General features: G+C 67.9%; 58 protein-coding genes, 1 tRNA gene and 1 pseudogene (1 of these 60 running past the window's edge). 33 read left to right on the forward strand and 27 right to left on the reverse strand.

Annotated features, from left to right (window positions below; all coding sequences use genetic code 11):
- A partial coding sequence (locus ACWDNU_RS23845) for a hypothetical protein (protein ID WP_449670513.1) occupies window positions 1–623 on the forward strand: 623 nt, incomplete at its 5' end.
- A 14-nt stretch (window positions 624–637) separates the two neighbouring features.
- On the opposite strand, the gene ACWDNU_RS23850 is transcribed toward ACWDNU_RS23845, so the two are convergent.
- Window positions 638–1078, reverse strand: coding sequence for an ester cyclase (locus tag ACWDNU_RS23850; protein WP_449670514.1), 441 nt, complete (start codon window positions 1076–1078; stop codon window positions 638–640).
- Between the two features lie 183 nt (window positions 1079–1261).
- On the opposite strand from ACWDNU_RS23850, the gene ACWDNU_RS23855 reads away from it, so the two are divergent.
- Window positions 1262–1783, forward strand: coding sequence for a hypothetical protein (locus tag ACWDNU_RS23855; RefSeq protein WP_449670515.1), 522 nt, complete (start codon window positions 1262–1264; stop codon window positions 1781–1783).
- Here the strand turns inward: ACWDNU_RS23855 and ACWDNU_RS23860 are convergent.
- Window positions 1780–2838 carry an ankyrin repeat domain-containing protein gene (locus ACWDNU_RS23860; protein WP_449670516.1) on the reverse strand — a complete coding sequence of 353 codons (1059 nt, stop codon included), beginning with the start codon at window positions 2836–2838 and terminating at the stop codon, window positions 1780–1782. The genes ACWDNU_RS23855 and ACWDNU_RS23860 overlap by 4 nt on opposite strands.
- 41 nt (window positions 2839–2879) lie before the next feature.
- Window positions 2880–3356, reverse strand: a complete 477-nt coding sequence (locus ACWDNU_RS23865; RefSeq protein ID WP_370932751.1) for a MarR family winged helix-turn-helix transcriptional regulator — start codon at window positions 3354–3356, stop codon at window positions 2880–2882.
- Window positions 3357–3411: 55 nt separating this feature from the next.
- Here ACWDNU_RS23865 and ACWDNU_RS23870 point away from each other — a divergent pair, with 55 nt between their 5' ends.
- From ACWDNU_RS23870 to ACWDNU_RS23885, 4 genes and pseudogenes are all read left to right on the forward strand, one after another.
- Window positions 3412–4254 (forward strand): LLM class flavin-dependent oxidoreductase, encoded by an 843-nt coding sequence (locus tag ACWDNU_RS23870; RefSeq protein ID WP_449670517.1) that lies wholly within the window; start codon window positions 3412–3414, stop codon window positions 4252–4254.
- Window positions 4255–4342: 88 nt separating this feature from the next.
- Window positions 4343–5437, forward strand: a complete 1095-nt coding sequence (locus ACWDNU_RS23875; protein ID WP_449670518.1) for an alpha/beta hydrolase family protein — start codon at window positions 4343–4345, stop codon at window positions 5435–5437.
- A 111-nt stretch (window positions 5438–5548) separates the two neighbouring features.
- Window positions 5549–6190 carry a hypothetical protein gene (locus ACWDNU_RS23880; protein WP_449670519.1) on the forward strand — a complete coding sequence of 214 codons (642 nt, stop codon included), beginning with the start codon at window positions 5549–5551 and terminating at the stop codon, window positions 6188–6190.
- Between the two features lie 91 nt (window positions 6191–6281).
- Window positions 6282–6830: pseudogene (locus ACWDNU_RS23885) on the forward strand (GntR family transcriptional regulator); the annotation flags it as partial.
- Here the strand turns inward: ACWDNU_RS23885 and ACWDNU_RS23890 are convergent.
- Window positions 6809–7453: a TetR/AcrR family transcriptional regulator gene (locus ACWDNU_RS23890; RefSeq protein ID WP_449670520.1), complete on the reverse strand. Its 645-nt coding sequence runs from the start codon at window positions 7451–7453 to the stop codon at window positions 6809–6811. The pseudogene ACWDNU_RS23885 and the gene ACWDNU_RS23890 sit on opposite strands and share 22 nt — an antisense overlap.
- A gap of 86 nt (window positions 7454–7539) precedes the next feature.
- On the opposite strand from ACWDNU_RS23890, the gene ACWDNU_RS23895 reads away from it, so the two are divergent.
- Window positions 7540–9594: a HelD family protein gene (locus ACWDNU_RS23895; protein ID WP_449670521.1), complete on the forward strand. Its 2055-nt coding sequence runs from the start codon at window positions 7540–7542 to the stop codon at window positions 9592–9594.
- Here ACWDNU_RS23895 and ACWDNU_RS23900 read toward each other — a convergent pair.
- Both ACWDNU_RS23900 and ACWDNU_RS23905 read right to left on the reverse strand, forming a co-directional pair.
- Window positions 9576–10775 carry a glycosyltransferase 87 family protein gene (locus tag ACWDNU_RS23900; RefSeq protein WP_449670522.1) on the reverse strand — a complete coding sequence of 400 codons (1200 nt, stop codon included), beginning with the start codon at window positions 10773–10775 and terminating at the stop codon, window positions 9576–9578. The two genes, ACWDNU_RS23895 and ACWDNU_RS23900, sit on opposite strands and share 19 nt — an antisense overlap.
- Window positions 10776–10796: 21 nt before the next feature.
- Window positions 10797–11615, reverse strand: coding sequence for a helix-turn-helix domain-containing protein (locus tag ACWDNU_RS23905; RefSeq protein ID WP_449670523.1), 819 nt, complete (start codon window positions 11613–11615; stop codon window positions 10797–10799).
- A gap of 101 nt (window positions 11616–11716) precedes the next feature.
- Here ACWDNU_RS23905 and ACWDNU_RS23910 point away from each other — a divergent pair, with 101 nt between their 5' ends.
- Window positions 11717–13120, forward strand: a complete 1404-nt coding sequence (locus tag ACWDNU_RS23910) for an amidase (RefSeq protein WP_449670524.1) — start codon at window positions 11717–11719, stop codon at window positions 13118–13120.
- Here ACWDNU_RS23910 and ACWDNU_RS23915 read toward each other — a convergent pair.
- Genes ACWDNU_RS23915 through ACWDNU_RS23925 form a run of 3 tightly spaced genes read right to left on the reverse strand, consistent with a single transcriptional unit; the run spans window position 13117 to window position 16403 of the window.
- Window positions 13117–15495, reverse strand: coding sequence for an ATP-binding cassette domain-containing protein (locus ACWDNU_RS23915; RefSeq protein ID WP_370932742.1), 2379 nt, complete (start codon window positions 15493–15495; stop codon window positions 13117–13119). The genes ACWDNU_RS23910 and ACWDNU_RS23915 overlap by 4 nt on opposite strands.
- A gap of 43 nt (window positions 15496–15538) precedes the next feature.
- On the reverse strand, window positions 15539–15949 hold the full coding sequence (locus ACWDNU_RS23920) for a VOC family protein (protein WP_370932741.1): 411 nt from the start codon (window positions 15947–15949) through the stop codon (window positions 15539–15541).
- 10 nt (window positions 15950–15959) lie between these two features.
- Window positions 15960–16403: a helix-turn-helix transcriptional regulator gene (locus ACWDNU_RS23925; RefSeq protein WP_043831515.1), complete on the reverse strand. Its 444-nt coding sequence runs from the start codon at window positions 16401–16403 to the stop codon at window positions 15960–15962.
- A gap of 107 nt (window positions 16404–16510) precedes the next feature.
- Between ACWDNU_RS23925 and ACWDNU_RS23930 the strand changes: the two genes are divergently transcribed.
- Window positions 16511–17395, forward strand: a complete 885-nt coding sequence (locus tag ACWDNU_RS23930) for a hypothetical protein (RefSeq protein ID WP_370932740.1) — start codon at window positions 16511–16513, stop codon at window positions 17393–17395.
- Here ACWDNU_RS23930 and ACWDNU_RS23935 read toward each other — a convergent pair.
- Both ACWDNU_RS23935 and ACWDNU_RS23940 read right to left on the reverse strand, forming a co-directional pair.
- On the reverse strand, window positions 17392–18030 hold the full coding sequence (locus tag ACWDNU_RS23935) for a pyridoxine/pyridoxamine 5'-phosphate oxidase (RefSeq protein ID WP_449670525.1): 639 nt from the start codon (window positions 18028–18030) through the stop codon (window positions 17392–17394). The two genes, ACWDNU_RS23930 and ACWDNU_RS23935, sit on opposite strands and share 4 nt — an antisense overlap.
- A 1-nt stretch (window position 18031) precedes the next feature.
- Entirely contained in the window at window positions 18032–18703 is a 672-nt protein-coding gene (locus ACWDNU_RS23940) for a hypothetical protein (protein ID WP_449670557.1), read from the reverse strand.
- Window positions 18704–18798: 95 nt separating this feature from the next.
- On the opposite strand from ACWDNU_RS23940, the gene ACWDNU_RS23945 reads away from it, so the two are divergent.
- Window positions 18799–19326 carry a DUF2020 domain-containing protein gene (locus tag ACWDNU_RS23945; RefSeq protein ID WP_449670526.1) on the forward strand — a complete coding sequence of 176 codons (528 nt, stop codon included), beginning with the start codon at window positions 18799–18801 and terminating at the stop codon, window positions 19324–19326.
- A 140-nt stretch (window positions 19327–19466) separates the two neighbouring features.
- Complete coding sequence (locus ACWDNU_RS23950; RefSeq protein WP_370932737.1) at window positions 19467–19919, forward strand: DUF6918 family protein; 453 nt, start codon at window positions 19467–19469, stop codon at window positions 19917–19919.
- Window positions 19920–19982: 63 nt separating this feature from the next.
- Here ACWDNU_RS23950 and ACWDNU_RS23955 read toward each other — a convergent pair whose 3' ends face one another.
- The gene (locus ACWDNU_RS23955) at window positions 19983–20615 is read right to left on the reverse strand and encodes a hypothetical protein (RefSeq protein ID WP_370932736.1); all 633 of its coding nucleotides are present in this window, start codon (window positions 20613–20615) and stop codon (window positions 19983–19985) included.
- 206 nt (window positions 20616–20821) lie between these two features.
- Between ACWDNU_RS23955 and ACWDNU_RS23960 the strand changes: the two genes are divergently transcribed.
- Together ACWDNU_RS23960 and ACWDNU_RS23965 are read left to right on the forward strand one after the other, a co-directional pair.
- On the forward strand, window positions 20822–21346 hold the full coding sequence (locus tag ACWDNU_RS23960; RefSeq protein WP_344282324.1) for a peptidylprolyl isomerase: 525 nt from the start codon (window positions 20822–20824) through the stop codon (window positions 21344–21346).
- 43 nt (window positions 21347–21389) lie between these two features.
- Complete coding sequence (locus tag ACWDNU_RS23965) at window positions 21390–22343, forward strand: rhomboid family intramembrane serine protease (RefSeq protein ID WP_449670527.1); 954 nt, start codon at window positions 21390–21392, stop codon at window positions 22341–22343.
- On the opposite strand, the gene ACWDNU_RS23970 is transcribed toward ACWDNU_RS23965, so the two are convergent.
- A complete protein-coding gene (locus ACWDNU_RS23970) occupies window positions 22332–22757 on the reverse strand; it encodes a PH domain-containing protein (RefSeq protein ID WP_449670528.1) in 426 nt (141 codons plus the stop codon). The genes ACWDNU_RS23965 and ACWDNU_RS23970 overlap by 12 nt on opposite strands.
- Window positions 22758–22842: 85 nt before the next feature.
- Window positions 22843–23109, reverse strand: coding sequence for a cell division protein CrgA (gene crgA, locus ACWDNU_RS23975; protein ID WP_354735956.1), 267 nt, complete (start codon window positions 23107–23109; stop codon window positions 22843–22845).
- Window positions 23110–23761: 652 nt separating this feature from the next.
- Between crgA and ACWDNU_RS23980 the strand changes: the two genes are divergently transcribed.
- The 4 genes from ACWDNU_RS23980 to ACWDNU_RS23995 all read left to right on the forward strand — a co-directional run bounded on the left by ACWDNU_RS23980 (window position 23762) and on the right by ACWDNU_RS23995 (window position 26532).
- Window positions 23762–24718, forward strand: a complete 957-nt coding sequence (locus ACWDNU_RS23980) for a class E sortase (protein WP_449670529.1) — start codon at window positions 23762–23764, stop codon at window positions 24716–24718.
- Entirely contained in the window at window positions 24718–24876 is a 159-nt protein-coding gene (locus ACWDNU_RS23985; protein WP_009085537.1) for a hypothetical protein, read from the forward strand. The genes ACWDNU_RS23980 and ACWDNU_RS23985 overlap by 1 nt, the downstream gene beginning before the upstream one ends.
- Window positions 24846–25841, forward strand: coding sequence for an LLM class flavin-dependent oxidoreductase (locus ACWDNU_RS23990; protein WP_449670530.1), 996 nt, complete (start codon window positions 24846–24848; stop codon window positions 25839–25841). Before ACWDNU_RS23985 ends, ACWDNU_RS23990 begins: the two co-directional genes overlap by 31 nt.
- 196 nt (window positions 25842–26037) lie before the next feature.
- The gene (locus tag ACWDNU_RS23995; protein ID WP_449670531.1) at window positions 26038–26532 is read left to right on the forward strand and encodes a hypothetical protein; all 495 of its coding nucleotides are present in this window, start codon (window positions 26038–26040) and stop codon (window positions 26530–26532) included.
- Between the two features lie 43 nt (window positions 26533–26575).
- Here ACWDNU_RS23995 and ACWDNU_RS24000 read toward each other — a convergent pair whose 3' ends face one another.
- The 3 genes from ACWDNU_RS24000 to ACWDNU_RS24010 form a co-directional block, all read right to left on the reverse strand.
- Window positions 26576–26962, reverse strand: coding sequence for an SCO5389 family protein (locus ACWDNU_RS24000; RefSeq protein WP_344282305.1), 387 nt, complete (start codon window positions 26960–26962; stop codon window positions 26576–26578).
- Between the two features lie 92 nt (window positions 26963–27054).
- A complete protein-coding gene (locus ACWDNU_RS24005; RefSeq protein WP_449670532.1) occupies window positions 27055–27780 on the reverse strand; it encodes an ABC transporter permease in 726 nt (241 codons plus the stop codon).
- Between the two features lie 13 nt (window positions 27781–27793).
- Complete coding sequence (locus ACWDNU_RS24010; protein ID WP_449670533.1) at window positions 27794–28501, reverse strand: ABC transporter ATP-binding protein; 708 nt, start codon at window positions 28499–28501, stop codon at window positions 27794–27796.
- Window positions 28502–28668: 167 nt separating this feature from the next.
- Here ACWDNU_RS24010 and ACWDNU_RS24015 point away from each other — a divergent pair, with 167 nt between their 5' ends.
- Together ACWDNU_RS24015 and ACWDNU_RS24020 are read left to right on the forward strand one after the other, a co-directional pair.
- Window positions 28669–30471: a sensor histidine kinase gene (locus tag ACWDNU_RS24015; protein WP_449670534.1), complete on the forward strand. Its 1803-nt coding sequence runs from the start codon at window positions 28669–28671 to the stop codon at window positions 30469–30471.
- Window positions 30411–31067: a response regulator gene (locus tag ACWDNU_RS24020; protein WP_449670535.1), complete on the forward strand. Its 657-nt coding sequence runs from the start codon at window positions 30411–30413 to the stop codon at window positions 31065–31067. Before ACWDNU_RS24015 ends, ACWDNU_RS24020 begins: the two co-directional genes overlap by 61 nt.
- On the opposite strand, the gene ACWDNU_RS24025 is transcribed toward ACWDNU_RS24020, so the two are convergent.
- Entirely contained in the window at window positions 31060–31653 is a 594-nt protein-coding gene (locus tag ACWDNU_RS24025; protein ID WP_449670536.1) for a TetR/AcrR family transcriptional regulator, read from the reverse strand. The two genes, ACWDNU_RS24020 and ACWDNU_RS24025, sit on opposite strands and share 8 nt — an antisense overlap.
- Window positions 31654–31715: 62 nt before the next feature.
- Between ACWDNU_RS24025 and ACWDNU_RS24030 the strand changes: the two genes are divergently transcribed.
- Window positions 31716–32618 carry an NADP-dependent oxidoreductase gene (locus ACWDNU_RS24030; RefSeq protein WP_449670537.1) on the forward strand — a complete coding sequence of 301 codons (903 nt, stop codon included), beginning with the start codon at window positions 31716–31718 and terminating at the stop codon, window positions 32616–32618.
- On the opposite strand, the gene ACWDNU_RS24035 is transcribed toward ACWDNU_RS24030, so the two are convergent.
- Window positions 32607–33950: an FAD-dependent oxidoreductase gene (locus ACWDNU_RS24035; RefSeq protein ID WP_449670538.1), complete on the reverse strand. Its 1344-nt coding sequence runs from the start codon at window positions 33948–33950 to the stop codon at window positions 32607–32609. The two genes, ACWDNU_RS24030 and ACWDNU_RS24035, sit on opposite strands and share 12 nt — an antisense overlap.
- Window positions 33951–34033: 83 nt before the next feature.
- Here ACWDNU_RS24035 and ACWDNU_RS24040 point away from each other — a divergent pair, with 83 nt between their 5' ends.
- From ACWDNU_RS24040 to ACWDNU_RS24065, 6 genes are read left to right on the forward strand one after another with little or no spacing between them, the layout of a single operon-like run.
- Window positions 34034–34678, forward strand: coding sequence for an aminodeoxychorismate/anthranilate synthase component II (locus tag ACWDNU_RS24040; RefSeq protein WP_449670539.1), 645 nt, complete (start codon window positions 34034–34036; stop codon window positions 34676–34678).
- Window positions 34679–34692: 14 nt separating this feature from the next.
- Window positions 34693–35496: an ATP-binding cassette domain-containing protein gene (locus tag ACWDNU_RS24045; RefSeq protein WP_449670558.1), complete on the forward strand. Its 804-nt coding sequence runs from the start codon at window positions 34693–34695 to the stop codon at window positions 35494–35496.
- Complete coding sequence (locus ACWDNU_RS24050) at window positions 35484–36128, forward strand: hypothetical protein (protein ID WP_449670540.1); 645 nt, start codon at window positions 35484–35486, stop codon at window positions 36126–36128. The genes ACWDNU_RS24045 and ACWDNU_RS24050 overlap by 13 nt, the downstream gene beginning before the upstream one ends.
- Before the next feature lie 16 nt (window positions 36129–36144).
- The gene (locus tag ACWDNU_RS24055; protein WP_449670541.1) at window positions 36145–36504 is read left to right on the forward strand and encodes an effector-associated constant component EACC1; all 360 of its coding nucleotides are present in this window, start codon (window positions 36145–36147) and stop codon (window positions 36502–36504) included.
- A gap of 4 nt (window positions 36505–36508) precedes the next feature.
- Complete coding sequence (locus ACWDNU_RS24060) at window positions 36509–37912, forward strand: caspase family protein (RefSeq protein WP_449670542.1); 1404 nt, start codon at window positions 36509–36511, stop codon at window positions 37910–37912.
- A gap of 49 nt (window positions 37913–37961) precedes the next feature.
- Window positions 37962–38291, forward strand: a complete 330-nt coding sequence (locus ACWDNU_RS24065; RefSeq protein ID WP_344282270.1) for an effector-associated constant component EACC1 — start codon at window positions 37962–37964, stop codon at window positions 38289–38291.
- A gap of 63 nt (window positions 38292–38354) precedes the next feature.
- Here the strand turns inward: ACWDNU_RS24065 and pknB are convergent, their stop codons facing one another.
- The 7 genes from pknB to ACWDNU_RS24100 all read right to left on the reverse strand — a co-directional run bounded on the left by pknB (window position 38355) and on the right by ACWDNU_RS24100 (window position 47707).
- On the reverse strand, window positions 38355–40343 hold the full coding sequence (gene pknB, locus ACWDNU_RS24070; RefSeq protein ID WP_449670543.1) for a Stk1 family PASTA domain-containing Ser/Thr kinase: 1989 nt from the start codon (window positions 40341–40343) through the stop codon (window positions 38355–38357).
- Window positions 40340–41584, reverse strand: a complete 1245-nt coding sequence (locus ACWDNU_RS24075) for a serine/threonine-protein kinase (protein WP_449670544.1) — start codon at window positions 41582–41584, stop codon at window positions 40340–40342. Before ACWDNU_RS24075 ends, pknB begins: the two co-directional genes overlap by 4 nt.
- 3 nt (window positions 41585–41587) lie before the next feature.
- Window positions 41588–43051 carry a peptidoglycan D,D-transpeptidase FtsI family protein gene (locus ACWDNU_RS24080; RefSeq protein WP_370932718.1) on the reverse strand — a complete coding sequence of 488 codons (1464 nt, stop codon included), beginning with the start codon at window positions 43049–43051 and terminating at the stop codon, window positions 41588–41590.
- The gene (locus tag ACWDNU_RS24085; protein ID WP_370932717.1) at window positions 43048–44535 is read right to left on the reverse strand and encodes an FtsW/RodA/SpoVE family cell cycle protein; all 1488 of its coding nucleotides are present in this window, start codon (window positions 44533–44535) and stop codon (window positions 43048–43050) included. Before ACWDNU_RS24085 ends, ACWDNU_RS24080 begins: the two co-directional genes overlap by 4 nt.
- On the reverse strand, window positions 44535–45911 hold the full coding sequence (locus ACWDNU_RS24090; protein WP_449670545.1) for a PP2C family protein-serine/threonine phosphatase: 1377 nt from the start codon (window positions 45909–45911) through the stop codon (window positions 44535–44537). The genes ACWDNU_RS24085 and ACWDNU_RS24090 overlap by 1 nt, the downstream gene beginning before the upstream one ends.
- Window positions 45908–46369 carry an FHA domain-containing protein FhaB/FipA gene (locus tag ACWDNU_RS24095; protein ID WP_037718919.1) on the reverse strand — a complete coding sequence of 154 codons (462 nt, stop codon included), beginning with the start codon at window positions 46367–46369 and terminating at the stop codon, window positions 45908–45910. The genes ACWDNU_RS24090 and ACWDNU_RS24095 overlap by 4 nt, the downstream gene beginning before the upstream one ends.
- A 102-nt stretch (window positions 46370–46471) precedes the next feature.
- Window positions 46472–47707 carry a DUF3662 and FHA domain-containing protein gene (locus ACWDNU_RS24100; RefSeq protein WP_370932715.1) on the reverse strand — a complete coding sequence of 412 codons (1236 nt, stop codon included), beginning with the start codon at window positions 47705–47707 and terminating at the stop codon, window positions 46472–46474.
- A gap of 130 nt (window positions 47708–47837) precedes the next feature.
- On the opposite strand from ACWDNU_RS24100, the gene ACWDNU_RS24105 reads away from it, so the two are divergent.
- The 6 genes from ACWDNU_RS24105 to ACWDNU_RS24130 all read left to right on the forward strand — a co-directional run bounded on the left by ACWDNU_RS24105 (window position 47838) and on the right by ACWDNU_RS24130 (window position 52399).
- Window positions 47838–47923, forward strand: a tRNA-Leu gene (locus ACWDNU_RS24105).
- 318 nt (window positions 47924–48241) lie between these two features.
- A complete protein-coding gene (locus tag ACWDNU_RS24110; RefSeq protein WP_370932714.1) occupies window positions 48242–48484 on the forward strand; it encodes a hypothetical protein in 243 nt (80 codons plus the stop codon).
- Between the two features lie 387 nt (window positions 48485–48871).
- Window positions 48872–49450 (forward strand): LppA family lipoprotein, encoded by a 579-nt coding sequence (locus ACWDNU_RS24115; protein WP_449670546.1) that lies wholly within the window; start codon window positions 48872–48874, stop codon window positions 49448–49450.
- Between the two features lie 50 nt (window positions 49451–49500).
- On the forward strand, window positions 49501–50043 hold the full coding sequence (locus ACWDNU_RS24120) for a hypothetical protein (protein ID WP_449670547.1): 543 nt from the start codon (window positions 49501–49503) through the stop codon (window positions 50041–50043).
- Between the two features lie 126 nt (window positions 50044–50169).
- Entirely contained in the window at window positions 50170–50310 is a 141-nt protein-coding gene (locus ACWDNU_RS24125; protein WP_370932711.1) for a hypothetical protein, read from the forward strand.
- A gap of 40 nt (window positions 50311–50350) precedes the next feature.
- Window positions 50351–52399 (forward strand): hypothetical protein, encoded by a 2049-nt coding sequence (locus ACWDNU_RS24130; protein WP_449670548.1) that lies wholly within the window; start codon window positions 50351–50353, stop codon window positions 52397–52399.
- On the opposite strand, the gene ACWDNU_RS24135 is transcribed toward ACWDNU_RS24130, so the two are convergent.
- Window positions 52355–54004 carry a hypothetical protein gene (locus tag ACWDNU_RS24135; protein ID WP_449670549.1) on the reverse strand — a complete coding sequence of 550 codons (1650 nt, stop codon included), beginning with the start codon at window positions 54002–54004 and terminating at the stop codon, window positions 52355–52357. The genes ACWDNU_RS24130 and ACWDNU_RS24135 overlap by 45 nt on opposite strands.
- A gap of 130 nt (window positions 54005–54134) precedes the next feature.
- Between ACWDNU_RS24135 and ACWDNU_RS24140 the strand changes: the two genes are divergently transcribed.
- A protein-coding gene (locus ACWDNU_RS24140) for an NB-ARC domain-containing protein (protein ID WP_449670550.1) crosses the window boundary here: on the forward strand, window positions 54135–55481 show its 5' portion. 660 nt of this gene lie beyond the right edge of the window; 1347 of the gene's 2007 nt are visible here — the first part of the coding sequence; its start codon is at window positions 54135–54137; its stop codon lies beyond the right edge, outside the window.

Raw genomic sequence — 55481 nt, forward strand, 5'->3', positions numbered from 1 at the left:
ACGTCGCGCGGCCCGACTTCGCGCGCCCGGACGTCGATGCTGTGCTGGTTGCCGAAACGACCGTCGAGGCGGCGGATGTGCTTGCGCGGCTGGAAAAAGATTCGTGGCCTGCCGGGTTGATCTCGTTCAACGCGTTGGCCAGTACCGATGGCGAGGCGTCGCTGGTCTACACCCAGTGGACGGAGGGAGGAGCCGACCCCGGGTTCGTGCGGCGGATTTCTGGAGGCGATCCCGTGGAATACCGGTTGTACCGCAGCGGAAATCGGGACGACTCGGTGGTTCCGGGATGCGTTGTCGTGGTGAGCGTCGAGTTCGCCGGTGCCGATGCGCAGCGGCAGAAGCGTTGGGTCGACACGGTGTTCGGAGCGTTGGCCAGCGAGGACAAGCCCGCACCGGGCGGGATATCCGGGCATTTCCATGTCAGCACCGACGGGACCAGGGTCCTCAACTATGCGGAGTGGACTGACGAACAGTCGCATCGCGACGCATTGGCGCGGTCCGGACAGGGGACGGTCGGAGCGTCTGACGAATGGCGGAAGGTGCTGGAGTTTCCGGGAGTTCGCGGCAGCGGGTTTCGGCGCTATCAGGTGGTGCGCGGACTGTCCGCGAAGGCGCCAGCCTGATCCTGGTGACTCGCTCAGGCACTTTGCGGAGCGAAGGCGGCCGGGTCGGGAGCGGGAAGCGCGCCAAGTTGGATCCGGGCGCCGAGTTCGTCGCGGACGCCCCAGTGCTCGGCCAGCAAAGCGCCTTCGGTGCGGTAAATGTGCACCGTCGTCATCTGGTACGGCTTTCCCCCGGTGCCCGCGCCGTGCACCGCATCGACGGCGGTTCCGCTCGCAGTCGCGCGGACCACGACGCGCTCATCCGTGTCGAAGATGTCGTCGATGGCGTAGCGGATGTTCAGGACGTGGTGCACGAAGGTGAGGATTTGCCGGTAGCCGGCCGGGCCGGGCGGCAGCGGGAACGGCGACCCGTGGTCGACGAAGTCCGGGGTGACCAGGTCGTCCAGGACGGACAGGTCTCCGGTGTTGATCGCGTCGAACACGGCAAGGGCGGCGGTGCGTGCTGGGTTGGTCATGGCTATGCTCCTCTTCGAACTTGGCTGGAACCCAAATCCAGTGGAATGAGAATCTAGCGGAATGGGAGGGCTGTGGCAAGGCAGTACAGTGCCCCGCAGCGGGAGGAGAAAGCCCAGGCCACCCGCGCGCACATCGTTCGGACGGCGCGTGGCTTGCTTCTCGGCGGTGGAGGCTATGCGGGCATGACGATCACCGGCCTCGCCGAAGCGGCGGGGGTGAGTCCACAGACGGTGTACAACTCCGTCGGCGGCAAGGCCGAAGTCATCAAGGCGGTCTACGACGTCATGCTCGCCGGCGACGAGGACCAGACTCCGATGAGCGCGCGACCCGAGTTTCGCCGAGTGGCCGAGGCGACTGACGTGCCGTCTTACGCGGCTGCTTACGCCGCTTGGGTGCGGGCGATCTCCGACCGGGTCGGGCCGCTGCTCGGTGTGCTGGTCGCACACGGTCCCGGTGGCGACAAGCTGCTGGAGGCCTTCGTGGCGACCATCGACTCCGAACGCCGAAAGGGCAACACGCACAGCCTGCGCGGCCTCGCCGAACGCGGACACCTGTCGCCGGACAGATTCGACGAGGCGGTCGACGCCGTCTGGACACTGACCGCGCCCGAGGTGTACGACCGGCTGGTCCGGCGCTGCGGCTGGACCTCGGCAGCCTTCGAACGGTGGCTGGCCAACCAGTTTGTCGCGGTGCTGTCCGGCTAGCGGTGGTACTGGGGCGAAGCCATCGGCAACGGCGTCGGGTTGAGCCGGACCCACGCGACGGCGAGTTCGGACAGCCGGGCCAGTTCTTCGTCGGTTCCGTTGCCGGAGCGGATGCGCTTGGCGAGCGCCTGTGCTTCTTGAAGTTCAGGCAGCGGGGTGCCCGACGCGAAGTAGCCGGGGAGCGCGTCGGCCATCGCGCGGAAGGATCGGTCCCAGTTCCCGCTGCCGTTGTCGAGGATCTCGCGAGCGACTTTTCCGGTTACGCGGATCGCTTCTCCCTGCACGGTTTCCGCCGCGCCCGAGGACGGCACGAGCAGTTCCCACAGGTGCTCGTGCTGCTTCTGCCAGGAGCCGTCGGGCACCGTGATCGGGGAGGTTCCGTCGTGGATCAGCCGCGGCGGGACTGGTTCGACGTCGAACAGGCGGTACAACTCCCGCAGTCCGGCGTCGGTCTCGTCGAGGAAGTCGCGGTTGAAGCCCTTGCGGTGGAACTCGAAATTGGCACCGATCCGGCGGACCAGCTCTCCCGCCTCGTCCGGCACGGGCGCGCCGGCGTCGAGGAGAAGCGCGGCGGTTTCAGCCATGCCCGCGATCCCGATGTTCTCGGTCTGCCGCAGGCCGAACAGGAGCGGCGTGAGATTCGGCTTGCCGTCGATCGTGGCGTGGACATTCGCGCCGTGTTCGATCAGTACCCGCACGGTTTCCGGCCGCTGCCGGCTGGCCGCGCCGTGCAGCGGGGTGCCGCTGTAGCGGCGTGGCCGTTCGAGGTCAGCGCCGAGGGAAAGCAGCAGCGGGATCTGCGCTGCTTGGCCTCTCGCGGCACGTGTCCACAGTGGAGTTTCGCCGTACTGGTTCGCCGCGTCTACGTCGAGGCCTTGCTCGACTAGCCAGACGATGAGTTCGTCCGGGCAGTCGAGGTATCCGATCGCCGTGTCCTTGCCGTATCCGCCGCGAGCGTCCAGTTCAGTGCGTTCGAACACCGCCTGGAGTTCGGCGAGCGACGCGGACGTCAGCATCTCGTCGAAGTTCTTCGGCAGCGTCTTTCGCTTGCGCATCGGCGGTTTCTCCTTGGCATCCGGAGTCGCCAGCTTAGTGATCAGGAGGGCAGTTCGGACTTCAATCGGTGCTGCAGTTCGATCAGCGTCTGCCGGGCCAATTCCAGCCGTTCCAGGTCCAGGCCGTCGGTGGTGCGCAGGGCCAGGTCTTCGTACGCCGCTTGCATTCGGTGCAAAGCGGCAAGGCCGGTCGGGGTGACTTCGAGCAGTTTGGCGCGTTGGTGCGCGGGATTCGGACGGTAGCTGGCCAGGTCGTCGTCGACCAGCAGATCGGCGACTCGTTGGACGCTCTGCCTCGTGTGGCCCAACTGCGTGGCGATGGTCCCGACCGGAGCGGGTTCCGCTTCGACCGCGGCCAGCACTTGGTACCGCGCGACGCTCAGGCCGGTGGGGCGGGCGATGCCGTTGCCGACTGCTTCCAGGACGTCGGAGAGCCGGATGACCTCGTCCATCAGGTCGTTGTAGGCATCGCAGGCTTTCTTGACAGCATGCTGTCGTATCGCTAGCTTGTCGGACATGACAGCATGCTGTCATTTAGTGCTGAGTGATGCAACTGCTCGAGAGGATCATCTGGTGCGGATCGGCATAGGACTTCCGAATCAAGTGCGCGACGTCGACCCCGCGGTCGTGCCGCGGTGGGCGGCGCGGGCGGAGGAGGCGGGCTTTTCTTCGCTGGCGACGATCGGCCGGTACGCGTATCCGGGCGTGAGCGACACGGTTGCGCTGGCGGCCGCGGCTGGGGCGACGGAGCGGATCGGGCTGTTGAGCGGCGTGTTGCTCGCGCCGACGTGGCCGGCTGCGTTGCTGGCCAAGGAAATCGCGAGTATCGACGGCGTTTCCGGGCACCGGCTGACGTTCGGCGTCGGGGTGGGGCTTCGGGAGGAGGAGTTCACCGTGCCGGGGCTTGGGGCGCGTGGTCGCGGGGCGCGGTTCGATGCCGACTTGGAGATTTACCGCGAGGTGTGGGGCGGCAAACCGGTCGGGGAGAACGCGGCGGTACCGAGCGGGACGCGTCAGGTGCCGATGCTGTTCGGCGGCTATACCGAGCAGGCGTTGCAGCGAATGGTGCGGTGGGGCACGGGTTACATCGCCGGTTCGGGCTCGGTGGCGGCTAGCGCGCCTCGCTTCGAAGCGGCGAAACGTGCCTGGAGCGAGGGCGGTCGAGACGGGACGCCGCGGTTGGTTTCGTTGGCCTACTTCGTTTTGGGCGACGTCGACGCTGGGTTGGCGAATGTGCGGGACTTCTATCGGTTGGCTCCGAAGGAAGTCGCGGACAGTGTGGTGCCTTGCTCGACTCCGGAGCTGGTGCGGAAGTCTATTGCGGATTTCGCTGAGCTGGGCGTGGACGAGTTGATCTTCGTGCCGGTGACGGATGACGTGGCCGAGGTCGCTCGGCTGGCGGACGTTGTCGGCTGACCATCGTCCAGGAAGATGACTTCGAGATCGGGGGCTCATCCGGGATATCACCGATGTTCCCGGTGTCGGGCGGCTCCAAGCTGAAGTCATGAGACTACGCGTAATTGCGATCCTCGCGGCGATGCTCGTCGTGGTCGGGGCGGGGACCGCGCAGGCGGCACCAAGATTGGCGTTGCCGCGGCCGGGCGGGGCAAGTCCGGTCGGGACTACCACCTTCCACTTCACCGATACTTCCCGCGCGGATCCGTGGGTTCCTTCGGAGCGGCGGGAAATGATGGTCACGCTGTGGTACCCGGCGCAGTTTCCGGGATGGCGGGCCACGCAGTACCTCACACAGCGGGAATCGGAGCTGATGGTGGCGGCGGCGGGTGTGAAGTCGCTGCCCAAGGACCTGCTGACGAAGGTTCGTACTCATTCCACTGTGGACGCTCTGCCGCAGTTCCGGCGGATGCCGTTGGTGGTGCTTTCGCCGGGGTTCACGTTGCCGCGCGCGACGTTGTCGTCGCTGGCGGAGGAGCTGGCCAGTCGCGGGTACGTCGTTGCGGGCATCGGCCACAACTACGAGGCGACCGCGACCACCTTCCCGGACGGGCACACGACGGAATGCGTGGCAGATAAGATCAAGGACTGGAAGAAGCTCGTCAAAACCCGGGCGGCGGACGTGTCGTTCGTGCTCGATCAGTTCGTCGGGCCGCATCCGGTGTGGGGCGGCGGACGGCTGATCGACGAGCGGCGGATCGCGATGATCGGGCATTCGATCGGCGGAGCCAGCACGGCACCGGCGATGCTGGCCGACCGGCGGATCCGCGCCGGGGCGATGCTCGACGGCATGTACTACTTCCCGGTGACCGGGCTGGATCGGCCGTTTCTGCAGTTCGGGGCACCGGTGCATCAGCCGGGCGGGACGGTCGATCCTTCGTGGGACGCGGCTTGGCGCGAGATGACCGGGTGGAAGCGGTGGATCACCGTCGACCATGGCGACCACAGCATGTTCACCGATGAACTGCTGCTCTTCCAACAGGCGGGGGTGCCGCTGCCGGGGGTCGAGATCGATCCGTTGCGGGGGATCCGGGTCGGCGAGGCGTATCTGACGGCGTTCCTCGACGAGCATCTGCGCGGGGTGCCCCAGCGGCTGCTGGACGGCCCGTCGCCGCAGTTCCCTGAAGTGCGGTTTTGGGGCTGAGTTTCTCTTCCCGGGAAGTCCGCGGAATTTCTTCGCAACCCCCTCCGGCGGTGTGCGTCTCTATAGGCAAAGGGAAAGCCAAGAGCTGGTCAGGGGAGAATTGAAATGCTCATGAAGACTGTCAAATTGGCCACCGTCGGAGCGGCTCTCGGCGCGGTCGCGCTGCTTTCCGCGTGCTCCGGCCAAAATTCGGCAGCCCCGGCGAGCAACCAATCCGCCCCGGTCAACGTCGCGGCGAAAAGCCAGGTCCAGCAGCCGAACACGCCAGTCAAAAAGGGCGGCAGCGGTGGCGGCGGGGCCAGCTCGGAGGACGTCAATTGCAGTGCGCACGGCGGAACTGTCGGACCGCGCAAGGTTGATTTGATCGCGGACGCAACCAAAGCCGGTACCGTCGGATGCACCGAGGCGTTCAACGTTATTACCGAATACTTCGACAATATCGACAAGGCTGTCGGGGCGAACTACATGCTGACGGTGCAGGGCTGGCAATGCCTGACCGACACCGGCGCGGAGGGCACGCACGAGATCCGTTGCGCGAAGGACGGTCTCAAGATGCACACGACTCCGCCGAAGGACGAGAACACGCCGGACCCGCAGGAGCAGGGGACGGGGTACCACGGCACTCCGATTGACCCGCCCACGGCGCAGGGCCAGGGGACCGGCTACAACGGGGTGCCGGTGGACCCGCCGAACGCGCAGGAGCAGGGGACTGGGTACAACGGGGCGCCGATCGACAATCCGGACCAGAACTGAGCTGCGCCGCTGAGGAAGTAGGGCCAGGCCTTCCGGGGCCTGGCCCTTTTCGCGCGGCGGGCAGCAAGGCGAAGATGGGTACATGGCCGATTTCGTCCAGCCCGCCGACGCCATCCATCGCAGCTCCAAGGCCAGACTGTCGCGCACGGCCCGGGCGGAGAACCGGGGCGCGTTTCTCGCGGACGCCGAGGCCAGCGGATTCGTTCCGTCCGCGTCGGTGGAGGTCCGGTTCGAGCAGGCGGACGCTCGAGTGGCACAGCATCTCGCTATTGACGAAGGCACCGAAACCACGGTGCGAGATCGGGTCATGCGAGCGGACGGACAGCCGGTTCAGCTCTCGGTGTCCCGGCTCTCGCGCGAGCTGACGCGCGGCACTGCGATCGAGGAGGTCGACACTGGTCCCGGCGGCACCTATGCGCGGCTCGAAGAGGCTGGTCATCCGCTCGGATCAATCGCCGAGCACGTCGGTGCGCGGATGCCGACCCCGGACGAGGCGGCGATTCTGTGTCTCGCCGAAGGAACGCCTGTCCTGACGGTGACGCGGGTCGTCAGCGGCGAGGACGGCCTACCGCTGGAAGTCAACGACATGGTCCTCGCCGCTGACCGCTACCAGCTCTCCTACGATTGGCCCGCGGACTGACCCAGCACCGAAGACAGCCCCTCCCGCAACACCCGGTAAGCCGCCTCCGCTCGCTCGACAGCGTCCGGGTAAGTCTCATCAGCACTCCGACCACCACGGATCTCCCGGGCATTGTGAAAACCCAGGATCCGCTGCGCCCCGAAGATCTGCGCCGCCACCAACCGCGCGGTGAACTCGTCTTCGACGCCGCACGAAGCCTGCAGCTCCTCCACCAGCTCCTGCTCCTCCGCCAGCAAGTAAGTGGCCAGCCGAGCCAACAGCGCTGGCGTGGAGTACAGCAGGGTGTGGCACGTGATCGCGTCCGGCGAGTCGTTCAGGCCGGTCAGCGGGTCGTGTTCGGCCAGGCGGTCCAGGAAAGACCGTTCCAAGGCAGACAGGGCCGACACTCCGTCCGGCCGCGTGCGGACGATTTCCGCGGGGCCGTTGTCGTCGGCGAACTGGTGGATGACCAGGTCTTCCTTCGTCGGGAAGTACGCGAACAGCGTCGGCTTCGAGATCTCGGCCTCCGCCGCGATGTCGGCTACCGAGACCCCGTCGAAGCCGGATTCCCGGAACAGTCGCAGCGCCGCCGAGGCGATGGTTTCCCTCGTGCGGCGGCGTTTGCGCTCGCGCAGTCCTGACACGGGCGTCAGCCTAGCCGGAACTCGAACCCGGATAAAAACTTGACTCAGTTGTATATTTAACCTAGTCAAGAAACAGGGGGCGGGGAGTGGAACCAGAGATCCGGGCGGAGCGCGAGTATCTCCAGGCCTGTCACGCAGAACTGGACCGCATGCGGGAGGAGATCAAGACCGCCATCGCGACGGGGATGGGCGAGGGCGACGCGGTCGACGACAAGTACTTCAACCACGTCCTCAGGCAGTTTCGCACCGAGATCGCCGAGGAGCTAGCGGATATTGACGAGGCGCCGCTCTTCTTCGGCCGCCTCGATTACCCACCGGGCGAGGTCTACGAGGCGGCGCGCGGGTCGCATACTCGGTCGCCGCAGCATGACCTGGTTTACCTGGGGCGCAGAGGAATCCGCGACGACGACGGCGAACCGCTGGTGATCGATTGGCGGGCGCCGTTGGCCAGGGCGTTTTACGAAGCTGATCACGATCATCCGATGGGGGTGCGGGTCCGGCGGCGGTACGGGTTCGACCAGACGGGAGTGCTCAGCGCGTTCGAGGACGAGCCGCTCGATCGGCCCGGTTCCTCCGCGAATCGGCTGCTCACCGCGGAGATCGAGCGGCCTCGGCAGGGGCCGATGCGGGACATCGTCGCCACGATTCAGCCGGATCAGATGCGGCTGGTTCGGGCGCCGGTCGATCGGACGCTCTGTATCCAAGGCGCGCCGGGGACGGGCAAGACCGCAGTGGGTCTGCATCGGCTCGCGTATCTGCTCTACACCGAGCGGGTGCGGTTGCAGAAGGCCGGCGGGGTCGCGGTGATCGGGCCGAACCGGTCGTTTCTCGCTTACATCGCGGGCGTCCTTCCGGCGCTGGGCGAGGTGGCGGTTTCCCAGGCCACGATTGACGAATTGACCGGGGCGGGCCAGCCGGCCGAGCATGTCGACGAGCCGCGGACGGCGCGGATCAAAGGTGACGTCCGGATGGCGGAGGTCGTTCGGAAGCATCTGTGGGCGCGGATCCAGCCGGTCGATCGGACGCTCGAAGTCAAGTATCAGCACCGGACCTGGCGGTTGTATCCCGAGGACATCGCCGAGGAACTAAGGGAAATCCTCAGTCGCGGCGCGGATTACAGCGCGGGGCGCGAATTGCTGGCCCAGCGGCTCGCGCATCGGGTCTTGCGCGAGATGGAGCGGTCCGGCGGCACGAGCGCGACACTCCATCAGCTTCGTCGCAACGCCGCGATCAACAAAGCGGTCCGTGACATGTGGCCTGCGGTCGAGCCGGCCCGGTTGGTGCACGACTTGCTTACGGACCGAACAACGCTTGCTCAAGCGGCCGAAGGGATCCTGACCGATGAGGAGCAGGAAGCGCTAATCCGGCCAAGGCCGCGCAGTCGTAAGGCGATGACCTGGTCGACGCTCGATCTGGCGTTGCTGGACGAGGTCTCGGCGCTGGTCGAGCGTCCGGCGAAACTCGGGCACGTCGTGGTGGACGAGGCGCAAGACCTCAGCCCGATGCATCTGCGGGCGATCGCGCGCAGGTTGGCGGGGGCGTGCACGGTTCTCGGCGACGTCGCGCAGGCGACCAGTCCGTCCGCGGTCCGCGAGTGGACCAGCGTTTTAGCTCATCTTGAGCGGCCCGGCGGGCGGATCGAGGAGCTCACGCACGGCTACCGCGTTCCGGCGGATGTCCTCGACTTCGCGGCTCGGCTGCTTCCGCACATCGCGCCGGAGCTGCGCAGTCCCACATCGTTCCGGCATTCCGCGGATGCCTTGCACCTGACCGAGACGGACGAGACGGTTGCCGCCGCGGTCGATGCTTGTGCGAAGGCGCTGGTCCAAGAAGGGTCGATCGGGTTGTTGGCGGCGGACGCGGATGTTCCGGAGCTAAGCCAGGCCCTCGCCGAGCGCGGGTTGGACCACGCGGTGTTGGGTACCGGGGGAACCGCGCGGATCACGGTGGCGCCGGTGAGTTTGGCGAAGGGACTGGAGTACGACACGGTCCTGGTGGTCGAACCGGCGCGCATTGTGGCGGCGGAAGAGCGTGGGCTGCAACGGTTGTACGTCGCGCTCACCCGCGCGGTCAGTACGTTGCACGTCCTCCACACCGACCGGCTTCCGGAGCCGTTGCTGGCTCAGACTGCGGCGGTTTGACGGCGCGTGGTGGAGAACTGCCAGCCGAGGAATCCCAGCGCCAGCAGCAAATAGCTGTTGCCGATCAGGTGCTCGAGCGGGCCCCAGGACAGCTCCAGGTAACCGTTCTTCGGCAGCCACGAGTGCGGTGCGATCACGAAAATCGCGGCCGCTGCAGCCAAACCGGCGATGGCGAGCCGAGTGTGGGCGCGGGCGGCGAACAGCACGATCGCGGGCACGATCCACACCCAGTGGTGCGACCACGAAATCGGCGAGCACACCAGGATCGCCGCCGTATTGAGCAAGAAAGCCATCGGCGGGTCGGCACGCAGCATCGCGGGAATGGTCAGCGCGAGCGCGGCCAAAGTCAGCACTGCGACCAGGATCAGCGTCGGGGTGTCCGGAAGTCCGAACCGGTGCACCGCGCCCTGGATGGTCTGGTTTGTCGCGAAAATCGACCCGCTCATCCCGGACGCGCCGGTCAGCCCGCCGCCGAACCAGTACTTCATCGACGCTTCCGGCGCGATCACGAACCCGGCCACGCCGGCGAGCACGAACGTGACCACCGTGGTCACGACCGCGCGGAAGTCCTTCTTCAACAGGAAGAACAGCAGGAACCCGGCCGGAGTGATCTTCATGGCGGCAGCGAGACCCAGCAGGACGCCGCGCGGCAGCCGGGTCCGCGGGCCGAGGCAGTCGATCACCACGAGCGCCATCAGGATCAGGTTGATTTGCCCGAACCACAACGTTTCGCGGACCGGTTCGAAGGCCAGCGACCCGGCACCGACCACCAGCGCGGCCAGCAACGCGGTGCGCCGCCGGGCATGCGGCCGGACCACGACGTAGACGGTCCCGCAGAGCGCCGCGAGCGAGACGGCGAGCATCAGGATCGCGCCCAGCGGCAACGGCATCGCGGCGAACACCAGGAACACCACAGCCGCGAACGGTGGGTAGATGAACGGCAGGATCAGCCCGGCGCGGGTCGGCGGGAGCGGGCCGTAGACGTCCTCGCCCTGGGCCAGCGCCCGCGCACCGGAACGGTAGATCTCCAGGTCGAGCGGCCACATCGTGCAGACGAGCCACAGTATCGTCGCCGCCACTGCCACTGAGGCGATGACCAGCGCGAACACCGTTCGACGGCGGCCGCCGACGTCGTCTAGCCACCGGCGCAGCGCGACAGCGGGGGGCCGGAGGGAAGTCACTCCGCGATCATGCCGGTGCGATCACCCGTTCGCGCAGCGGGGGCGGGACCAGGCCACTTCGTCGACCGCGAGCCACGGCGCGCTCGCGGCGGCCGCGGGGGTGACTCCGGCGAAAGCTTTCACCTCGTGGTGCAGGTGCGACTGGTCGACATATCCGCTCTCGGCGGCCACCAACGCGGGGCTTTCCCCGGCGGCGAGCCGGTGCACCGCGTGGTCGAACCGGACCAGTTGCGCGGCGCGCTTCGGGCTGAGCCCGAGCTGGGTGCGGAAGCGGGACCACAGCCGTTTCCGGCTCCATCCGGTCTCGTCGGCCAGCTGCTCGATCCGCACCCGGCCGTGGTGTGCGTCCATTCGCTGCCAGGCGAAGGCGACCTCCGGATCGACCGTGCGACCGGCCTCGTATCGCTTGCCCAGCGTGGCTTCCACCAGCGCGAACCGGTCGTTCCAGGAGTCGAGTGCGCGCAGCCGGTCAGGAAGCCCAGCAGGCCAGACGTCCTCGAGCGGGACGATCTCGCCGGTCAGATCCGTGCCGAGTACGGCGTGCGCGACCTCGGGGGACAGCCGGATCTGCACGCATTCGATGTTCTGCCCGCGCACACGCATCTCTCGCGGTGCGATGCCGGTGACGGCGCTGCCGCGCGCCACCCCGTTGACGAACAGCCCTTCGCGGAGATTGACGAACATCGTGACCGCTGGGTACGGGACCACCGTCAAATCGATCAAATCGACGGTGTCGCCGACGAATCCGGCCATCTGCACCCCGGGCAACCGGAGCGGCCGGGACGGCACGGCGATGCCCCACACCGCCGCCCCGTCGCGAGCCCATTCGGCTGGTCGCATACCGCCAGCGTAGAAGAAAACCGGCAGCGCGACATTTCTCCAAGACCGCCGGCCGCTGCCCCGACCAGGCTGAACGGGTACCGGAAAGGGGATCCGTGATGATGAATTCCGCTGTTGAACTCGCCGCCGCCATCCGCGCGAAGGAGGTGAGCCCGGTCGAAATCGCCGACTGCTATCTCGACCGCATCGCCGCGCTGGACCCGAAGTTCAACGCCTTCTGCTTCCGCGCCGACGACGAGGTCCGCGCCGCCGCGAAAGCCGCCGCCGACGCCGTGGTCCAGTGCCCGCCGGAGGACCTGCCGCCGTTCCACGGGATCCCGTTGCCGATCAAGGATCTCGCCAACGTCCAAGGCTGGCCGACCGCCTACGGCTCGCTGGCCACCGACCGGTCCCCGCAGCCGAAGTCGGATCCGCTGGTGCGGCGGTTCGTCGACGCCGGTTTCCTCCCGCTCGGCAAGACCACGACGTCGGAATTCGGCGCGGTGCCGTTCACCGAAAGCGAGGCGCAGGGCATCTCGCGCAATCCGTGGGACCCGGATCGCACGCCCGGCGGTTCGTCCAGCGGCGCGGGGATCTCCGTCATCGCCGGAATGGCTCCGGTCGCGCACGCGGAGGACGGCGGCGGATCGATCCGCATCCCGGCGTCGTGCACCGGTCTTGTCGGGCTGAAATCGACCCGCGGCCTGATCACGAACGCCGTGGTGGAGGTCGAAGGCTTCGCGACCAGCGGCGTCGTCAGCCGGACGCTCGCCGACACCGCCGCGGTGCTGGACGTCATCGCGCGGCACGACCCCGGTGCGTGGTGGTCGCAGCCAACGCCCACGCGGTCCCTTGCGCATGCGCTAACCGAAGAACCGCCGGAGGGCCTGCGGATCGGCGTCCTCACTACCTCGCTGATCGACGGCATCACCGTCGACCCGGCGTGCCTGACCGCGGTCGACAAAACCCTCCGTGCGCTCGAAGAAGCCGGACACCAGATCGTCGACAAACCGCTTCCGCTGCCGACGTCCGAGGAGCTGATCTCGACGTTCATGAAGGTCTGGAACGTCGCCAGCGCAGGCGTACCGGTGGTCGACCCGGACCGCATCGAACCGCACAACCGGGCCCAGCGCGAAGCCGCGAAGTCGGTCGATTCCTGGACTTACGCGGAGAGCGTGCACAAGACCCAGGTGCTGTCACGACGCATTGTCGAGGCCTTCACCGACAGCTTCGACCTGCTGGTCACGCCGACCATGGCCTGCCTGCCGCCGAAGGTCGGCGCGTGGCGAGCGAGCGGAAACCCCGTGGTGGCCGCGTACCCGATGGGCGTCTTCACGTCGTTGTTCAACGTGACCGGCCAGCCGGCGATCTCCCTCCCGCTGCACCACGACGAGGCCAGCGGCCTGCCGGTCGGCGTCCAGTTGGTCGCCGCGCCCTGGCGGGAGGACCTGTTGTTGCAGGTCTCCCGCACGCTGGAGCAAGCGCTGCCCTGGACGGACCGGCGGCCGCCGCTCGATCTCAGCTAGCCGACGTAGGCGGCCAGGTGCTTCCCGGTCAGCGTCCGCTTCTTCTTCACCAGTTCGGCGGGCGTCCCCTCGAAGACCACCTGGCCGCCGTCGTGCCCGGCGCCGGGACCGAGGTCGATGATCCAGTCCGCGTGCGCCATTACGGCCTGGTGGTGCTCGATGACGATCACCGACTTGCCCGATTCGACGAGGTGGTCCAGCAGTCCGAGCAGCTGTTCCACGTCGGCGAGGTGCAGGCCGGTGGTCGGTTCGTCGAGGATGTACACGCCGCCGTTCGACCCCATGTGCGTCGCCAGCTTCAGCCGCTGCCGCTCGCCGCCGGACAGTGTGGTCAGCGGCTGGCCGAGGGTCAGGTAACCGAGCCCGACCTGCTCCATCCGTTCGAGAATCCGGTGCGCGGCCGGGGTTTTCGCGTCGCCCTCGGCGAAGAAAGCGGTGGCCTGGGCGACCGACATCGCGAGCACCTCGCTGATGTCCCGTCCGCCGAAGTGGTACTCCAGCACCGAGGCGTCGAACCGCTTGCCCTCGCAGACCTCGCAGGTGGTGGCCACTCCGGCCATCATCCCGAGGTCGGTGTAGATGACGCCGTTTCCGTTGCAGTTCGGGCACGCGCCCTCGGAGTTGGCGCTGAACAGCGCGGGCTTCACGTTGTTGGCCTTGGCGAAAGCCTTGCGGATCGGTTCGAGCAGCCCGGTGTACGTCGCTGGGTTGCTCCGCCGCGAACCGCGGATCGGGGCCTGGTCCACGGACACGACGTCGTCGGACTCCCGGATCGACCCGTGGATCAGCGAGCTCTTGCCCGATCCGGCAACACCGGTGATCACGCACAGCACGCCAAGCGGGATGTCGACGTCGACGTCCTGCAGGTTGTGCGTGTTCGCGCCGCGGATTTCCAGCACGCCCGTGCGCTCCCGCACCGACGGCTTGAGCGAGGCACGGTCGTCCAAGTGCTTGCCGGTCAACGTCTTGCTCGCGCGCAGACCGTCCACAGTGCCCTCGAAACACACCGTGCCGCCGTTCGTGCCCGCGCCCGGCCCGAGGTCGACGACGTGGTCGGCGATCGCGATCGCCTCCGGCTTGTGCTCCACGACGAGGACGGTGTTTCCCTTGTCCCGCAACCGGAGCAGCAGGTCGTTCATCCGCTGGATGTCGTGCGGGTGCAGGCCGATGGTGGGCTCGTCGAAGACATACGTGACGTCCGTAAGCGACGATCCGAGATGCCGGACCATCTTCACCCGCTGCGCCTCGCCGCCGGACAGCGTGCCCGCCGGCCGGTCGAGCGACAGGTAGCCGAGCCCGATCTCGACAAACGATTCGAGCGTCTCGTGCAGCGACTTCAGCAACGGCGCGACCGACGGTTCGGACAGTTTCCCGACCCAATCGGCGAGATCGCTGATCTGCATCGCGCACACGTCGGCGATGCTCATCCCGTCGATCTTGGCCGAGCGCGCCAGCTCGCTCAGCCGCGTCCCGTCGCATTCCGGGCACGTCGCGAAGGTGACCGCCCGGTCCACGAACGCGCGGATGTGCGGCTGCATCGCCTCGACGTCCTTGGACAGATACGACTTCTGGATCCTCGGCACCAGACCCTCGTAGGTCATGTTGATGCCTTCGATCTTCATCCGCGTCGGTTCCTTGTACAGGAAGTCCTGCAGTTCGCGCTTCGTGTACTTGCGGATCGGCTTGGTCGGGTCGACCAGCCCGGAACCGCTGTAGAGCCGGTAGTTCCAGCCGCCCGGGGTGTAGCCGGGGATGGTGAGCGCGCCGTCGTCGAGAGACTTGGTGTCGTCGTACAGCTGGGAAAGGTCGATGTCGTTGATCGAACCGCGGCCCTCGCAGCGGGCGCACATGCCGCCGGTGATGCTGAAGCTGCGCCGCTCCTTGATCTCCTTGCCGGCGCGCTTCACGGTGACCGCGCCCGCGCCGCTGATCGACGCGACGTTGAACGAGAACGCCTGCGACGACCCGATGTGCGGCACGGCGAGCCTGCTGAACAGGATCCGCAGCATCGCGTTGGCGTCGGTGGCGGTGCCGACCGTCGAGCGCGGATCGGCCCCCATCCGCTGCTGGTCGACGATGATCGCGGTGGTCAGCCCGTCGAGCACGTCGACCTCGGGGCGGGCCAGCGTCGGCATGAAGCCCTGCACGAAACTGCTGTAGGTCTCGTTGATCAGCCGCTGCGATTCGGCCGCGATCGTGCTGAACACGAGCGAGCTTTTGCCCGAGCCGGACACCCCGGTGAACACCGTCAGCCGGCGCTTCGGGAGTTCGACGCTGACGTCCTTGAGGTTGTTCACGCGGGCGCCCTGCACTCGGATCAGGTCATGGCTGTCTGCGGCGTGCTCCGGCGCGGGCTTCCCCTTGGCCTTCGTCATCGTCTCTCCTGTTTCTTTCCCCAGAGGTCCGGCTCGGACTTCTTCAGCTCGCTTGCTGGATGCGGATCAGGTTCCCGGCCGGGTCGCGGAAGGAGCAGTCGCGGACGCCGTAGGGCTGGTCCGTCGGCTCCTGCACGACCTCGGCGTCGCTGGCCTGCAGCCGGTTGAAGGTCGCGTCGACGTCCTTGGTGGCCAGGTTCAGCGCGGCGTAGGTGCCCTTGGCCATCATGTCGGCGATCATCCGGCGTTCGTCGTCGGTGAGGCCGGGGAACGCGGCGACCGGCTGCAGCACGACCGAGGTGTCCGGCTGTCCGGGCGGGCCGACGGTAATCCAGGCCATGTCGCCGTACTTGACGTTGTTGCGCACCTCGAAGCCGAGGACGTCGCGGTAGAAGGTCAGCGTCGCTTCCGGATCGGTGTGCGGGAGGAAGCTCGCGTGAATGGTCATCTCCATGCCGATCACACTAGGTTCGCGCCGAACGGGGTGCTTCTCGATTCCTGATCGGTCGCGTGACCTGTTTCGCGACGCACGGCGCCATGCCTTCGGTCGCTCCGGTCTCCTCCTGGCGGTAAACGCTTGGCGGCTTCCCGACCAGCTCGGTAAACCGCGTACTGAACGTCCCCAGCGACGAAAAGCCGACCTCGAAACACACCTCGGTGACGCTCAGATCGCCTCGGCGCAGCAACGCCATGGCGCGCTCGATGCGACGGGTCATCAGATACGAGTACGGCGACTCTCCGTAAGCGGCGCGGAATTGCCGGCTGAGGTGCCCGGCGGACACGTTGATGCTCCGCGCGAGCGCCTCGACGTCCAGGGGACGCGCGTACTCGCGGTCGATCCGGTCGCGCACTCGGCGCAACCGTGCGAGATCGGCCAATCGCTGCGCGTCGTCCGGTTTGCTGGTCACTTCCGAATCGTGCCACGACGATCGCTCGAGCCCCAGCAATCCGCTCTTTCGGGCTGGTGGCCGATTCGTTCAAGACCCTCGCGCCGGGCTCGTGCGACGGTTTCCGGGTGACTGTGAAATTGGAGGCCGTCGCCCCGTTCCTCGCCGGGCACGGCCGGTTGCTGGACCAGCGGCGGTTCGAGCTGCTGGAAGGAAATGGACGAGCCGAAGAGGTGCTCGCGGCGGTCGCGGCCTACCGGAATCCGGACGGCGGCTACGGCTGGGGTCTGGAGCCGGATCTGCGCGCGCCGGAGAGCCAGCCGGGTGGCGCGCTGCACGCGTTCGAGATGTTCGCCGACATCGCGCCGGTGACCACGCCGCACGCGGTGCAGTTGTGCGACTGGCTGGAATCGGTGTCGTTCGCCGACGGCGGGCTGCCGTTCGCGTTCCCGGTCGCCGATCCGACCGCGTGCGCTCCCTTTTGGACCGGAGCCGACCCGGCGGCGTTCTCGTTGCAGAGCACCGCGTTCGTCACGTCGGCGGCGTGGCGGGTCGCCGAACACGACGAGGCGGTCGCGGCGCATCCGTGGCTCGCGCGGGCGACCGAGACGTGCCTGCGCGCGATCCGGGACCTTGACGAGATGCCGCACGCCATCGAGCTGAGCTTCGCGATCCACCTGCTCGATGCCTCCTGCGACCGGTATCCGGAGGCCGACGAACTCCTGACGAAGCTGGGGAAGTTCCTGCCGGAGAGCGGAATCGTCCCGGTGCCGGGCGGCTCCGAGGGCGAGGTGCTGCGTCCGCTGGACTTCAGCCCGGTGCCCGGCCCGTCCCGGCGGCTGTTCGCTCCGGAAGCGGTCGAGGCGGACCTGACCCGGCTGGAACAGGGCCAGCAGCCCGACGGCGGCTGGACGGTCGACTTCGCCAGCTTCTCCCCGATGGCCTCGCTGGAGTGGCGCGGCTACGCCACCGTCGGCGCGATCTCCAAGCTGCGCGCCAACTCCCGGCTCTAGGGCCAGAGACGTTCGCGAACCCAGCCCGCGGGTTCGCGGCGGTAACGGACCCGGATGTGCCGCCGGTCGTGCGAGGCCTGCCAGAACTCCACCGATTCCGGCTGGATCAGGTAGCGCGTCCACGTTTCCGGTGCCACGTCCGGGTTTTCCGCCACCCAGTCCGCGGCCGCCTCGGCGGCTTCGACCAGCTTCGCCGGGTCGGACAGCACCTCCGACTGATGCCCGACATACGCCTCGGCCCGCGACGCAGGCGGTCTAGCGAGGAAGTCGTCGGCGGACACCTCGGCCGCGGCCGGGACCACCAGACCGCGCACGCGCACCTGGCGTCCGCGACCGGGCCAGAAGAACGTCAGCGCCGCCCGCGGGTTCGCGGTCAGCTGCTGGCCCTTCGGGCTTTCCGAACTGGTCGCGACCGCCCAGCCGTCCTCGTCGACGTTCTTCAGGATGACCACGCGAGCGTCCGGCGCGCCATCGGCGTCCACTGTGGACAGAGTGACGGCGTGCGGGGCCAGCACGTGCTCCCCGGCTTCGGTCAGCCAGACGAGGAACAGCTCCTCCGGTGTTTCCGGGGTGTGGTCCGGGTCGAATTCCGGGAGCTGTTCGGGGAACGACTGCCAGCCGCGCAACGAAACCATGTCACCGACCGTACGGCGGTTGCCCCGGCGGCGGGTAATGCGGCGGCTGCGGCCCGGCCGGGCCCGCGGCGGGCGGGGGAGAAGTCTGCGGCATCGGCCCCTGCGGAATCTGCCCGGGGAAACCGCCGGGACCCGATTGCGGAGGCTGCTGGTAGGCGGCCTGTTGCTGCTGCCACTGCACCTGCTGGAAAGCTTCGGCGGGCTGCGGGAAACAGAACGTCAGCTTCGCGTTGATCGCGCCGTGCATCGCCGCGCCCCAGAGCTTCCCGCCGGTGAACGCGTAGGTCGCGCCCGCGTACGGATCCACCGCGACCATCCGGGTTTCGCCGCCGAACTGGTTGCTTGTCTTCGCGCTCGCCAGCTGCGCGGCGTCCGGGTGCACGCGCCCGACGAGCCCGCAGATCACCACCGACGCGGCGGTCCAGCCGATCGTGCCCTGCACGTTGGCGCGGGCGTGCTGGGTGGCCATGCCGGTGAACTGGTGCAGCGTCGCCGCGTCGACCTCGGGATAAGCCCCGGCCACGACGCAGTAGTTCATCGTGGACAACATGATCGACTCGGTGAACAGGCCGACCGCGCACGTCACCGGTCCGATCTGGACGGTGTTGAGCCTGCCGCCGCTGCGCACCACGCGTTCGGCGACCACCTGCAGGTACTGCTCGGGCGTGAGCACGTCCGCGACCTCCCCGGGCTGAGCGGAATCCGGGGCAATCGTCGCACGCGCCGCCTTCGCACGGACTTCACCGGGCATGGTTGACTGTGCGCGCCATGCGCCGACTTCTCGTTCTCGCCCCAGCCCTGGTCCTGCTCGCCGGCTGCAATCCGTCGAGCCCGGCGAAGGAGACTCCGTCTTCGGCGCCGGCGAGTTCCGCGTCGGCTTCCGCGGGGCTGCCGCCCGATCCGCAGCCCGCGCGCACCGCGGAGTGCCCGTACCTGTCGAACGAGACGGTGCAGGACGCGAACGGGCAGCACGTCACCAAGGTGAGCGTGTCCGCCGACGAGCCGCATCCGACGTGCTTCTTCTATCGCCCGGACGGCAGTCTCCAGCTGTCCGTGCGCGTGTACGTGGGCAAGAGCGACGTCGCGACCGCGCTGGTCAACAAGGCCGCGCCGGTCGACACCTCGAACCCGGCTTCGGATCCGGCGGGGTGGAAGGGCGGCTACCAGCCGTCCGGCGACGGGGTGGTCTACGCCGTCGCGAAGGGCGAGGCGGCCGTCATCGTGACGAGTAACCAGAAGCAGAGCATCAAAGCACGCACAGTGGCGAAAAAGGCTATCGCTGCCCTGAAGCTCTGAGTAACGGGCTCCGCACGGGTGAGTGAAGTTGATCTTGTATTACTCTAAGCAGCACGCGCAGTCCCCCCAACACTCGCGCGACGGGTGCCCGTCCGGCACCACATACTTGGTTACCCCTTTTCGACGACAAGGACAGATTCGTGGCTGACACCCTCAAGGAAATCCTGCTTGACTCGAGCCGTCGCCCCACCGTGGTCTCCGACTTCGCGGAGCTCGTGGACGCCGAGGTCGCCGACAAGGGCGGGGTCTCCGGCGCGGTCGTGAAGACCGGCTTCGCCGCCGTCAAGAAGATCAAGCCGGGCATCATCCCGTCCGCGATCGACAGCCTGCTGGACGACTTCTCCGGCGCGCTCGAGCCGTTCTACGGCGACTTCCGCGCCCAGGGCGGCAACGACTTCGGCGCCTACCTGACCAGCCGCTCGGACGAGGCTTCGGACGCGCTGCTCGGGGTCACCGACAGCCGTGCCGACCGCAGCAGCCGCGACAGCATCAAGAAGGTCTACTCGAAGCTGCGCCCGAACGGCAAGAAGAACGTCGAGGAGGCGCTGCCGCGTCTCGGCCAGCTGATCGACAAGCACGCCGCCGCGGCCTGAACCGGCTGAGCGACATACGAAAAAGGGCCCCGGGACGCACTTCCCGGGGCCCTTTTCGCGCGTTCAGTTCTTCTTCTCCGCAGCCGACGTGCTCGGCGCCTTGCCGTTCGTCTTGGGCTCGCCCGGCTTGGCGTCCTTCGCGTCCTTGGCTTCGGGAGCCGGCTTCGCGGGCGGAGCCGGCGGGGTGGCCTTCGGCGGCGCCGGGGCGACCGGCGGCTCCTGCTGACGCGACTTCAGCGCGACGGCGGTGCCGACAGCGACCGCGCCGAGACCGAGGATCCACGGCCAGCGGCGACGCTTGCGAGTGCCCTTGGCCGCGCTCTTCGCCTCCTCCAGCGCGACGCGGAACTCCTTCTTCGCCGCCTTGAAGTCCTTCTTGCCGCGACGCTTCGACTCGCCAGCCGACGCGGCGGCCTTGATCGCGGCCTTCTTCGCCTTGCGGCCCGGCTTCTTCATCTCGGCGATGCGGGCGAGCGCTTCCTTGCGCGCCGCGGCGGAGCTCTTCTTCAGCTCCTTGCGAGTCAGCTCCGTCTTCTTCGCCAGCTTGCGGCGGGCCCGGCGGCTCCGCTTCCCCAGCTCCTCCGCGCCGGCCTCGGCGGCCTTCGCGCCCGCCTTGCCCGCCTCGACGACCAGCTTCCGCAGGTCCGCCGAGCCGGACTTGGCCGACTCACCGACCGATTCCACGGCCCGGGTCATGGTCTTCACCTCATCAATCGTTGTGAAACAGATCTGTTGCTTGACATCTATCCTGCCCTTTTTCCGCCCGCACCGCTGCGGCTTCCCGTTCGAGGCGGATCGGAAACCTCGGGAAAGTGCCTTCTTCCTGGGCCGATGTCCAGCGCGACGGGCCGAGACGGCCCCCTGAACCCCCCATTTGTGCGAAGGGGTGGCACGATGGCGGCGTGACTGAAAGCGCCCGCAAGGCCACCCTGCACACCAACCAGGGTGACATCCACGTGAACCTGCTGCCCGACCACGCGCCGAAGACCGTGGCGAACTTCGTGGGGCTGGCCACCGGCTCCAAGGAGTACACCCAGCCGAACGCGAAGGGCGGCAACTCCGGTCCGTTCTACGACGGCTCGATCTTCCACCGCGTCATCGACGGCTTCATGATCCAGGGCGGTGACCCGACGGGCACCGGCCGCGGCGGCCCCGGCTACAAGTTCGGCGACGAGTTCCACCCCGAGCTGCAGTTCTCCAAGCCGTACCTGCTGGCCATGGCGAACGCCGGGCCGGGCACCAACGGCTCGCAGTTCTTCATCACCGTCGCGCCGACCTCGCACCTGAACTTCCGGCACACGATCTTCGGCGAGGTCGCGGACCAGGATTCCCGGAACGTCGTCGACGCCATCGCGACCAGCGCGACCGGCCCGGCGGACCGCCCGCTGTCCGACGTGGTCATCGAGAAGATCACCGTCGAAGACTGACGAGCCGCAGGCAGGGACGGGGTTTCGGTAGGTTGGAGTCATCGTGAGCCAACCGCCGAACCCGTCCGCGCCGTCCATGCCCGGTTGCTGGTGGCATCCGAACCGCCCGACCGGCCTCAGTTGCGCCCGCTGCGGGCGTCCGGCCTGCCCGGACTGCCTGCGCGAAGCCCCGGTGGGATTCCAGTGCACCGACTGCGTGCAGACCGGGGCGCAGCAGCAGAAACAACAGCAACGGCAGTATCGCGATGCCGGGATGGGGTCTCGCACGATCGCGGGTGCCCGGCTTTCGAATTCTTACGTTGTCACCGCGACGTTGATCGCGGTGAACGTGGTGATCTTCTTCGTCACCGTCATCCAGGCGAAGAGCCTGTTCAACAACAATCTGTCCCTCACCCATGCGTGGTTTTCCCTGGAGCCCGTGCTCACCCTCGGCGCGGGCGAGTGGTGGCGGGTTTTCACGTCGGGCTTCCTGCATTACGGACCCATTCACATCGCGGCGAACGCGTTCTCGCTGTGGATGATCGGCCGTGCACTGGAGCAGGTCTTCGGCAAGGTCCGATACCTGGCGCTCTACTTCGTGTCGATGCTCGGAGCCTCCACCGCGGTGCTGCTTTTCGGGGACGGCAGGCCGACTGTCGGTGCCTCCGGCGCGATCTTCGGGCTTCTCGGCGCCTACGCGGTCATCACGCTCAAACTGCGGCTCAACCCGACCGCGCTGCTCATCAACCTGGTGATCAACGCCTACATCACCTTCACGATCCCCGGCATTTCGATCTGGGCGCACGCTGGCGGCCTCGTCACCGGGGCACTGGTGACAGCCGCGATGCTGTACGCCCCGGCCCGCAACCTCGTCCGGTGGCAGGCGATCGGCACGGCCGTCATCGCGATCGCGCTTGCCGGGCTGATCGGCTGGCGAGGCACGGATTATCCGTCGCTGGATTGCTCTCCCCATCTGGTTCAGGGGGAGTACCGGTACACGTGCCAGCTATCCCGCTGAGCGGTCCCGTAGCTCCGTAAGCACGTCCAGCACGTCGCGAGGATCCTCGCCGAGATCGGTCTGCCCGAAGATGAACAGCTGATCGTCGTGCTCCAGTTCGAGCGTCACGCCGTCGCGGCCGAGACGGCGCGTGCTGCGCAGCCGGACCGTCGTGCTGGTCCAGGGGAGCCGGTGGGTGCCATTGAGCGTGCGAGCGCGCAAACCGTCCTCGTCGGCGGCCAGGCGCGGCCGGACGAGCGTCCAATGGACCGCGAACGCGCCGACGGCCAGCGTGGCGAGGCCGGTGAGCACCGCGCCCTTGCCGTCGCCGAAGGTGGCGTCCAGGACGGTTCCGACCAGCAACAACGCGGTCAGGCCCCACGCCACTACCACGAGGTTTCGGCGCGGAGCCCACGAGGCCGGGTGGTTATCCACAGGGGTTATCCACACTGGGGATGAGTCACACCGGTGTGATTCGGTGTCAATCGGCCGTCCGGAGCAAAGCTGATCCGGCGGATGGTCAGCGCCACCGCATCGTCATCAGCAGGCCGGCGATCATGGCGGCGAATCCGATGGCGAAGTTCCAGTTTCCGAGCTGGCTGAGGAACGAAACTTTGTCGCCGGCGATGTAGTTCACGACCAGCCAGATCAGCCCGAGGAGCATGAGGCCGAACATGACGATCTTGTAGAACAGGTTCGACGGTCCCGCGGCCTGGACCTTCACCGGGGTGCGGCGGTCGACAGGCGGGGTGTACGCGGTCTTCTTGCGGACCTTCGACTTCGGCATCGTTTCCTCGCGTGCTCTCGGGCATTCCTGGTGGCGGCATCCTGGACGAGGTCCCGCTGTCGGGGTGCGCAACCAGCGCCACGTGCACACGTTAACGTAAAGGACGGCTCCGCAGCACCGGGCGGGAGCGGTCGGGTTTCTCAGACTGTGACAATAGCGCCACCTGGAGTGCCGAGGAGGACTCCGGCCGGGCGCGGGAGGAGCTTGCGTGACGCCGCAAGATTGGCCGGGCGAGGACGACCGCCGCCCCGGCACGGGACCTGACCGCCCGGTCCGCCGACAGCCCCCGCCGCCGAGAAGGCAGTCCGGGGAGACGCCGCCGCGGCGAAGAGTGGCCGGCGATCCGGGCCGGAGATCACCCGAACAGCGCACGCCGATCGACCGGGGCGGACCGGCCCAGGGCGGCGGCGAAAACCGCCCCGGACAAGGGCGAGCGGGCGGCGGCAGGCCCCGCGAGGGTGACCCCCGCGGCGGTGATTTCGGCGGCCCGCGCGGCGCCGCACCCCGCCGTACCGCCGAGTTCCGCGCCGAGGGCGACCCGCGCGGCGAACGACGTCCGGCCGACCCGCGCGCGGGCCGTCCCGAACCCGGGGACCCGAGCCGGCGTCCCCGCGGCGGAGACCCGCGCCGCCAGCCGGAAGAAGGCCGTCAGATGCCTCGCCGGGTGGGCGCCGGGGCCCCGGATCCGTCCCGGCGGCGGATGACCGGACCGGAGTTCGCCGAGCAGCCGACCGAGGTGTTCTCCGCGGTGGCCGTCGCCGACGAGGACGACAAGAAGAAGGCCAAGAAGACCCCGCCGCCGTTGGGCAAGGGCGGGATCGCGATCCGCACCGCGGGCGAAATCTTCATCACGCTCGGCGTCGTGGTGCTGCTGTTCATGGTGTACGAGGTGTGGGTCACCGACCTGTTCTCGGCGGAGAAGCAGCACACCGCGAGCGACCAGCTCGACGGCGACTGGCAGAAGGACCGCACGCTGCACCCCGAGCTGATCGACGGTAAGGCGTTCGCGCGGATCCACATCCCGTCGTTCGGCGCGGACTTCAACTTCACCATCCAGGAAGGCACCGGCGAGGACTCGCTGGCCGTCGGTCCCGGTCACTACAAGGGCACCGCGCTGCCGGGCGAACCGGGCAACTTCGGCATCGCCGGACACCGCGTCGGAAAGGGCGCGCCGTTCAACGACCTGGACAACCTGAGCTCCTGCGACCAGATCGTCATCGAAACGCACAGCGATTTCTTCATCTACCAGGTGCTGCCCTACGACGACGAGATCAAGGGCTGGAGCAGCGGCAAGGGCGCGCAGCCGGAGTGCAAGGGCGTCTCGACGCTGCGCAACGCGAGCATTCCGGGCGGCGGACCGTACGACGAAACCTTCGGCCGCAAGGTCGTCCAGCCGAGCCAGGGCGACGCGGTGAACGCGGTGCCGTACAAGCCGGCGGACGCGTTGCCCAAGGCGCAGCAGGCTTCGCTGCTCACGCTCACCACGTGCCACCCGCAGTTCTCGGCGAAGGAGCGGCTGATCATCACCTCCGTGCTGACTCGCCAGGTGCCGAAGACGCAGGTGCCGGATTACACGACGCTGCTGAAGAAGATCGGAGTCGGTTCCTGATGTACGGCTGGCTCTGGCGGCATCTGCCCGGTCCGTTCGCGGTGAAGTTCGTGATCGCGCTCGTGCTGGTGCTCGGGATTGTGGCGCTGCTGATGTTCGTGGTGTTCCCGTGGCTGGACCCGCTGCTGTGGTTCAACAACGTGTCGGTGAACAACTGAGGTTCGGCGTCTTCCTGGTCTCGGGCCGCTTCCCGGGCCAGGACGACGCCGCCGTCCTGCGGCGCACCGTCCGTGCCGCTCTTGCTGCCGAGGCGGCTGGCTTCGACGACGTGTGGCTGGCCGAGCACCACTTCATGCCTTATGGCGTGTGCCCGTCGGCGATCACGCTCGCCGCACACGTGCTTGGCCAGACGTCGCGGATCAGCGTTGGCACGGCGGTGAGCGTGCTGTCGACGACGCATCCGGTCGCGTTGGCTGAGCAGTGGTCAATGCTGGACGCAATCTCCGACGGCCGATTGCGATTGGGCGTTGGCCGGGGCGGGCCTTGGCAGGATCTGGAAGTGTTCGGCACCGGGTTGCCGCGCTATGAAACGGGTTTCGCCGAGTCGCTGGATCTGTTGCTGACTGCCGCTACTGGCCGAGTCTCGGCTGAGGGCTCACATTTTGCTTTCCGGGAAGTCCCGCTTCGCCCAGCTCCGCAACGATCTTTGGACGTTGTAGTGGCCTGCGGCGGCCCGGCTTCCTCTGCCGTCCGGCTGGCTGCGGAACGTAAGTTGCCGTTGTTGCTGGGCCTGCACGCGGATGACATGGAGAAGGCAGCAACTGTCGCTGCTTATGGCGCACCTGCGGCCCACGTGTCGACGGTGCTATGCCAGGTCGGCGACGATGCCTCCGCGGTGGTGCGCCGTGCTTTGCCTGGTTGGCTGTCGGATGGCTTAGCCGCCCACGTGCCGGTGGACGATCGTCCTGGTCCGGCCCGGGATCCTTGGGAGTACACGGAAAACCTGTGCGCGATCCATCCGGTCGGTCCGGTCGAGCATTGCGTCGAGACCCTGCGAACAAGCCTCCGGCGCACCGGGGTGTCCCACGTGATCATGTTCGTGGAAGCATCCGGCACGCCGGAGGGGACTCTGGCCAACATCGCGCGGATCGGTGCTGAGGTGCTGCCCGCGCTGCGGGATTAGCCGGGTGTTCGGGCCTTCTCATCTCTAGATCGCAGGCTCGAGTCCTGCCGGGACTCTGTCGGCGTGGGCACGGACGACCGCATTCATCTCACAAGCTCGCGCCCCGATCGGCGTGTACTTCACGCGGTGTAACACCGATCGTGATCCTTGCGAGTACAAACCGGACACACTCAGCGGCGATCCTCTGGGAGAACGAATGCCGGTTCACAGAGTCATCGGTTTCGCGCTTGCCGCATCCGCGCTGTTTGTCTTCCTGGCCGCCTGCGGATCGTCGACAGGTACCGATTCCGCGCAGCCGACGTCGGTGCCATCGACGTGGCACAGCATGTTCGACTCCAGCACGGTCAACCCGTCAGCGTCGCTGTCAACATCGGAGACCACTGCCACCACCCCGCCGGCGGCCAACGATTTCGAGGTCGCCCTGAAGACGGTTTCCAAGCACTGCTTCGGCTCTGCTGGCTGCAATGTGGTGGTGGAGCCGAAATTCACGTACAAGGGCACAGCGGATATCGACCAGTACACGTGCGACGTCACTTACGAGATCACCGGCGACCAAAGCGGTCCGATCACGGAGACCGCGGCGGGCACGACCCCAGGGAAGACGATCGTGCGAAACACAGTGATGACCACGTCGTCCACGAAGGCCAAGGTCGCCGCGTCAGTGACCTCAGTGGAATGCAGAACTAGCTAAAACCGGCCTGGGCAGGGGAATCCCCTGACCAGGCCGCACCGGCTCAGCAGTCCCGCAGCTCAGGGCTCTGGTTCAGCAACTGCCCGCGAGGCGAGACGAACGCCCGGTACCGATCCCCGTCCGTCTCGCGGAACACCGCCACCCGGTGGCAGTTCTGGAATGCCAGCTTCACCCCGAAATGCCGCTCCAGTCCGCCGCGGATCGCGTCCGAGGCCAGGGCTCGCAGGAGCTGACCGCGGGCGGCCTCGCTCGGCGGCGGGGTTTCGTTGTCCGCGAATCCGTCCGCGGCGGTGTCCGCTTCCGCGATCACTCCGGTGATGACCTCCCACGCGTACGGCAGCGATTCCCGCACACAGGCCACGAACTCGGCGTCGGAGACCTCCCCGCGTTCGGCTTTTTCCAGCAGCGCGGGCGATACGTCCAAGGACAAGACAACCTCCATGGTCAGCGGTACCCCTCAGAGCTACCGGCCCGCCGGACCCGGCCACAAGAGAAAACGAGTTTCATCACCACTTTGGTGGATCACTCCCACCGGAACAGCCGCACGGCGAGCGCCGTTCCGCCCAGCGCGAAAGCGGCCAACGCGACGAACTGCAGCGGCTGCCCGCCGTCGCCGACCCAGGCGTCTTGCAGTGGTTGGGTGCCTGGCGGGACGTAAGCGCCGATTTTCTGGATCACTGCTGGCAGCAGCGGTCGGGGCAGGTAGACGCCGCCGATGAACATGATGGGGAAGAACGCGATCATGGCCAGTCCGCCGGCGGCTTTGCCGGTGCGGGCGAGGGACGCGGCGATCAGGCCCAGCGCGAACACCGAGACCAGGCCTAGCAGCAGGGCCAGCAGGAAGGGTCCGGGATGGCGGGGGATCGGCACGTCGAAGGCGATGCGGGCAGTGACGAGCATCAGCAGAACTCCGGCCAGCGCGACGGCGGCGTGGATCAGCACCTGGGCGAGCAGGAGATACGCGGGCGGTACGGGGGTGGTGGCTAGGCGGCGGAGAATTCCCTGTTCGCGGTAGGTGGCGACGGCAGCGGGGATGACCTGCAGACCCAGCATCGCCAGCGCGATGACGATCAGCGAGGGCACCCAAAGGTCGACAAATCGATATCCACCAGTTACGGGGCTCGGTTCTCGCATGCCGGGGATCGAGCCGACACCCAGCAGGACCGCGGTCGGCAGGAAAACGCCCAGGAGTGCCCACAGCGGCGTGCGCAGGAACAGTTTTGCTTCGGTGATCAGCAAAGTACGCATCGGGAGAGCTCCTTCAGTCGCGAGTGAGCGCGACGAACGCTTCGTGCAGGGTGGGTTGGCCGGTGGTGGCGAGCAGGTCGGCGGGAGTCCCGGTGGCGACGACGCGGCCCTGATCCAGCAGCACCAGGCGATCGCAGAGCCGTTGCGCCTCGTCCATGAAGTGGGTGACCAGCACGATCGTCACGCCGGAAGCACGCACGTCCTCGACCAGCTGCCACGTTTCCCGCCGGGCGTGCGGGTCGAGGCCGGTGGTCAGTTCGTCGAGAATCGCCAGCTCGGGGCGGCCGACCAGTGCGAGCGCGATGGACAGCCGTTGCCGGAGGCCGCCGGAAAGCTTGCCGAAGGCGACGTCGCGGTGGGCGGCTAGGCCGAGTTGGGTCAGCAGCATCTCGATGTCGGCCGGGTTAGGGTAGAAGGACGCGAACAGCGAAAGCGCTTCCCGGACCCGCAGATTCTCCGGCAGGCGCGCGTCCTGCAGTTGGGTGCCGACGCGGCGGCGCAGTTCGGCGGCGTCGCGCGCAGGATCCAGGCCCAGTACGGAAATCGTGCCGGAATCCGGCGAGCGCAGGCCCTGCAGGCATTCGACAGTGGTGGTCTTCCCGGCGCCGTTCGTGCCGAGTACGCCGAAGATCTCGCCGCGTTCGACGGAGAACGAGACGCCGTCGACCACAACCCGGCCCGCATAGGCCTTGCGGAGTTCGGAAACTTCGATGAGTCGCATGCGAACGACGCTAGAAGCGCCCGCGGTCCGGCAGAATGAGCCGGAAACCCCAGTTGAGGTGGGGTTTTGCTGGTGCCGGGGTGGGGCTGGGGCCACCCCGATCCGGGAGCTGCGACCAGGGTCCGGGAAGGCCGGAGCAGCGAGACTGGGGAGCGAAAGGGGGTGCCATGACGTCGGTGCGGCGCGCGTGGGCACTCGCCGGTCTCGCGGTGGTGAGCTGGGTCGACGTCCTGCTTGAGCTGATCGCGTTCGCGCTGCTGTGCGTGGGTCTCGTGCTCTTCTTCTCCCCGGCGGTCGAAATCGCGCGCGTCCGGTCGCGGCGCACCCGGGAGCTGGTCGGCCAGTGGACCGGCCGGGATATTCCGAGCCCGTACCGGCCCGAGCCGCCGGAGCCGGAACGCGAGCGTGACGGCTGGTATCGCGACGGCACTCAGCTCTACCGGCGGGCCTGGTGGATCCGCTGGAATCGACGTTTCACGTGGATCATGGAGGATCCGGCGACCGGCCGGGAGTTCGGCTGGCAGCTGCTGAATCCGCTGGTCGCGCTGGGTTTCGCGGTGTTTTCGCTGGTCGCCGGACCGGTCGCGCTGCGCGGGTACGCCCGGTGGACCGGGTACTGGCTTGGCCTGCACGCACCGCGAGAGAAAAGCTGGCTTGGTCGCCGGTTCGAGACGCTCGGGCATCAGCTGGGACTGTGGGCGATCTCCGTGGCGCAGCTGGGCCTGACGGTCGCCCAGGTCATCGTGCTGACCGGCGCGGTGCCGGCGTTCCCGACGGTCACGCGGGCCAGTCGCGCGGTCGCCGACACCTTCCGCCGCGAGGCTGAGCGCTGGACGGGCGTGCGGATCGCTCAGCCGTACGTGCCGCCGCCCGCGCTCCCGGTGCCGCGCGGCGACGGGCTGTACCAGTTCGGCAAGCAGCTGTACGAGGAACCGTGGTGGCCGATGCTGCGCGCCCGGATCCACTGGGTGCTCCACGACCGCGCGACCTGGCGGGACATGGCCGCCGCGGTGCTGCTTCCGGTGCTGACGCCGGTGCTGTGGGTGCCGTCGGCGGCGCTGGTCTTCTGGGGGATTTACGGCCTGGTCGCGCTGTGGATCACTGGCGCGCACAGCTGGTTCGAGATGGTCGGGTTGCCCGCGGCGACCAGCACCGGCGGTGCGTTCGCGATGACGCCGGTGGCGTTGGCGGCGGTGTTCGTCGGATTGCTGCCGACGCCGTGGCTCGCCAGGTGGCAGGCGAAACTCGGGCGGTGGCTGCTCGGTCCGACCGAGGCGTCCCGGCTTGCCCAGCGGGTGCACCGGCTGGACCAGACGAGGGTCGAGGTCAACGTCGCGCAGGCTGCTGAGCTGCGGCGGATCGAACGCGACCTGCACGACGGCATCCAGTCGCGGCTGGTCGCGATGGGGATGAAGCTTGGTGCGGTCGAAGCATTGATCGACCATGATCCGGATAAAGCGAAACAGCTGGCTGCCGAGCTGCGGGAAGCGTCGTCGGAGGCGCTCACCGAGCTGCGGTCTCTGGTGCGCGGCATCCATCCGCCGGTGTTGTCGGAGCGCGGACTGGTCGATGCGGTCCGTGCGGCAGCGTTGGACAGTCCGTTGAAAGTCGAGGTCACGGCCTCGGTGCCGGGGCGGCTCGAACAGCCGGCGGAGGCTTGCGTGTACTTCGCGGTGTGCGAATTGCTTGGCAACGCGGCTAAACACGGCGAGGCCCGGCGCGCGACCGTGGTGCTGGAGTATCTCGACGGGTTGCTGCGCGCGACCGTCACCGACGACGGCAAGGGCGGTGCCGACGCCGCGCGCGGCACGGGTTTGCGCGGGATCGAGCGGAGGCTGTCCGGATTCGCCGGTAGGTTGGCGCTGACCAGCCCGCCGGGCGGCCCGACGGAGGCGATTGTGGAGGTGCCGTGCCAGCTCGACCCCGGACCGTCGTCGCCGAAGACCAGTACCTCCTCCGAGACGGGTTGACCCATCTGCTCGTCGCGCACGGCTTCGACGTCGTCGCGGCCGTCGGCTCCGGGCCCGAACTCGCCGCCGCGCTGCGGGAACACCGGCCTGATGTGTCCATTGTGGACGTAAGGATGCCGCCGACCAATACCGACGAGGGCTTGCAGGTCGCTCTCGCCGCTCGGCGGGAGACGCCCGGACTGCCGATTCTCGTGCTGTCGCAACACGTCGAGCAGCTGTACGCGCGCGAATTACTGGCGGACGGCACCGGCGCGGTCGGCTATCTGTTGAAGGACCGGGTATTCAACGCGGAACAGTTCATTGACGCGGTCCGCCGGGTCGCGGCGGGCGGGACCGCGATGGATCCGGAAGTGATCGCGAAACTGGTGGCGGGCAATGCTTCCGATCCGCTGGCGGCCCTGACGCCACGGGAACGCGAAGTGCTCGGTTTGATGGCGGAGGGTTGTTCGAACGCCGCGATCGCCAGCCGGTTGCACTTCAGTGAAGGCGCGGTCGGCAAGCACACCGCGAATATCTTCGCCAAACTCGGGATTTCCGCTTCTGACGATACGAATCGCCGGGTGCTGGCCGTGTTGAAGTTCCTCGGTTCTAGCTGAGCGGCACCCGCACCGCGGGCGGAAGCGGCTCAGCGCCCGGATGTGCCCGGAAAGACTGGAGCAGCAACGCCGTGAACCGCCGCACCGCTGCGACGCGCGCGGAAGGCGGTTCCACCTGGATGCCCTCGTTGGCGACCAACGCCAGCACAAGGTCTTCCAGCACGAAATCCGCGCGCAGATCGCCGCTTTCCTTGGCTCGGCGGATGAGTTCGAGCAGCAGCCGCAGCGTCCGGGCGCGGTCGGCGGCGAAGTCGAGGCGTCGCGGCAGTTGCGCGACGAACGCGCGAAACCCCTGCTCACGGGCGTGCACCTCGGTGAGTTTCTCCACCGCCAGGACGAAACCCAGCCACGGGTCAGCCGCGGCAAGGCCCTCCTCGACGATCGACGAGCACAGCCCCAGCTCCGCGGCGAACGCTTCGGCGATCAGCGCGTCTTTGGTCGGAAAATGCCGATAGACCGTCGCGACGCTCACCTCGGCTTGCCGCGCGATCTCTCGTATCGGCACGCGGTATCCGCGGACGGTGAAGGCCACTCGGGCAGTGGCGAGAATGCGTACGCGGTTGTGCGCGGCGTCGGCCCGTCTCACTTCGGCCGTCACCCCTCTCAGTTCCGCCTGGACCGCTGACCTGCTGGAATACCGTCGGACGCATGAAAGCCGTCCAGTTTGATCAGTATGGCCCGCCCAGCGTCGTGCACGTCGCCGATGTCGCCGAACCGCACGCCGGGCCTGGCGAGATTCGCATTTCCGTGCGTGCGTCCGGCTTTTCCGCGGGCGAAACCGCTATCCGGTCCGGCGAGCGCAAAGGTGCGAGGCTGCCGTTCCGGACGGGATACGACGCTGCTGGCGTGGTGGACGAAGTGGGCGATGGAGTTCCTGGGATAGAGCTCGGCGCACACGTCTTCGGCATGACGGCCGCGGATCGTCGCGGGGCCAACGCCGAGTACGCCGTTCTCGTTCACTGGGCAGTCAAACCGGTCGCATGGAGCTGGGCCGAGGCAGGCGGTGCCGCGGGTGCGATCGAAACCGCCACCCGAGTGTTGGACCAGCTGCCTGGCGAAACGCTCCTGGTGCACGGCGCGGCAGGCGGGGTCGGCACGGTCGCGGTTCAGTTGGCAGTAGCCCGCGGTGCCACCGTTATCGGCACCGCGAGCCCGCACAACCACGATTTCCTGCGCTCACTCGGTGCGGAGCCGACGACATACGGACCCGGACTGGTCGACCGGGTCGGCAGCGTCGACGCGGTATTCGACTGTGCCGGGGGAGCACTGCCAGATCTGATCAAGATCGCCGGAGACCCCGCGAGGGTCGTGACGATCACCGACGCCACCGCGGCACAGCATGGCGTGCATTTCTCGCACAGCGCCGCGATCCCCGGGGCCGACCCACTGGCAGTACACGGCCTTGCCACTGCGATAAAGCTTGCCGAGGAAGGGCGCTTAAAGATCCCCGTCGCAGCGACCTTCCCGCTGAGCCAAGCCGCCGCCGCGCATGAGCTGAGCGAAAGCAGACACACCCGCGGGAAGATCGTCTACCTGAACTCAGGCGCGTGAAACCCGCACCATCTCGTCCCGTTCCACGACCTTCACCCGCTCGCGTCCTTCGGCCTCGCCGAGCGACTTTTCGTGCGCGTCGAGCTTGCCCCACCCTTCCCAGGTGGTGAACGAAATCCCGCGCGCGGCGAGGAATTCCAGGATCGCTTCCGGCGACGAATGCCGCGGCGCGGCGAGAGTGTCCGCGTCCGCCAGCAGGTTCGCGACGGTCTCGGCCGCGTCGCCCTTCGTGTGGCCGATCAGGCCGACCGGGCCGCGCTTGATCCAGCCGGTCACGTACACGCCGGGGACCTGGTTCTCGTCCAGGTCCAGCACGCGGCCGCCCTGGTTGGGGATCACGCCCGCGGTGTGGTCGAACGGGATTTCCGGCAGATGCGACGACAGGTAGCCGACCGCGCGATACACCGCCTGGACGTCCCAGTCGTGGAACTCGCCGGTGCCGACGACCTTGCCGTCGCGGTACTCGGTGCGTTCGGTGCGCAGGCCGACGACCTTGCCGTCCTCGCCGAGCACCTCGGTCGGGGCGTGGAAGAAGTGCAGGTGCAGCCGCCGCGGACGGGTGCCTTCGTCGCGAATCGCCCATTCCTGCAGCGTCTTCACGACCATGTCGGTCTGCTTGGAGGACCGCAGCTGCGCGACGCTCGCCTCGTCGAACTCCATGTCCTCGGGGTGCACGATCACCTCGACGTTCGGCGAATGGTCCAGTTCGCGCAGTTCCAGCGGCGAGAACTTCGCCTGCGCCGGACCGCGGCGGCCGAACACGTGCACGTCGGTGACCGGGCTGGCCTTCAGACCCTCGTAGACGTTCGCCGGGATGTCGGTCGGCAGCAGTTCGTCGGCGGTCTTGGCGAGCACGCGCGCCACGTCCAGCGCGACGTTGCCGACGCCGAGCACCGCGACCGACGTGGCATTGAGCGGCCAGGTGCGCGGCACGTCCGGGTGACCGTCGTACCAGGACACGAAGTCGGCGGCGCCGTGGCTGCCGTCGAGGTCGATGCCCGGGAGGTCGAGCGCGCGGTCGGCCATCGCGCCGGTCGCGAAGATGACCGCGTCGTAGAACTCGCGCAGGTCGTCGAGCTTGAGGTCGGTGCCGTAGTCGACGTTGCCGAGCAGCCGGATGTTCGGCCGGTCGAGCACCTTGTGCAGGGCGTTGACGATGCCCTTGATGCGCGGGTGGTCGGGCGCGACGCCGTAGCGGATCAGCCCGAACGGCGCGGGCATGCGCTCGAACAGGTCGATCTCGACGTCCGCGTCGGACTTGTCCAGCAGGTCGGCGGCGTAAATGCCGGCGGGACCGGCGCCAACGACGGCGACACGAAGGATTCGGCTCACCGGTCCACGGTAAGTTAGGTGATCCTAACAATCACTGTGATCTGGCGTACGGTCCACCAGGTGGGAGCCGCTAAGCTGGCGCTATGCGCGTTCTCGTCGTCGACAACTACGACAGCTTCGTCTACAACCTCGTCCAGTACCTGGCGCAGCTCGGCGCCGACTGCACGGTGTGGCGCAACGACGTCGTCGACCTCGACCGCGTGCCCGAATTCGACGCGGTGCTCGTCTCGCCGGGCCCGGGAACGCCGGAACGTGCAGGTCAGAGCATTGAAGTGATCGCGAAATGCGCCGAGACGCGCACGCCGATGCTGGGCGTCTGCCTCGGCCACCAGGCGCTGGGCGTGCACTTCGGTGCCACCGTCGACCGGGCCGACGAGCTGCTGCACGGCAAGACCAGCCAGGTGCATCACACCGGCGTCGGCATCCTCGCCGGGCTGCCGGAGGAGTTCACCGCCACTCGCTATCACTCGCTCACCGTGCTGCCGGACACCATCGATCCGGCCGTTTTCGAGGTCACCGGGACCACCGAGAGCGGCATCGTGATGGGCATGCGGCACCGCGAGCTGCCGCTGGAGGGCGTGCAGTTCCACCCCGAATCCGTGCTCACCGAATGCGGGCACCGGATGCTGGCGAACTGGATGGCCTCGGCCGGACACCCGGTCGCGCCGTCCGTCGTCGACGACCTGGAGCGGGCCACCCGCACGCTGCAGAAGGCCGCGACTGCGTGACCGCGCCGACTCCGCTGATCCGGCTCAGCGGAGTCGGAAAACGTTACGGCAGCGGTGAACCCGTCCTGACGCACGTCGATTTCGAGGTGCCCGCGGGACGGGTCGTCGGCATCCTCGGCACGAACGGATCGGGCAAATCAACCCTGCTGCGGATCCTGGCCGGGGTATCGCGCGCGTCGTACGGCGACATCACCGGAAGCCCGGCGGTCGGTTACCTGCCGGACCGGTTCCCCGGCGGCCAGCGGCTGAGCGCGCGGGCATACCTGCGGCATCTCGCGCGGATCCGCGGACTGGCCGACCTGTCCGGCATCGATCCGCTGCTGAAGCGGCTCGCGCTGGTCGGCAGTCCGGACGCGCAGCTACGGACGCTGTCGAAAGGCAACGCGCAGAAGATCGGCCTCGCACAAGCCGTGCTGGTGCGGCCGGACCTGCTGATCCTCGACGAACCCTGGTCCGGTCTCGACGTCGGCACGCACGCGGTGCTCGGCGAATTGGTCGCGGAAACCCGGGCCCGAGGCGCGAGCGTCGTATTCACCGACCATCGGCCGGACGTCGTCCGCGCCCACGCCGACGAGGTGTACCGGCTCGAATCCGGCCGGCTCGCGCCGCTGGAAACGCATCCGGAGCGCAAACGGATCACGCTGCTGCCGGTGTCGTCGAGCGTCGACAACTGGTCCGCTGAACCAGGCGTGCACACGGTCGCCGACCAGGCAGGCGGCGTGGTCCTGACGGTCGACGCCGAACACGCCGACGCCGTACTGCTGCGTGCGCTTTCCGGCGGCTGGTCGGTGCGGGAGGTGGCGCCGTGCTCGCAGTGAGCCGCTATTACCTGGCGCTGCTGGGACATTCGCAGCGGTACCTGCCCGCGGGCCTCGCGTACCTAGCGTTGTGCTCGATCCTTTACGCAGACCCGAGTTCGCCGGTGATTCCGCTGTATGGCGTTAGCGGGGCAGGGGTTCTCGTACTCGGTTGCTGGCTCACGATCGCGTTGCTGGACATCGAAGACCCGGTGCAGCGGTTGATCACCCTCAATCATGCTGGGGGCAACCGGAAAACCATTGGCGGCGCGGTGCTTACGGTTTTCGGCTGCACCTTGGTGTGCACGGTCGTGACTGTCGCGTGGGCGGCGACGCATCGGAATCAGCTGCATTGGCAGATTGTCAGTACCGGCCTGGCGACCCATCTGGCGTGCGCTCTGGTCGGCATCGCGATCGGCCTGCCGTGCTCGCGACTGCTGGTATCGCGCATCGGATGGACGGTGCTCGCCGCGGTTCTCGTGCTTGGCGTGGTGCTGCTGGGAAAGTGGGTCCCGGTGGTGCATCCGCTGCTGGAGGCGCTGATGAGCGGCACTCCGTACGGCGGTCCGCTCGGCTTGGCGATCGGCGCGTCGGTGGTGCTGCTGGCGGCGAGCATGACTGTGGTGGGCGCGGTTTCCGCGCGACGATCTTGAACAAGGGGGAGGTCACATGGCGGCTGGCATCATCCTGATCACCATGCCGGAGGCGGCGGACGACGAGCTCCGGAAGCTCGCGGCATGGTTTCGCGACGAGGACGACTTGCGCGGCCGGATCCGAGCCCAAGACGCACCGGCGCGTCCTGGCGAAATGGGCGGTGCGCTGGAAGCAATCACCGTCATCGCCACCAGCGGCACCGCGACCGCGCTGTGCCGCTCGCTCTTCGACTGGCTGGCTCGTCGCCGCGAAGCACGAAAGGTGTCTCTCAAACTGACGATGGGCGAGGACAAGCTCGAACTGGAGTGCGGCTCGGGCGACGATTCCGCTGAAGTGCTTGCCGCGCTCCAGAAATTCCTCGACCAGGAGTCTTGACCGAGTGAGCGTCCTTCCCGATCCGGCGCTGTCTCGAGCGATCCTCATCGGCACGAGCGACTTCGAGTCCGAGCTGTTCGCGAATCTGCCGGCAGTCCACAACAATCTGACGGACCTGCGTGCGGCGCTCAGCGATCCGCAGACCGGGATTCTCAGCCGGGAACACTGCTATGTCGTCGACAATCCGGAGTCGCCGACGAGCCTGACGAGGCGCTTGCGCCGCTACTCCCGCGAAGCCGAAGATTTCCTCTTCGTCTACTACGCCGGTCACGGGATCCGGCACGAACTCCGCGACCGGCTCTATCTGACGACGCGCGAGACGGACCCCGAAGAACCGGAGACGACGGCGGTCGCCTTCGATACCTTGCGCGACGCGGTGGAGATGAGCCCCGCACAGGTCAAGCTGCTCATCCTCGACTGCTGCTACTCCGGCCTGGCGATCGGAGCGATGTCGGATTCCCTGCTGGATTCGCGGGAGATCGAGGTCCGCGGAACAACAGTGATCGCTTCCTCGCCGAAGAACGAGCGGTCGCTGTCCCCGCCCGGAGACCGCAATACCGCGTTCACCGCGGAGTTGCTCAGCTTGCTGAGCCGTTCCCGCGGGCGTCCGCTGGACGTCACCAACCTCTACGGCGCCCTTGACGCGGCTCTCGCGCGTCGCGGAATGCCCCGGCCGAAGATGCAGGCGACGGACACCAGCAGCAGCCTTCTGCTGCGCCGGGAACCGTTGGGGGCCAAGGCTCCGGCAGCGCCCGCGCCTGCCGATCCAGGTGTGCCGAAACGCGAGCTGAAACCAGCGGAAAGCGCCAGCCATCGGGGCGAGGAGGTCCCGGCAGCGAGGACAGTCCCGCGCGATGAGCCGTCTCTGGACAAGCCGCTTGTCCAGCACGCAGTGTGGCTGTGGCGGGCCGCGCTTGCTGCGCTGCAGTGGCTTGGTCTCTACCTCAGCATTGGATACACCGTTGGCGGATTGGCGACTGCTCTGGCCAGCGACGCTTCAGCCAGCACCAGACTCGGAAATCTCTTCGCCGGTTTGGTGGCGCTGGTGCTCGCCCAGACTTCGGGGTCTTTTTTGTATCGCCGCGTTTGGCGCGAGGGCCGGCGGGTCGACTTCACCGAGGCGTTCTCCTGGCTCGGCAAGCAGCCGGAAAAAGTGCGCTTGGTGTCCCTGCGGGTGCTGCTCGCGGGGTGCGTTGGGGTGGTCGCGGCCGGAATATTCTTCGATCTGTGGGTCCCAGCTCCTGAAGCAACTGCCCGCCCAGCGAATGTAGCGATTCCGACTGCTTTGTCGCTCGGAGCGGTCATGTGCCTATTCGCGCTGGTCAAGCACTACCGCAGGCGACGACACTCGCTGTGGTTTGCAAATTGCATTCGGCAAATGCCGATTTGGGGGTTCCGGGTCAGGTAGCGAGTCGGTTACCCTCGCGCCGTCTGTTCGGCCCGGGAGGGGAGCATCCGTGACGGCAGGGATCGCCGCGATCAGCGTGGACGGCTCCGCGGACGAGTTGCAGCAGTTGGTTTCCTGGCTCGGCGCCGAGGACGAACTCGCCGGCCGGGTGCGGCTCGCCGGGCCGGGAAGCGACGTCGTCGTGATGGTGAGCAGCCGGTCGGCGGGCACGTTCTGCCGGTCGCTCTTCGGCTGGTTGCGCGGGCAGCGCGACGGGCGGCAGGTGTCGCTCACGGTGAAGCGTTCCGGGGCCGTCGAGGAGCTGGACGTCGATTGCGGCGGCGGGCACGACGTCGACGAGGTGCTCGCCAGCGTGCGGAGTTTCCTCGACCAAGACTGATCGGCCGGCGCGAAAAAAGGGCCCGCACGGTGCGCACCGTGCGGGCCCTCCTTTGCGGGCGGATCAGCCGTTGTTGTGGATCCCGCCCGGCGGGAAGATCCCGCCGCCGGTGCTCGACGTCGTCGAGCCGCCGCTGCCGTCGTCGGCCTTGATCGTCAGCATGATCGTCTGATTCGGGCTGATCTGGGTTCCGGCAGGCGGATTCTGCTTCACCACGGTGTTCGGCTGGCCGCTGCCGCTGTGCGTGGTCTGCGTCTGGATGCTGCCCGACCAGCCCACGCTCTGCAGCTTCTGCGTCGCCTGGTCCTGGGTCATCCCGGTCAGGTCCGGCATCTGGATCTGCTGCGGGCCGGACGACACGGTCAGCTTCACCGTGCTGTTCGAGGGCAGGTAGCCGCCGTTGGGCTGCTGGTCGATGACCTGGTCCTTCGGCTTGTCCGAGGCCTGGTCGCTGCGCTGGACCTGGAAACCGGCGTTCTCGATCGTCTGCTTCGCCGTCGCGTAGTCCTGGCCGACCGTGTTCGGCACCTTCTTCTGCGACAGGCCCGATCCGACGACGATGTCCACCGGCGTGCCCTCGGTGGCCGAGGAGTTCGCGGTCGGGTTCTGCGACACGACCTTGCCGACGTCGTTCGGGTTGTCGACGGGCTTCGACGTCGTGTTGCCCAGCTTCAGCTTGGCCTGCTCGAGCGCCGCCTTCGCGTCGTCCGGCGACTTGCCCTGCAGGTCCGGCACCGTCGCGCTGCCCGGCTTCTGGCCGACGGTGAGGGTGATCGTGGTCGTGGTCGGCACCGACGCGCCGACCTGCGGGTCGATCGCGATGACCTTGTCGATCTGGTCCTCGGTGCAGGTCTGGCCGCCGGGGTTGCTCGCCTCGGGGCCGCACACCACGTACTTGGTCGGCCCGAACGACGAGAAGCCCGCCTGCTGCAGCTGCGACTTCGCCGTCTGCACCGGCGTGTTGACCACCGGCGGGATCTGCGCGTTCTCGGGCTTGGCGCGGAACGATCCGCTCAGCCAGAAGATCAGCAGCACCACGCCCGCCACGAGCAGCGCGGCGATCACCCCGAAGATGATCCGGCGCCGGCGCTTGGCCCGCGGGTCCTCTTCCGGTTCGTCGGCGTACTCGTCGTAGGCCTGCGGCTGGCGCCGGTCGGCGTTCATCACCTGGGTGCGCTCGTCGTCCGACATCACCATCGGGGCCGACGGACGCTGCCCGGACAGCGTCCGGACCAGGTCCGAGCGCATCTCGGCGGCCGACTGGTACCGGTTCGCCGGACCCTTGGCCAGCGCCTTCAGCACGACCGCGTCCAGTTCCGGCGACACCGCCGGGTTCACCGACGACGGCGGATTCGGGTCCTCCCGCACGTGCTGGTACGCCACCGCGACCGGGGAATCGCCGGTGAACGGCGGCTCGCCGGTGATCAGTTCGTACAGCACACAGCCCGCGGCGTAGACGTCCGAGCGGGCGTCCACGGACTCGCCGCGCGCCTGCTCCGGCGAGAGGTACTGGGCGGTGCCGATGACGGCCGCGGTCTGCGTCATCGCCGACTGGCCGTCGTGCATGGCGCGCGCGATGCCGAAGTCCATCACCTTGACGGCGCCGTTCTTCGTGATCATCACGTTCGCCGGCTTCACGTCGCGGTGCACGATGCCGTGCCGGTGCGAGAAGTCGAGCGCGGCGCAGACGTCGGCCATGACCTCCATCGCGCGCTTCTGCGACAGCGGGCCCTCGGTCTTGACGATGTCGCGCAGCGTCCGGCCTTCGACGTACTCCATCACGATGTACGGCAGCGGCCCGACGTCGGTGTTCGCCTCGCCGGTGTCGTACACGGCGACGATCGCGGGATGGTTCAGCGCGGCGGCGTTCTGCGCCTCGCGCCGGAACCGCTCCTGGAACTGCGGATCACGGGCGAGGTCCGCGCGCAGGACCTTGATCGCGACCTCCCGGCCCAGCCGCACGTCGTGCCCGTGGTGGACCTCGGACATACCGCCGTACCCGAGCGTGTCGCCCAGCTCGTACCGATTGGAGAGCAGTCTGGGTGTCGTCATCGCTTCGTGCCGTTCCATTCCGTCCAAGGTGTGGTCATCATGCCTTGCAGGCCCTGGGCCTCGCTCGTTCCGGCCGGGGTGGCTGAGGTCGGTCCGCTCCCGCTGTCCACGCTTCGCGGCGGTCCGCCGTTGCCGGCCGACACCACTCTCGCGATCAGGAACGCCACGGCCACCAGGACCACGACGACGACCACCGCGAGCAGCACCCACCAGCCCCATTGGTTCCGCTTCGGCGGCGGAACCGGCTGTACCGGCGGACCCGGCGGAGCCGACAGCGGCCGGAACGCCGGATTGGAGCTAGGCCCGATCGGCGCGCCGGTACCCGCCTGCGGCACTGCGGGCGGAACCGGCGGCACTGGTGGTTGCCCCGCCGCGTAGGCGGCGTTCACCAGGCCGAGCGGGGTGGGCAGCGGGCGGCCGGCCCGGACCGCGGCGACCGCGCCGGCGAACTCGCCGCCGCTCGCGTACCGCTGCCGGGGGTCCTTCACGAGCGTCGCCTCGATGACCGCGCGCGCACCCGGCGGGACGTCCGGCGGCAGCGGCGGCGGGACGTCGCGGATGTGCATCATCGCGACCGTCACCGCGTTCTCGGACAGGAACGGCCGGTGCCCGGCGAGGCATTCGTACCCGCACACGGCGAGCGAGTAGACGTCGCTGGCCGGTTCCGCGTCCTGGCCGAGTGCCTGTTCCGGCGCGATGTAGTGCGCCGTGCCCATGACCATGCCGGAACGGGTGACCGGGGCGGCGTCGGCGGCCTTGGCCACGCCGAAGTCGGTGATCTTCACCTTGCCCGCGGGGGTGACCAGGATGTTGCCCGGCTTCACGTCGCGGTGCACCAAACCCTGCTCGTGCGCGGCCTGCAGCGCGGTTCCGGCCTGCTCAAGCAGATCGAGCGTGTAGTCCGCGGTGAGCCGCCCGTGCTTGGCGAGGATGCCCGCCAGCGGATCGCCCTCCACGTACTCCATCACGAGGTACGCGATGGACAAATCCTCGTTGACCGTCTCGCCGTAGTCGTGCACTGCGGCGATTCCGGCGTGGTTGAGCGACGCGGTCATCCGCGCTTCGGTACGGAACCGGTGCAGGAATTCGGCGTCGCCGGACAGTTCGGCCTTCAGCACCTTCACCGCGACGATCCGGTCGAGCCGGGTGTCGCTCGCCTGCCAGACCTCGCCCATCCCGCCGACGGCGATCCGGTTCGTCAGCTTGTAGCGCTCGGCCAGCAGCTGACCCGAGGACAGCATCGGCTATCCACCCCCGAGCCGGGCGGCGATGGCGGCGCGGCCGATCTCGGCGGCCACCGTGCCGCCGGTAGCGGCGAGACCGCGGTTGCCGCCGTTCTCGACGATGACCGACACGGCGATCTGCGGGTTGTCCGACGGCGCGAACGCGGTGTACCACGCGTGCGGCGCGGTGTTCTTCGAGTCGGCGCCGTGCTCGGCGGTACCGGTCTTCGACGCGATCTTCAGCGCGTCGTTCTTGCCGCCGCCCTTGGTGAAGGACTCCGACGCGATCATCATGTCGGTGAGGATCTTGTCGTTCTCCGGCGACAGCGCGGGCTTGCCGGTGAGCTGCTCCGGGTCGACGTTCTCGACCGTCGACAGGTCCGGGGCCAGGATCGACTGGATCAGCTGCGGCTTCATCGCGTACCCGTTGTTCGCGACGGTCGCCGAGAGCAGGCAGTCCTGCAGCGGGGTGAGCCGGACGTCGCGCTGGCCGATGCCGCTCTGGTAGAGCGCGCCCGGCGAGTCGAGCGGGCCGACGGTCGAGCCGACGACCCGCATCGGCACGGTCAGGTCGTTCTGCCCGATGCCGAAGTTGGCCGCGGCCGCCTTCATCTTGTCCGCGCCGAGCTGGCCGGCGAACGTCGCGAACGGCACGTTGCACGAGTGCGCCAGCGCGTCCTTGAACGTGTTGCCCGGGCAGGTCTCGCCGCCGTAGTTCTCCAGCGTCGTGTTCGTGCCCGGCAGCTGGACGTTCGGCGCGGTGCTGACCTGGGTGTCCGGGCCGATCCCGCTCTCCAGCGCCGCGCTGGCGGTAACAATCTTGAAGGTCGACCCCGGCGGGTAGTTCTCCGAGATCGCCCGATTCAGCATCGGGTTGTTCTTGTCCTTGGAGTAGGCGTCCCACGCCTTGTTCTGGTCGGTGCCGTGCGTCGCCAGCTGGTTCGGGTCGTACGACGGGGTCGACACCATCGCGAGGATGCGGCCGGTCTTCGGCTCCATCGCGACCACCGCGCCGGTGTAGCCGCGCTGCGTCATCAGGTCGTAGGCGGCCTTCTGCACCTTCGGGTCGATGGTGAGCTTCACGTTGCCGCCGCGCGGATCGCGGCCGGTGACCATGTCCGACAGGCGGCGCACGAACAGTCGCGGGTCCGACCCGTTCAGCACGTCGTCCTCGGCGCGCTCGAGCCCGCCCGCGCCGTAGTTGATCGAGTAGTACCCGGTGACCGGGGCGTACATCGGGCCGTCGGCGTAGGTGCGGAAGAACTTGAACTTGTCCGTCGAGGGCTTCACGCCGGCGAGGACGGTGCCGTCCGGCGTCACGATCTGGCCGCGCTGGCGGGAGTACTCGTCGTAGAGCACCCGCTGGTTGCGCGGGTCGGTGCGGTACGTGTCGGCCTTGATGACCTGGACGTAGGTGTCGTTGGCCAGCAGCAGCACGATCATCGCGAGCATCGCCATGCCGACCTTGCGCAGGGGGGCGTTCACGCGGTCCTCCCGTTCGGGTCGCCTTCGGCTGGCGGACGCCGCACCATCACGGTGTGCGCTTCGGCGATCGGAGCCTGCGGCTGCTGCGGCTTCGGCCGGGTGGCCGGCCTGCGCGCCGCGTCCGAAATGCGCAGCATCAGGGCGACCAGGATGTAGTTCGCCAGCAGCGAAGAGCCGCCGTAGGACAGGAACGGCGCGGTGACGCCGGTTTCCGGGATGAGCGCGGTGACGCCGCCGACGACCACGAAGATCTGGATCACGATGGTGAAGGCGAGCCCGCCGCCGAGCAGCTTTCCGAACGTGTCGCGTACGGCCAGCGCGCTGCGCATGCCGCGCATCGCGAGCAGCACGTACAGCATCAGCACCGCGGCCAGCCCGATGAAGCCGAGCTCCTCGCCGATCGCGGCGGTGATGAAGTCGGTGCTCGCGGCGGGCGGGATGTCCGGGCGGCCCGCGCCGAGCCCGGTGCCGCCGACGCCGCCGGTGCCGAGCCCGAACAGGCCCTGCGCGAGCTGGTAGCTGCCGCCCAGCACGTCGTAGCGCGGGCCGGTGGGGTTGAGCCAGTTCTCCACGCGCTGCTGGACGTGGCCGAACAGGTTGTAGGCGATGATGCAGCCGCCGACGAAGAACGTCAGCCCGACGACGACCCAGATCGCGCGCTCGGTCGCGACGTAGAGCATCACCAGGATGATGCTGAAGTACAGCAGCGACGTGCCGAGGTCCTTCTCGAACACCAGCACGCCGATGGCCGCGGCGGCGGCGATCAGGATCGGGCCGAGGTCACGCGCGCGCGGCAGCTCCACGCCGAGGAACTTCTTGCCCGCCACCATGAACAAATCGCGTTTGGACACCAGGAACGAGGCGAAGAAGATCATCAGCAGGATCTTCGCGAACTCGCCCGGCTGGATCGAGAAGAACGGCAGCTTCAGCCACACCTTCGCACCGCCCGCCTCGGACAGGCTGGCGGGCAGCACCGCGGGCAGCGCGAGCGCGCCGAGCCCGACCAGTCCGGCGATGTAGCTGTAGCGGGTCAGCGTGCGGTGGTCGTTGACCACCACCAGCACGATCACGAACAGCACCAGCGAAACCGCGGTGAACAGCAGCTGCTTGGTGATCTCCGGCGAGTACTCCTTGCCGCGCTGCAACGCCGATTCGGCCTTCGCCAGGTCGAGCCGGTGAATCATCACCAGCCCGATTCCGTTCAGCAGCGCGACGCACGGCAGCAGCACCGGATCGGCGTACGGAGCCCACCGGCGCACAGCGAGGTGCGTCGTGGCGAGCACGCCGAGATAAGCGAGTCCCACCCACAGGATCGAGAGCGTCAGCTCCTGCTCCTGGTTGGCTTCGACGATGACCAGCGCCAGGGTGACGATGCCCGCCGCGAACGCCAGCAACGCGAGCTCCGTGCCCCTGCGCTTGGGGAGGTCTCGCGGCGGATTGGTGGCGAACTGGGCGGACGTCGGGTCGGCCAACGGCTGGCCCATCAGTTACCGCCCCCCGTCGGCGGCGTACCCGCCGTCGAGCAGTCCCTCCCCGCAGGCTGGTTCGCCGACGAAGGCGTGCCGCCGGGCGGCGCCACGCTGGACGAGGGCGCACCCGACTGCGGGACGCCCGTGGAAGAGGTCGGCTTGCAGTCCGACAGCTTCTTCTTGAGACGCAGGAAATCGTCGATGTACTTGCGCGCGTCGTCGAGGCTTTCGCGCTTCACGCCGTTCTGCACGGCGATCCGCGCGTCCTCCTGCAACGCGGAGACGCGAAGCTTGTCGGTGCACAGCTGGCCCGGCGGGCACGAGCCCTGCTCGAGCGAGTGCAGGTCGATGCCGAGGACGCTGCCCGGGACGCCGCGATAGATCACGACCTCCTGATCGGGGCCCTCTCCGACGTAGTACTGGCTGAGCACGAAGTATCGAGTCGCGATCGCGGCGGCGCCCAGCACGATCAGCACCACGACCGCCCCGACGAGCCAGCGGAACCGTTTCCGCCGTTTCGCCTTCGGGTCTTCGGGTGGAGCCTGCTGCTCCGGTCGCGGCTGCGGCGGCGGCTGGGTCAGCGCGCGCGCCCTGGCCGCGGGGGAGTCGCCCTGATGCATCTCGTCGCTGCCGTCGCCCGCGGCTCCGCCCACGATCGGGGCGTCGTCGCCGAAATCGACGTCGACCACGTCGGCGATGATGACGGTCACGTTGTCCGTGCCGCCGCCCTTGAGGGCCAGCTCGATCATCCGGTCGGCGCAATCCTGCGGATCCGGGATCTGCACGGCCTCGGCGAGCGTCTCGTCGCTGACCATTCCGGACAAACCGTCGGAGCAAATCAGGTACCGGTCACCGGGACGCGCCTCGCGCACGGTGAGGCTCGGTTCGACCTCGTGTCCGGTGAGCGCCTTGAGCAGCAGCGACCGCTGCGGGTGCACCGCCGCCTCTTCCGGCGTGATGCGGCCCTGTTCGAGCAGTTCGTTGACGAAGCTGTCGTCCCGGGTGATCTGGGCGAACTGGCCGCCGCGCATCAGATACGCGCGCGAGTCGCCCACGTGGACCAGACCAAGTCTGCTTCCCGCGAACAAGACGGCGGTGAGCGTGGTGCCCATGCCGTCGAGATCAGGGTCCTGGGACACCAGTTCGGCGATCGCCGCGTTGCCGTTCTGGACGGCTTCGCGGAGCTGGGCGAGGAGGTCGTCTCCCGGCTCGTCGTCGTCGAGCGGGGCGAGCGAGGCGATGACGACCTTGCTGGCCACCTCACCTGCGGCGTGCCCGCCCATGCCGTCGGCGAGCGCGAGGAGACGCGGGCCGGCGTACACGGAGTCCTGGTTGTTGGAACGCACCAGGCCCCGGTCGCTGCGGGCCGCGTAGCGGAGGACGAGAGTCATGGGCGAAGCTCGATCACCGTCTTGCCGATCCGGATGGGGACTCCGAGCGGGACCCGGAGGGGTGCAGTGACCTTAGCCCGGTCGAGGTAGGTCCCGTTCGTCGAGCCCAGATCTTCCACGTACCAGTCCTCCCCGCGCAGCGCGATCCGGGCGTGCCGGGTCGATGCGTAGTCGTCGTCGAGCACCAGCGTCGAGTCGTCGGCCCGGCCGATGAGGATCGGCCGGCCGTCGAGCGCGATGCGAGTGCCCGCGAGGGCCCCGTGTGTGACGAGCAGTTGCTGCGGGGCCTTGCTGCCCCGCGGCTTCTTCTCTTTGTTGCGGCGGAAGGACGGCACCTGGACCCGCAGGCCCGAAGCGGCGTAGAGGTCCGAGCGCACGACTCGGAGCGCGGCGAACACGAAGAGCCAGAGCAGCACGAGAAAGCCCACTCTGGTGAGTTGAACGACCAGCTCTGGCACTTGTTGTGTCCGCTCCCGCCTGTGCCTGCAAGCCGCGGCGCCACGCGCGCCGCGGATCCCCCCGCACGACAATTCTGCGGGAACCCTGTGGACGGTCTGCGATCAGCCCTGGGTTCGGAACACCAGGGACGAATGGCCCACCCTGATCACGTCGCCGTCGGCCAGCTGCCAGGTCTGCACCGGAGTGCCGTTGACCGTGGACCCGTTGGTCGAACCGATGTCGGCGAGCGTCGCGCTCTGGCCGTCCCAGGTGATCTCCAGGTGCCGCCGGGAGACGCCGGTGTCCGGGAGCCGGAAGTCGGCGTCCTGGCCGCGGCCGACCACGTTCGCGCCCTGCTTCAGCGAGTAGGTGCGGTTGGAGCCGTCGTCCAGCTGGAGGCTCGCCTGCAGCTGCCGTCCGGGCACCGGGGCGCCCTGCTGCGCGTACGGGTCCTGGCCGTAAGCCGCCTGCGGCTGGCCGCCGTACTGGTCGTACCCGCCCTGCTGGCCGTAACCCTGGTCATAGCCCTGCGCGGGGGGCTGGCCGCCGTAGCCCTGGTCGTACCCCTGCTGCGGCTGCCCGTAGCCCTGGTCGTACCCGCCCTGCGGAGCCTGGCCGCCGTAACCCTGGTCGTAGCCCTGCGCCGGAGGCTGGCCGCCGTAACCCTGGTCATAACCCTGCTGCGGCTGCCCGCCGTAGCCCTGGTCGTAACCGGGCTGCTGGCCCTGGCCGCCGTACTGGTCGTAGCCCTGCGCGGGGGGCTGGCCGCCGTAGCCTTGGTCGTAGCCCTGCTGCGGCTGACCGCCATAACCCTGGTCGTACCCGGGCTGCTGGCCACCCTGCTGTCCGTAGCCGTACTGGCCCTGCTGGCCGTACGGGTCACCCTGGTCGTATTGGCCGTAGCCGGGGGGCTGGCTCATTGGTGGGTCTCCTGCGTTGCTGGGTCGTGCCGACCGTGACGGCCCTTCCCCCGCAGTGTCGCGGGCGTCGGGATCGACGGACGAACGGGTCTTGAACTGTCCAGTATGCAGCGCCTCGTTGCGCTCGAGTGATACGACGACGTCACCATAGGTGTCCCAGCCCTGTGCGGCGAGGTGTTCCGCCACCGCCCTCGCGAGAACCCCGGTGACCCGCTGCTCATCGCCGGCCATGCGATCGTGGTCAGCCGCCCCCAAAGACACGATGTAGTGATTCGGGGCGAGCTGCCGACCGCCTGCCAGCTCACGAACGTTCTCCTCGCCTTCCCTCTCGAGCGCAACCGCCACTTCCTGCGTGACGACGTTGCCGCCGAACATGCGCGCGAAAGTATTCCCCACCAGGTTCTCGAGACGCCTGTCAAAGCGCTCAACGCGACCCACCGGGGACAACCTCCTCACACGTGTGCTTCCGCATCGATCCTATCCGGGGGAGGAAGGGTTGGGCATGCCCCCGGTGAAACCCGTCAGAAGGCCCTGCTAAGCTTTGCTGGCTGCCTCAAGGAAGCAACTCGGGCGAGTGGCGGAATGGCAGACGCGCACGGTTCAGGTCCGTGTGTCCGAAAGGACGTGAGGGTTCAACTCCCTCCTCGCCCACCATGGTCAGAGCCCCAGCCGCTAGCGCGACTGGGGCTCTTTCCGTTTGTCGGTCGTTCTTTTGCCCGGGGGCCGAGCCCCCGGACCCCCGCGGCGCCTTCGGTGCGGTTGGTCGGTGGGTTGGTGCGGTATCGGCTTGGCTCGGGTGGTGGAGTTCGGGCCTGCTGGTCTGTGTGTGGGGGTGGTCCAGGACACATTTTGCGTTTCCTGGGGTGGGTGGTTGGTGCGGGAATTCCCGGTTGCGGGTTGCAGTGTGTTGTAGCGTCGGAGTGGTTTGGCGATCACTGACAGCTACCACATCTCGGGCCTGGGGAGGACTTGATGGGGTTTACGACCGTTCCGGAAGCGCTTCGTGCGGCTGACCGGGCTGGGCGGGCGGCGGTTGGGGAGATTCGCGGCGCGGATTGCGGCACGCCGGTCCACGAAGTGTCGGCGGCGTTGCCTGGGGCCAAGGCCAGCAGCGCGGCGGCGACATTCGTTGAATTCTGGACGGCCACCTTGGCGTCGTGGTGCCGAGACGCCGACGAGCACGCCGCGGCGCTGGGCACGGCGGCCGACACCTGACGCGAGCACGAGCGACCTCGGCCCGCTCAGCACAAGCTATGACCACGGCGGCTATCTCGACTCGAAGTCGACAAGTCTCTATAACATGGCTGCGATCACCACTGGCCACAACGACCTCGCGGTCAACTACCAAGGTCCGCAAGACCATAGTCCGCCAGACGTACGTCCCATTCCTCCTGGAGTCCCCGCCACGCCTCCGACGACGCCGCCACCACCTGTCGCGTCGCCTCCCGGCGCGACTCCCACGCCGCCCCCGCCGTCGCGTTAAGGAGTCCTGTGCCGATGCGATCATCATCGCCGCGCTCCGGAGTATCCGCGAGCGTCGAGTTCCGTGCCGGACGCAGGGCTTGTCGCGATGGCTGCCAGAGAGGTCATGTGCCCTGGCGCGTGGGCGCTGTCATCGCGGGCCTCACGGCCCTGCTCCTCAGCAGTTGCGGCAAGCCTGCCGACCCCTTCACTCCAGGAGCGGACGTGAACACAGACCAGAATTCCGTCTTCGCCAAACTCATGAAGCTGCCCGACATCGATCAGGCGGCCGCGCAGTACCAGCGGATGGCCGACGAACTCCAGACCGCGCTCGGCGATCAGATACCCGCCCTCAAGCACTGGACTCTGACGAACGAACAGATCCGCGCGGCGTGCGGCAATGACTACCCGGGCATCGGATCGGCGGGTGAGGATCTCAGCCTCGAGAACCGCGTGGTGCCGGTCAAACTGTCTGATGCCGACTATGAGCGTGCGCTCGGCATCGTGGGAGCTGTCGCGACGAAGTACGGCTTCACCTCTCAACCGCAGCGCATGCACGACGCGCCGGGATCTCACGACGCGTTCTTCCACAACCAGGCCGACGCCAGCTCCATCCAGTTCGGCACTGACAAACAGACCCTCATCGGGATCACGGTCGGCTGCCATCTCACCGCGTCGACCAAGAAACTCGGCCACCTTCCCCCGAAACCGAGCTACTGACCGCAGTTCTGCGGCGATATTCTGTGCTTCGGCCGGATATCGTGGTGGCGATGACGAACCCTTATATCTCCGCGCCGTCTCCCGGTCGCTGGTTTCCTCCGGCCTTGGTCGGGAAGATCCGTGTCACCACCATGCGCTGGGGTTCCGCGAGTGCGGGAATCGGCTTGCTCATGGTTATCGCGGTGCCTATTTTCGGGTACCGCCTTCCTACTTCCTATGACGTGACCACCGGGATGACGGTCGTCTTGGGGATTCTCGCCGCGGGTTGCTTGATGCTTTCCGGGGTCGGTCTGATGATCGCGCGTTCCTATCTGACGGGAGGGTTCCTCAGACACCGGAAGGAGTACACCGTACTGGGAGTCCAGGTGGGGACAGCTGTTACGGGATGGCTGGTGACGATCGGATTCGTTCTCTGGTACGTCATTTCCGTGACGACCTCGGGCGGCTACTCCGGAGTGGGGCAGTTGCACTTCACCGTGCCCATCGTGCTTTATCTGTGCATCCCCGTCATCGCGGCGCTCATCAACTCGGTCAACTTGATCATTGCGTTTTCTCTGTTCTTTCCCTCGCCTCGCAGGCTTAGCGGGTACTGATGGGCCAGGAGCTGGAAGCCCGGGTCGAGCAGTACTTCGAGGGCGGCTCTTCTTGAAGTTTTCGCGCAGCTTGCCTGGCCCGTTGTGGGGCATTGGGAATTCGTGACGGTTCCCACGAGGAAGACCGTGGCAGTGCCCAGCGGGCAGGCGTACGAAGTCAGGGCTGTCGCGCCGGTCGTGGTGCGGCAGGGGGACGCGCAGTGGAGTCCTTCGCCTGCTTGTTTGTATCGGGAAGACGGCTCGATGTTGCTGCTGACGCCCCGGTGAATCGGTAAGCTGGCGGTCACTCGGGGTGAGGGGTGGACTGGTGCACAACGAAGTCGGGTCGGTCGGCGGCGGTTCTCTCGTGCAGGCGCAGTACATCGGCACGATCAATCAGCAACTGCCCGGACCCGAGCGAGTGGTGCCGCACGAAACGCCGCGGGCGTTGCGGCGGTTGGTCGGGCGGGACGACCAGATCAAGGCTTGTCTCGAAGATCGGCGCGCGTCGCTCGTGGTGTTCGACGGATTGACCGGGGTCGGCCGGCGGGCGTTGGCGCGGTATGTCGCTGAGCAGGTGAAAGACCGTTATCCGGGCGGGGCCTATTACACGGACTACGCGACGCACACGGTCGACGGGGAGACGGTGATTTCGGCGGCACTTCGCTCGTTGCTGCGCCGCGACGGGGTTCGTGACGAGGTCATGCCCGCCGAGCCTGGGCTGGCGAGTTTGTGGCGGAGCCGGTCGTCCGGGGCGGCCGCGGTGATGTTGCTGGAGAACGTCACGGAGGCCGAGCAGTTTCTGCAGTTGATGCCTGGCGGGCAGGATTGGCTGGTGCTCGTCGCGGGGCGGGTGGAGTCGCCGATCGAGGTCAACGAGGTCGGCGGCAAGACGGTCGAGGTCACTCCGCTCGACGAAGCGCAGTCCGCCCAGTTGTTTCGTGAGCTGAGCGGGCTGGACGGCGATGATTCGCTGCTGGCGGAGATCCTCGGCTACTGCGGCGGATTGCCGTTGGCCCTCCGGAACGCCGCGACGCTCGTCGTGGTCGGGCGGTGTCCTTCGTTGCCGGAGCTGGCGGCCCGGTTGCGGCGTTCGCGCGACGAGTTGATGCGGACCGACCGGGGGCCGAAGAAGGGGGAGCCGGTGTTTGAAGCGACGTATCAGGAAGCGACGGAACCGGCGCGGCGGGCGTATCGGCTGCTTGGCGCGTATCCGGCGATCGAGTTCACCGCGCCGGTTTTCCACCTGCTGCTCGGGCTCGACGAGGCCGCCGCGGGAGACATCCTCGCAGAGTTGGTTCTGCTGAAGGTGCTTCAGGAAGACCACGGCCGGTACTCCATGCATCCGCTCGTCCACGACCATGCGGCGTCCCTTTCCGCTTTGGGCGACGAGGAGACGCACGAGGCGCTCGCCCGGGTGGTGCGAGGGTTCCGCAATGTCGCGTACTACGCGGACGCGGCGATGATCGGGGCCAGGTACCGGGTCGCGGGCGTTCCGGAGATTCCGGATCCCTTCACCGGCGATCGGCGGGCCAGCGGGCTGGCGTGGTTCGAGGAGAACCGGCGCGCGTTGCACGAACTGCTGCCGGTGGCCAGGGAAATCGGCCTGGTCGACGAAATTTGGCAGATCACCGAATCGCTCGCGGCCTACTACTTCGATCGCAAGCGGTACGCCGATTCGCTCAGCAGTCTCCGGCACGGCATCAAGGCCGCGGAAGAGGCTGGGAATCGGGTGGCGGAGGCGCGGTTGCGCAGTCTGGCCTCGCGTCCGCTGACGGATCTCGAGCAGTTCGAGCAAGCTGGGGAGTTCGTGGCACGCTCGATCGAGCTGGCGGATCAGGACGGACACCTGGTGCTGCGCGCGTCGGTGCGGGAGTTCGCTGGCCGGTACCACGATGTGGCTGGCCAGGCGGAACAGGCGCAGCTGCGGTACCGGGAGTCGATCGAGCTCAATCATGCTGCTGGGGAATCGCGTGGTGAGGCGTTGAGCCGGATGTTCCTCGGGCAGTCGCTCGGCGATGCGGAGGGGCTGCGCGAACTGGAAGCCGCGCATCGGACGTTCGACGAGCTTGGCGACGGGCGGTTGGCTGCGCGTGCCTTGCTGATTACCGGGCAGGTGCGGGTGCGTACTGGTGCGCCGGGCGGGATCGATGCGTTGACCACTGCGGCGGAGGCGTTCGAGGCGAGCGGGGCGACGTTTTACGAAGCCCAGGCTCGGGAAGCCTTGCACGCGGCGCTGGTCGAGGAGAGTCCGGAGGCGGCGCGTAGCCACCTGGAGCGGGCGATTCGGCTGTATCGAGAGCTGGGCAGTCCGCGGGCCGACAAGCTGGAGTCAGAAAACGACGGTGGTCTCGACGGAGCCGAGTCGCAGGGATAGCGGACGGTCGCTTTCCCGGCCGGTGGCCAGACATGCATGTAGGGCTGATGCCAGTGCGGCGACGTCGGCCGCGCCGGTCACGGTGAATGTGTTGCCGTCTCGGGTTCGGGCAACGCATCCGCCCGGGGTGGCGGCCGCGGCCAGTGTGCAGGCGGGGTGGAGTCGCAATGCGTTGGCGCACCAGGCTTCTGGTGCTGAACGCAGTGCGGTTCTGGTGAGCACAGTGGCGTTGCCGATGCGGCCGAGGTTGTCGTCGCTTTCGTCGGCTACCACGTGTCTCAGCTTGGTCTCGGCTCGTGCGAAGTCTGGTCTCCATTCTTCTACCGAGCGGGGGAATCGATGCAGGGTAAGGGAATTCGAGTCGGTGAACTCCGGGTAAGCGGTGAATGCGCGCGGAACGGACGGGCGCGGTTCCGGATCCGGTGCCCGCAGGAGTTCGAGGGGGCGGGGTTCCAGGCCCGCCAGGCGGAGTACGAGCGCGTGCAGTTCCGCGGTCGCGCCGTGCGGGCTGGCGAAGGTGCGCTCGGCGAGATCTTGTTGCCACGGCTGGGTTTTCGCCGCTTCGATCTGGTCTCGGAGGGGGCGATCCCAGGTGAGCCGAGCGGCGTGCTGACCGAGTAGTTCGGCGCTGGTGCCGGGGACGACCTCGTTGCCGAACGCACCGAGCAGCAACGGGCGTCCGGTCGCGGCGGCCAGCAGGGAGACCGAACCGTGGTCGCCGATGACGACATCCGCGGCGACGATCGCGGCCTGCCATCCGCGTTCCGGCGGGAGGAGCAACAGCCCGGCGTCCTCGGCGGCGGCGAACCACGAACGGATCTGGAAGGGCCGGTAGCGCGACCAGACGTTGGGGTGCAGTACGAGGCCGACGGCTGCGGAGTCGTAGTCGAGGGCGGCCAGCAGTTCGGCGGGAAGCCTTGGGCGGCGGCCGATCAGCGAGGTCTTTCCCCAGGTGGAGCTGACCAGCACGAACTTCCGGCCGGTCACGCCGAGGGCGGCGCGGTAGTGGTCGCGGTGCGGTTCGCTTCGGAGAAGCTGCTCGAACTGTGGATCGCCGATGAGCACGGTCTGCCCATCGGTCAGCGGCTCGGCGTCTTGCAGTTGCTTTTGCTGGTTCGGATGGGAGAGCGCCATCAGCACCCGTCCGGACCGCAGCGCGGCCGACGGGATCAGCCCGGAAAGCCGCGTGCCGGCGGAACCGGAGTCGGGAACGTACTTGTGGAATCCGACGCCGTGCGGAAGGACGAGCACTGGGCCGGAGACGTGGTCGAAATCAATGTTTTCGCTGGCCGTGATCGCGAGTGTGTAATTGAGCTTTGGGACATTTTCCCAGGGGGTGCAATGCGCTTCCGCTCGGGCGAGCAACTCCTCGACACCCGCGCTGAAGCGGGACCCGCGGTCGGCGGTGAAGGTGAAGCGAATACGCTGATCATCCTGGAAGAGGCGGCAGACCTCGAGCAGCTTGATCGCTGAAGTCCAGGTGCGCACGACTCCCAGCACGAGGACCGGGTCGAAAGTCCGCCACCTGCTTTGCTGCTTTGCTGCTTTGCTGCTTTGCTGCTTTGCTGCTTTGCTGCTTTGCTGCTTTGCTGCTTTGCTGCTCAATTCAATTCTACCAAATCCGTCCTGGAATTCCTGGTCAGAACCTTACCTGGCCCTGATCGTGGTGAAGGGCTGGACACGGACGGTGACGTTTCCGGTAGCCTGAGCCGGGACCGGCTGGGCGGGGGACACGGTGAGCGACGGCAACTATTTCGACGGCGAGGCGGACAAGGTCTTCCAGGCGCGCAACGTCTACGGCGACGTGCATTTCCACGGGCCGGAGCAGCCCACGGCGCCGGCGTTGCAGGTCCAGGCACCGCCGACGCATTACCGGAACAACGAGCCGCAGCTTGATCTGCTGACTGAGATCCATGACGAAGCGCTGGACAAGGTCGCGATCGCGATCGTGCGGGGTGCGCCGGGCAGCGGGCGGACGACTCTGTGCGAAACCTGGCTGCATCAGCATCAGGACCGGTTCGACCGGTTCTACGAGGTGCGCGTCGGCCATCGGGCGGGCGCGGACGTGCTGGCCGAACTGCTGTCCAAGCTGGGGTACGGCCCGGACGAGATGCAGGCGAGTCTCGAGGGGCGCTCGGCGATGTGGCAATCGCAGACCGCCGGGTTCAAGGTCGCGTTGCTGGTCGACGATGCGTTGAGCGCGGCCGAGGTCAAGGCGCTGCTGCCGACGCGTCCCGGGTCGTACGTGCTCGTGGTCGGGTCGGGGTTTGATGCGCTGCACGCCCGGCATTCCGCTCGGGAAGTCGTGCTGGAGCCGTTGGGCGACGAGGCGGCGCTGGGCATTCTGACTGAACTGGTGGGCGAGGAAAAGCTCGCCGCTGAGGAGGAGCGGCTGGAAGAACTGCTCCGGATTTGCGATGGCTCTGCCGCGGAACTCAACGTCGCGGCCATGATGCTCGCGCGTCAGGGCGCGACGGTGCAACGGCTGCTCGCGCGGATCCGGGCGAAAGGCGCCCTGGCCAGCGCGGTGTTCGACGTCGCCTACGAGCTGTTGAGCGAGCAGGAACAAGCGGTGTACCGGTTCTTCGGCGCGCATCCGGGCAGCGGTGACGTCCGGCTGGAAACCGTCGCGGAGGTGCTCAGTCTCGACGAGTTCGACGCTGAGGACTCCCTGCAGAAACTGGTCTCCGCCAGGCTGATCGAAGTGATCCGAGGCCGCTATCGGATGTCCGAGCTGGCTCGGCTGCACGCCGCGACGCTGGCTGGCGAGCTTTCCGCGGCGGTGGTCGGGTACTACGCCGAGCAGGGGCTTCGGATCGCGGAACGCGCGCTGCCCACTGGCTGGCCAGCGAAGATTTGGCCGGGTTTCGCGCCGGCGTCCGAGGGGGACGCGTGGGAGTGGTTGTTCGCTGAGCAGACGAACTTGCTCGCCGCGGCGGAGGTGGCGTTGCAGGTCGGCGCGCACGCGGACGTCATCCGGCTGGCGAGGGCGTTGTGGCCGGTCTACAAGGACGGCGCGTACCCCGTTGAGCTGGCGGCGGTGAGTCAGGACGCGGTTCAGGCCGCGCAGGCCGCTGGGATG

Source organism: Amycolatopsis sp. NPDC003676, assembly GCF_053587275.1.

What these genes read in the sequence shown, in the direction of transcription:
- ACWDNU_RS23850 (WP_449670514.1), bottom strand. Translation starts at nt 1,078, where the DNA reads ATGACCAACCCAGCACGCACCGCCGCCCTTGCCGTGTTCGACGCGATC.
- ACWDNU_RS23855 (WP_449670515.1), top strand. Translation starts at nt 1,262, where the DNA reads ATGACGATCACCGGCCTCGCCGAAGCGGCGGGGGTGAGTCCACAGACG.
- ACWDNU_RS23860 (WP_449670516.1), bottom strand. Translation starts at nt 2,838, where the DNA reads ATGCGCAAGCGAAAGACGCTGCCGAAGAACTTCGACGAGATGCTGACG.
- ACWDNU_RS23865 (WP_370932751.1), bottom strand. Translation starts at nt 3,356, where the DNA reads ATGTCCGACAAGCTAGCGATACGACAGCATGCTGTCAAGAAAGCCTGC.
- ACWDNU_RS23875 (WP_449670518.1), top strand. Translation starts at nt 4,343, where the DNA reads ATGAGACTACGCGTAATTGCGATCCTCGCGGCGATGCTCGTCGTGGTC.
- ACWDNU_RS23880 (WP_449670519.1), top strand. Translation starts at nt 5,549, where the DNA reads ATGAAGACTGTCAAATTGGCCACCGTCGGAGCGGCTCTCGGCGCGGTC.
- ACWDNU_RS23905 (WP_449670523.1), bottom strand. Translation starts at nt 11,615, where the DNA reads ATGCGACCAGCCGAATGGGCTCGCGACGGGGCGGCGGTGTGGGGCATC.
- ACWDNU_RS23910 (WP_449670524.1), top strand. Translation starts at nt 11,717, where the DNA reads ATGAATTCCGCTGTTGAACTCGCCGCCGCCATCCGCGCGAAGGAGGTG.
- ACWDNU_RS23915 (WP_370932742.1), bottom strand. Translation starts at nt 15,495, where the DNA reads ATGACGAAGGCCAAGGGGAAGCCCGCGCCGGAGCACGCCGCAGACAGC.
- ACWDNU_RS23920 (WP_370932741.1), bottom strand. Translation starts at nt 15,949, where the DNA reads ATGGAGATGACCATTCACGCGAGCTTCCTCCCGCACACCGATCCGGAA.
- ACWDNU_RS23935 (WP_449670525.1), bottom strand. Translation starts at nt 18,030, where the DNA reads ATGGTTTCGTTGCGCGGCTGGCAGTCGTTCCCCGAACAGCTCCCGGAA.
- ACWDNU_RS23945 (WP_449670526.1), top strand. Translation starts at nt 18,799, where the DNA reads ATGCGCCGACTTCTCGTTCTCGCCCCAGCCCTGGTCCTGCTCGCCGGC.
- ACWDNU_RS23955 (WP_370932736.1), bottom strand. Translation starts at nt 20,615, where the DNA reads ATGACCCGGGCCGTGGAATCGGTCGGTGAGTCGGCCAAGTCCGGCTCG.
- crgA (WP_354735956.1), bottom strand. Translation starts at nt 23,109, where the DNA reads ATGCCGAAGTCGAAGGTCCGCAAGAAGACCGCGTACACCCCGCCTGTC.
- ACWDNU_RS23980 (WP_449670529.1), top strand. Translation starts at nt 23,762, where the DNA reads ATGCCTCGCCGGGTGGGCGCCGGGGCCCCGGATCCGTCCCGGCGGCGG.
- ACWDNU_RS23985 (WP_009085537.1), top strand. Translation starts at nt 24,718, where the DNA reads ATGTACGGCTGGCTCTGGCGGCATCTGCCCGGTCCGTTCGCGGTGAAG.
- ACWDNU_RS23995 (WP_449670531.1), top strand. Translation starts at nt 26,038, where the DNA reads ATGCCGGTTCACAGAGTCATCGGTTTCGCGCTTGCCGCATCCGCGCTG.
- ACWDNU_RS24005 (WP_449670532.1), bottom strand. Translation starts at nt 27,780, where the DNA reads ATGCGTACTTTGCTGATCACCGAAGCAAAACTGTTCCTGCGCACGCCG.
- ACWDNU_RS24010 (WP_449670533.1), bottom strand. Translation starts at nt 28,501, where the DNA reads ATGCGACTCATCGAAGTTTCCGAACTCCGCAAGGCCTATGCGGGCCGG.
- ACWDNU_RS24015 (WP_449670534.1), top strand. Translation starts at nt 28,669, where the DNA reads ATGACGTCGGTGCGGCGCGCGTGGGCACTCGCCGGTCTCGCGGTGGTG.
- ACWDNU_RS24030 (WP_449670537.1), top strand. Translation starts at nt 31,716, where the DNA reads ATGAAAGCCGTCCAGTTTGATCAGTATGGCCCGCCCAGCGTCGTGCAC.
- ACWDNU_RS24040 (WP_449670539.1), top strand. Translation starts at nt 34,034, where the DNA reads ATGCGCGTTCTCGTCGTCGACAACTACGACAGCTTCGTCTACAACCTC.
- ACWDNU_RS24055 (WP_449670541.1), top strand. Translation starts at nt 36,145, where the DNA reads ATGGCGGCTGGCATCATCCTGATCACCATGCCGGAGGCGGCGGACGAC.
- pknB (WP_449670543.1), bottom strand. Translation starts at nt 40,343, where the DNA reads ATGACGACACCCAGACTGCTCTCCAATCGGTACGAGCTGGGCGACACG.
- ACWDNU_RS24075 (WP_449670544.1), bottom strand. Translation starts at nt 41,584, where the DNA reads ATGCTGTCCTCGGGTCAGCTGCTGGCCGAGCGCTACAAGCTGACGAAC.
- ACWDNU_RS24085 (WP_370932717.1), bottom strand. Translation starts at nt 44,535, where the DNA reads ATGGGCCAGCCGTTGGCCGACCCGACGTCCGCCCAGTTCGCCACCAAT.
- ACWDNU_RS24090 (WP_449670545.1), bottom strand. Translation starts at nt 45,911, where the DNA reads ATGACTCTCGTCCTCCGCTACGCGGCCCGCAGCGACCGGGGCCTGGTG.
- ACWDNU_RS24110 (WP_370932714.1), top strand. Translation starts at nt 48,242, where the DNA reads ATGGGGTTTACGACCGTTCCGGAAGCGCTTCGTGCGGCTGACCGGGCT.
- ACWDNU_RS24120 (WP_449670547.1), top strand. Translation starts at nt 49,501, where the DNA reads ATGACGAACCCTTATATCTCCGCGCCGTCTCCCGGTCGCTGGTTTCCT.